We start from the raw sequence: 57,671 nt of genomic DNA on the forward strand, positions 1-57,671 counted from the left end.
TCGTCTCCTCGGTCAATATCGAGGAGCATGGCGACCGCCGACCGATCAACTACGTCTCGCCTCCCACCAGCGCCCGTCAGCTGGGGCAGCGACTAGGGCAGAGCCAGCTGCAGAACGAGCAGGCGCTCTCGCTCCAGCTCCGTGAGCTCGAGCCGCAGCAGGCGCGTGCCGTCTACCGCAGCGTGCAGTACGACCTCAGACGCTACGGCCGCCTGCAGCTCTTCGTCCATGCCGAGCAGCTCCTCGAGCAGCCGACGGACACCCAGGACGATGAGCTGCAGCTCTTCCTCCGCCTAGGCTCGGACTACACGCGCAACTACTACGAGTACAGCCTCCCGCTCAAGCTCACTGCCCCAGGCCACTATGCCAACGAGCTGGCCTCTGACCGCGCTCGGGTGTGGCCCCTAGCCAATATGATTGACCTTGCTCTAGAACAGTTGCCACGGCTCAAGCAGCGACGCAATGCCCTCGCGGCTACCCGCCCCGAGCAGCTCTATCGGCGCTACAGCGAGCCCGACCCCGAGCACCAAGCGGCCCAGTGGAGCGTACTGGGCAACCCCAGCCTAGCGCATATCCGCTCGCTGATGATCGGTGTGCGCAACCGCTCGGGTCAGGTGCGTAGCGCCGAGATATGGGTCAATGAGCTCCGTGCCAAGGACTACAGCGCTCCTAGCGGCTGGGCTGGCAGCGGACAGCTAGGCCTGCAGCTCTCGGATCTAGGTACGGCTAACGTCAGCGCGCACTATCAGTCGGCGGGCTTCGGCTCTATTGACCAGGCGCGCGCCCAGCAGTCCTTGGAGTCACGCAAGAGCCTAAGCCTCTCGCTACGAGCCGACCTAGGGAAGCTCCTTCCGCAGGGCGTGAAGCTCCGTGCCCCCATCTACTATGCGCTCAATAGCGAGGAGGCTCGCCCCGAATACGCCTCGGGTGAGGATGACCTTCGCCTTAGGGAGGTGCTGGACGCCGCACCGACGGAGGCGGAGCGGCGAGCCCTGCTCCAGCGCAATCAGCGTGGGCGTAGCAGCCAAAGCCTCTCACTGACGGGACTTCGCCTTGAGCAGCGCTCTCGCAAGGCCATGCCTTACGACCCAGCCAACCTTTCCCTTAGTTTTACGCAGAATAGCAGCCAGGAGCACAGCCCCGAGACGGAGTACCGCCGCACGCTCGACTGGCAGGGTAGCCTCAACTACGACTATAGCCCGAGCTGGGAGGCCTGGCGCCCCTTCCGTAGCCTCTCAGGCGCAGGAGCCTGGCGGCAGTTCCTCAGACAGTACGGCCTCAAGCTGTGGCCGGAGAAGCTCAGTCTACAGACCAGCATGCAGCGCCACTACGATGAGGAGCAGCTGCGCAGCATCACGCCGCAGGGCGTAGAGCCTAGCGCCGTGGCAGCTAGCTGGTCGCAGCTCTTCCTCTGGAACCGACGTCTAGACCTCAGCTGGACGCCCCTCACCGACCTCCACCTTAGTCTACAGGCGGGCACCGATACGCGTATCGAGGAGCCGCACCGCCAGGTCAATCGTCAGCTCGACCCCGATGGCTGGCGGGTCTGGCGCGACTCTGTCCTGCAGAGTATCGCCGCGGGAGGCACGCCGCTGCACTACGGGCAGCAGACGAGCCTCAGCTGGCAGCTCCCGACGACACGCATCGCGCCGCTCTCCTTCCTCACGGGGCAGCTCAGCTATCACGCTAGCTATACCTGGGATCGGGGTACGCTGCTCCCACTGGAGACCGAGCAGCTGAGCAATAGCCTAAGTAATGAGGGAAGTACCGAGATGCAGCTGCGCCTGCAGCTGCGCAAGCTCTATCAGCAGATCCCCTACCTGCGCCGCCTCGAGCAGCGCTATGGCTCGAGTGCCAGCGGCAAGCCGCAAGGAGCGACCTCCTGGCTAGACCGACTCGTCTACACCCTCCTGATGCCGCGGGAGCTGAGCCTCCACTGGCGGCAGAGCAGGCACAGCCTCGTCACGGGCTATCTACCCCTCATTGGGAGCCTAGGGGGGCAGGCACAGCAGGCTGGTGGAGGCCTTAGCCCAGGGCTGCCCTTTGCCCTCGGGCTAAGCACGCTCGAGACGCTGGAGCAGTTGGCGCGTCGTGGAGAGCTCGTGGAGGACGCTAGCTATGCCCGCCCGCCCGTCTATAGCCTGACGCGTAGCCTAGACCTCAAGGCCACCCTGCAGCCGCTGCGCGACCTCACGATCACCCTCACGGCGAGTCATACGCGTACCGAGCGCGCCGAGCTCCAGTACTACTACCCCGAGTCCCCACGGCTCTATGGCGGGGACTTCACGATGACGACGATTGGGCTACGAGGCTTCTTCGCTCAGCCACGCCTAGAGGCTGGCTATCGCTCGGAGCGCTTCGAGCGCTTCCTCGACTATAGGGCGCGGATCGCAGAGCGGCAGCGTGCCCGCAGTCCCGAGCCCTTGGCGCAGCTGGAGACGAATGACCCTGCGGTCTTGATCCCCGCCTTCCGTGCCGCCTATGGCCTTGCGGGAGGAGCCGAAGGGGTGAGCCTCGAGGCACTGCCAGGCCTTGGAAGTCTGCTCCCTAACTGGAACATCTATTATTCGGGACTCAGTCGTCTGCCGCTCCTCAGCCGCTATCTGCGGAGCGTCGTCCTACGCCATGCCTATCGCGGCGTCTATACGGTCGGGGCTTACAATAGCTTCGGTGACTGGCAGGGCACGCATCCCGACGGGCTGGGACTACGGCCTCAGACGGAGGGCCGAGCACCGCGCCTCAGCTACGCCTATGACCTTGGGAGTGTGGCGCTGCAGGAGAGCTTCTTCCCGCTGATAGGTGTGGACCTGAATTGGCTCAATGGTCTTGGGCTCAGCACGCAGTGGCGCCGCAGTCGCGGCCTCGTGCTCGGGTTGAGCGCCCAGAGTATCGTGGAGACCTTCTCGGACGAACTGGCACTAGATCTTGGCTATAAGGTGGCTGATCTGGCCGAACTCTTGCGACCCGGGCGCAGCCGTCGATGGAGCCCGAGAGGGGCTGTAGGTCGCGGCCTTACCCTTAAATCCTACTATAGCTACCAGCGCAGCCTAAGCCTTATCCGTCGCATCCAAGAGCTCTATACGCAGAGCCTTGCGGCGACGGACGAGCATCGCGTGCGCTTCAGCGCCGAGTACGAGCTGAGCAACCTTGTTAGTCTGCGCGCCTACTATGAGTGGACCCGCAGCCGTAGCCAGGTCAGCAGCTATGCCTTCCCCATCACGCTGCGCAGCTACGGCCTCAGCCTGCGTCTCTCGCTCCCCACTTCGCTAGGGCGCTAGGACGAGCTCGGTGCTGCTGCCTGCCGCTACCTTTGCCGCCTTCCTCCTCTGTGTGGGGGAGGAGGTCAAGGCCTCGTAGCTAGCAGTACCTAGGGTTAAGGGGGCGGGCTGCTGAGAGATATCAGTCACGGTGCTGAGGAACGTCTGTCAGCGCTGTGATGGATATCAGTGAGGAGGCTGATGGATATCCTTCACGGGAGCTTCGACGAAGCGCTTGCTTTTTCCTTAGCTTCATGCTAAGGCAAGTATCCCATATCCTTTTGTGACCTAAGGCAGGCTCTGAGCCTTAGTCCTCTAGCGCGTGGTGCGAAGGGGAGGCCCTAGCCTGGCTACTTTGTGGGCTCGCTGGGGAGCGGGTAACTGAAGCCTGCGAGCACGGGGTAGTGGTCGCTGTAGCCTCCATGGTAGTAAGTGCCGAGGTAGCTCCGTCGTGGGCGGGGAAAGTCGCTTCGTGCCTTGCTCTCCTCCCCGAGCCAAGGGAAGAAGACTACCCTGCTGGAGTGGGGCAGGTACCGTAGCCCCTTGGGCTCCTGCCCTAGGAGTGAGGCGGAGGCAAGGATCTGATCAAGGTAGCTCCATATCCCTTGATAGCAATAGCTCCCCGGGGGCTCTCCCTCGCCTTGCCGCGGCTGTAGGTAGTAGAGCTTCGCAGGCGAGGCTTGTATCGCAGCATCGGATGGATAGGGTTGCGCTCCGAGGATACGCCGCGTCGGGGCTTCGTCTGGAGAGCCATTGAAGTCCCCGAGGATAAGGATATGGCAGCGAGCACCCTCCGCCGCTTGCTCGAGCAGGGGCTGGCAGCGTGCCGCCAGGAGCGAGGCGGCATGATCTCTATAGGGCTGGCTATGTCGCGCCCCGCCTCGTCGTGAGGGCAGGTGGCAGACGAAGATGTGGAGGCTGTCGCCAGAGGGGAGCCTCCCGAGGGCATGGAGCAGGGGGCGTGTGGCTAGTGGCTCGGCCCCAGGAGGCTGTAGGTCGATTTGTTCCCAGCCAAGCAGCTGGAAGGCCGAGCGGCGGTAGAGCAGGGCGACGTCTATCCCGCGCCGATCCGCCCCCTCCGTGATCAGGTAGCTGTACTCCTCAGAGAGGCGCGTCTGTAGCCGAAGGAGGTCCTCCAGACAGCGGGCGCTCTCGACCTCGACGAGGCTGATGAGGTCAGGCGAATAGAGGCCATCGTGCGCCGAACTGATGACGGTGGCTACCTGCATGAGCTTGGTGTGATAGCGCGTCTTCGTCCAGCGGTAGCTCCCCTCGGGGAGGAAGTCTTCGTCTGCCTTAGAAGGGTCGTCCTCGGTGTCGAAGAGGTTCTCCACGTTGTAGCTCATGACCCAGAGCTCCGCGCGCTGCTGGGCCGCCCCTCCCATACTCCCTAGAAGGAAGGCGAGGAGGAGTAGGCTAAGGCGGAGGGCAGAAAGGAGGCGAAGAAGGGGGGAGGCTTGGGGCGCAGGGGTTGTGGTGTCGTTCATGGCTAAGGTGGGGGTAGCCTAGCGCTGAAGCCTGCTGTAGAGCTCGGCGATGCTGAGGCCTAGGACGGGGTGGTGCAGCGTAGGGGCGAGCTGCTGGAGCGGCTCGAGGACGAAGTCCCTCAAATGCATCAGCGGGTGGGGGAGGGTGAGGCGGGGCGTCTCGAGGACGAGGTCGTCGTAGATCAGGAGGTCTAGGTCGATGGGGCGGTCTTGGTAGCCAGCCTCCGAGCTCTTCGTCCTGCGTCCGAGCTGTCGCTCGATCTCCTGTGTGCGCTCTAGGACTGCTAGCGGGCTGAGCTCGGTCTCCAGCTCCAGCACGGCGTTAAGGAAGGGATGGGGGCTTGAGAAGCCCCAAGGAGCGGTCTCTATATAGCCCGAGCAGCCCGTGACCCTCCCGAGGGAGGCATCACAGGCTGCTCGTGCTGCGTCTAGAAGGGCCTTGCGGTCGCCTTGGTTACTCCCGAGGGCAAGGTAGAGCTTCGCCATGGGATGCTTAGCGGTAGGCCTTAGTCGAGGATGAACATCGCGTCGCCGTAGGCGCCGAAGCGGTACTTCTCCTTGATGGCTACCGAGTAGGCGTGCATGACGTGCTCGTAGCCACCGAAGGCCGCGGCCATCATCAGGAGGATGGACTTCGACATGTGGAGGTTGGTCACCAGGCGATTGGGGACGTTGAACTCGTAGGGGGGGAAGATGAAGCGGCTGGTCCAGCCGTCGAAGGGCTTCATGTGGCGCTGCGTGCCCGAGGCCGTCTCCATAGCGCGGAGGGTCGAGGTACCGACGGCACAGATATTGCGTCCCGCATCGCTGGCCTTATTGACGATGGCGCAGGCCTCCTCGGGGATGATGATCTGCTCGCTCTCCATCTTGTACTTCGTGAGGTCCTCGACGTCGATGTCCCGGTAGTTGCCGAGGCCATTGTGCACGGTGATGAAGGCCTTGTGGATGTCGCGGATCTCCATGCGCAGCAGCAGCTCGCGGCTGAAGTGGAAGCCTGCTGCTGGGCCGATGACAGCACCCTCGTTGCGAGCGAAGAGCGTCTGGTAGCGCTGCGAGTCGTCGCTCGTAGGCGTGCGGTTCATGTACTTAGGCAGCGGAGTCTCGCCCATGCTGTAGAGCATCTGGCGGAAGGTCTCCTGGTCGCCATCGTAGAGGAAGCGCAGCGTACGGCCACGTGAGGTCGTGTTGTCGATGACCTCGGCCACGAGTTCGTCGTTCTTGCCGAAGTAGAGCTTGTTGCCGATGCGGATCTTACGAGCGGGGTCGACGACGACGTCCCAGAGCTTGAGGGCGGGGTTGAGCTCGCGTAGGAGGAAGACCTCAATTTGGGCGCCCGTCTTCTCCTTATTGCCGTACATGCGGGCAGGGAAGACCTTGGTGTCGTTGAAGACGAAGACGTCATCCTTCTCGAAGTAGTCGAGGATGTCCCTGAAGTGTCGGTGCTCGATCTCGCCCGTCTGGCGGTGCAGGACGAGCATACGGGCATCGTCGCGGAAGGCAGCAGGCTTCTTGGCGATGAGCTGCTCGGGGATGTCTAGTTCGAAGTGACTTAGCTTGGTATCCTTCATATTGTATCTTCTCTGTTTCTTGCTTAGTTCGTGGCGCAGGCAGCGGCTTCTTCGAGCGTCATCACCTGCTCGTGGAGGAAGCGCTCGAGCTCCTCGAGGGTGATGCACTGGTCTATGCTGTAGTCACCCACACGGGTGCGTCTGAGGTCGGTGAGGTAGCCTCCCGAGCCTAGCGCCTGTCCGATATCACGCGCCAGAGCACGGATGTAGGTACCCTTGCTGCATAGTACGCGGACCTTGAGATCAGGGAGCTTGCACTCCAGCAGCTCCAGCTCGTCGATGACGATCGGCTTGGCCTTGAGCTCGAAGTCGCGTCCCTTGCGGGCTAGGTCATAGGCGCGGCGGCCATCGACCTTGACGGCGGAGAAGGTCGGCGGCACTTGGTCTATAGGGCCGACGAAGCGCTTCAGGGCCTCGGCTACGAGCTCGGGGGTGATGTGCTCAGCGGGGAAGTGGGCATCGGGCTCACTCTCGCGGTCGAAGGTCGGGGTCGTCGCCCCGAGGCGGATGTCCGCTATGTACTCCTTGCGTCCCGCCTGTAGCTCCTCGATGCGCTTGGTGTGGCGTCCCGTGCAGAGGATCATTACGCCGCTGGCCAGCGGGTCAAGAGTGCCAGCGTGGCCTACCTTGAGCTTCTTGATGCCCAGATAGCGGCAGCACTCCTTGCGTACCTTATTGACGAGCTGGAAGGAGCTCCAGGTGAGAGGCTTGTCTAGCGCGAGGGTAGCTCCAGCTACGAGGTCTAGCTTCTGCATGGAGGCTTAGCTGAGCGAGAGGTCTGCGCCTAGGAGGAGCGCCAGGGCAACGATGAGTGCCAGGGCGATACGGTAGTAGCCGAAGAAGCGGAAGCCGTACTTGCTGACGAAGCCGATAAAGAACTTGATGGCCAGCAGCGCTACGAGGAAGGCAACGACATTGCCTACGAGGAGCGTGTCCCAGTTGTCGCGAAAGACCTCTACGCCGAGCTCTTTGTACAGCTTGTAGCCCTTGAGCAGCGTAGCCCCTGCCATCGTGGGGATGGCGAGGAAGAAGGAGAACTCGGCTGCCTGGCGGCGCGTGAGTCCCTGCTGCATACCCCCGACGATCGTGGCCATAGAGCGCGAGACCCCAGGGATCATCGCCAGGCACTGGAAGAGCCCGATGATGAGGGCGTTCTTAGGCTTGAGCTGGCGCTCGCCGTGCTCAGGGAAGAGGCGGTCGATGTAGAGCATGAGGATACCCCCGAGGAAGAGCATCACGAGGACGACCCAGGTGCTACCCAGCAGCGTGTCGATATAGTCATTGAGCAGCAGCCCCAGCACTGCGGCGGGGATACAGCCTAGGATCATCAGCCCGTAGAGCGACCAGCCACCAAGGCTCGTACTGCTGTCGGGCTTCAGTCCAAACATAGGGAAGGGAAGGAAGCGACGGAAGTAATAGACCAGCACCGAGAGGATGGCGCCGAACTGGATCATCACCGTGAAGGCCTTGAGGTAGGGCGTGCTCTGCATGCCCAGGATACCCTCGGTGAGGATCATGTGCCCCGTAGAGGAGACGGGGAGGAACTCGGTCAGGCCCTCGACGATGGCGAGGATGAGGCTCTGTAGGATTGTCATGCTGCGTCCTCTCCTCCTTCCTGATGATGCCCACGGGTGCCGCCGGCAAGAATCGCATAGATCATCAGCACGAAGCCGAGGACACAGATGATGGGCGCCACGACAATGCGCTGCGCGCTGAAGATCTCGGGGCTGAAGGCCGTCGGATCAGTACTCTTACCTCCCGCCATCAGGAGGAAGCCCACGAGGATGAGGAGCACGGAGGCTCCCATCAGGGCGTAGTTCTTCTTGCTGTAGAGCATAGCTTAGGGATATTACTTGCTCAGCAGGGGAGGACGCATGGGCGCTCCCCGCTGCATTCATTGAGTCTAGAGGAGATGGATCTTGGCCTCCTCCATGTGGATGTACTTACGCGTGGCGATCCAGGAGGAGAGGCAGCTGACGAGGACCCCCACAAGGAAGACGCATAGGGCGATGATGCCCAGCTGGAGCGGGCTGCAGAGCTGGAGCAGAGCGTAGCCGAAGATGTCCTGGCTGAACCAAGCGAGCCCCGCGATCAGTCCGAGGGCAATGACGCCTCCGCCCAGCCCGTCGAGCATGGCGCTACCGATGAAGGGGCGACGGACAAAGCCCGGGCGTGCGCCGAGGAGCGACAGGGTACGGATGCGCATGCGCTGTGAGTAGATGACGAGCCCCGTGGCCGTATTGATCTGGAGGAAGCTCACCAGGAGATGGAGGCCGAGGAAGGCCCAGAGGATGTAGCGGATGGTCTGTAGATTGCGCGCAGCGCTACTCCACTGCGTCTGCTGGTCGCTGTAGCCCTCGGAGCGGCGTAGGATGGGCTCGCGCTTCATCAGCTGCTCGAGGCTGTCGGGATGGGTATAGGCGGGCTGCAGATAGATCTTCATCAGGGGCTGCAGCGGGTTGTAGCCCAGTAGCTTGGTAGGGTCCTCCCCGAGGAGCGAGGACAGGGAGCGCGCGGCGCTATCGGCAGAGATGAGCTCTACGTGATGCACCCAGGGGGCCTGCTGGAGCTGGGTGATGCTGGCCTGAGGACTGGCTGCCTCCTGCTCGCTGAGCTCTATGGTCAGGCTCATGCGGGACTGGATGGAGGAGCTGAGCCCCTGCTCGAGGGCATAGACGAGGCCGAGGATGCCGAGCATGAAGAGGGTAAAGGTGATGCTGATGAAGCTCAGCAGACGTGCGTAGCGCAGCGTCGAGGATTGTTTGGCTTTGGGGGCACCCATCTGTATGGTTTATTCCGTGTTCGCTTACCTTCTAGTTCGTGCCCCTAAGACTCTATAATAGGGGCAATTTGCGCACAAAGATAGTCATAATTGCTGGGATAGTGCGCGGGGTGCTTGCCCTAGCGGTGTGCGGAGCCGTGTCACGGCGCTGCGCGTGGTGAGGTGCGGGGAAGGAGACAGCCCCCAGCTGAGGAGCTAGACCTCGGCTGGGGGCTGTGCTGTCTGTGGGGGCTACCTGCTAGAGCGCCTCGCGTAGGGCGATCAAGGCTGTCGCGTAGGCGGCCATCCCTTCGCTGCGCCCGACGAAGCCCATGCGCTCCGAGGTCGTAGCCTTGAGCGAGATAGCCCCGACCTCAAGGCCCATGATGTCCGCCATCACCTGACGCATCTGGGGGATGTGTGGGTTGATCTTGGGGGCTTCGGCGGCGATCGTCGCGTCGATGTTGCCCAGCTCGTAGCCCGCCTCACGTACCAGCTGGCATACGCGCTGGAGTAGGATCTTGCTGTCGATGCCCTTGTACTGCATGTCCGTGGGGGGGAAGTGGACGCCGATGTCGCCCAGAGCTGCGGCGCCGAGGAGGGCATCGCAGACGGCGTGCAGCAGGACGTCCGCGTCGGAGTGGCCCTCGAGCCCGAGTTCGTGGGGGATCTTGATCCCGCCGAGCCACAGGTCATAGCCTGGCTCGAGGCGGTGCACATCGTAGCCGAAGCCAGTACGGAATGGTATCTTCATCACTTTACTTGATAGGGTGGTGTTGCGTGTGGACTTTACTTGAGGAGCTCGCGCAGACCTTCGTAGTCGAGGCCTAGGGATAGGCGGAAGGTCTGGTCGAGCGGATTGTGCTTGATCGTGCTGATGAGGTAGGAGGCGTCTAGGCGGAAGGCCTTGAGGCGCAGCCCTACCCCCGAGGTCAGTGCCTGTAGGTTGCCCTTGGTGGGGTGGAGGTAGCTATAGCCCAGGCGGACATAGAAGCGCTGGTCGAAGCTGTATTCTGCCCCGAGTGCCCAGCGCACCTCGTGGAGCTCCTCCTTGAGGCCGTCGGGGGCATCGCCTAGGCTGCGGAAGATACCCGCGATGGAGGAGGTATCGTAGTAGCGCTGGCGTGCGGCGGCATCGTCGCCCATGATGGGACTCGGGACGAGCAGCTTGCTGGCCTCTACATGCAGGGCTAGGCTGTGCACCTGGTCGATCGGGTAGCTGAGCCCCGTGCCTAGACTGAGTTTGGTGGGGATGAAGGAGCTGGTCAGTCCGTCGTCGAAGCTCATCTTCGTCCCTATGTTGCTTAGGTTGAAGCCCAGCGTCCAGAGGCTCTCGGTCGCTCCTATGCGTAGATCCCGCTGCAGGTAGCCTGCGACATCGGCTGCGAAGGCCGAGGCTGCACGCTGATCCCCGCTCCCGTCGAGGGCGGAGTGCATGTAGCGTAGGGCGACAGCTAGGGCGAAACTACGGCTGAGGGCTCGGGAGTAGCTTAGGTCGAGGGCGTACTCGTTGGGCCGTACATCCCCGAGGCTATTCCCCTGAGCGTCGTAGCGTACCTGCGTGCCGCTGGCGAAGTAGCGTAGGCTCGCCCCCACGGCCTGCGCTGTCTCGCCGCCGAGGCTATAGTAGCCGCCCAGCTGCATCAGCGCGATGCCGCTGGTCAGGCGTGAGAGCCAAGGGGTGTAGCCGAGGCTAAGACCTGCACGCTCGGGGAGGAAGGCGTACTTGGCGGGATTCCAATGCTGGGCATAGACGTCGGGTGTCGTCGCCACGCCCTGATCCCCCAGGGCGGCACTGCGCGCATCGGGGGCTATCTGTAGCGAGGGCATCGCCGTGAGGATGGGGCGGTAGACCTCTGTCGTCTGCGCTGCGGCTCGCTCAGCACCGAGGACGAGCCCGAGGGCGAGGAGGCTGTGCTGGAGCACGACCTTATGCTTTGGGATAAGTCGCTTCATATATTAATGTAGGGATGACTCGTGTCGCGGCGAGCCCCAGAGCAGGGAGCCCGCTTGACGAGACAAAGATAAGCCATTTCCCTAGCCCCATGCTAGCAGGAGGTACTCGGGCCACCTTGACTCCTTATTATATATTGCTGCGCTGCGTCGTCTGTAGAGCGAAGCGATGGCCTTGGCTTCGGTTCCTGCCGCGAGAGAATGCTCCCACCGCTCAGCTAAGCCGAAGCGCCCGCTATCCACGCTCTGGAGAGGGCGACTCCTAAGGGTGTCTGAGGGCAGGGATAGCCGTGGCCGAGTTGCCACCCTAGTGGGGCTGAGAAAAGTAATATAATATCTAGGGAAAAGTAATATAAACTTTTGGATGAAAGTAATATAACTTCTCCCGAAAAGTAATATAATATTGCTCAAGAAGTAATATAAGATTGCTCGCCCAACCTTATCCTAGAGCTCGGGGAGCCTCCCGCACGGCGGTACTGAGGGCCTGCCCGTAGCTCGAGAGGGGGCAAGGTGCAGCGTGCCACCCGTGCCAAGGAGACTGGCTGGCCGCGTGGCTAGGCTTCGTCCACTACTTTGCTTGACCACCCTATAGGGAAAGTGTCCCTACTTACCCCAGCCTCTTGAGGGCTCTGTCCTGTTAGTGAGGGTGTGCCATCTTGCAGCCTTAGTGTATGCCTATAGCAGCTTGGGCTGCGTGTTTCAGTTCAGATATATACCCATACTTGTAGTGTGAACGAATAAGGCTTACCTTTGCTCCATAACTTAATACTAATGATTATGGGTATTATCGCATCACTTATCGTCGGCGCCATCGCAGGATGGCTGGGAGGCAAGATTTACAAGGGTAGTGGACTAGGCCTTATCGGGAATATCGTCGTTGGTATCCTTGGCGGTGGCGTGGGGTCTTGGCTCCTGGATCGCCTATTCCATACCTCGCTCGGGGAGGGCTGGCTTGGCTCCATCCTGACGGGCGCTATTGGTGCTATCGTCATTCTCTTCGTGCTGAATCTAGTGTTTGGAAAGAAGTAGTAGGGAAGGGAGACTCGGTAGTTAGCTGTCTGCGGACTTATCCTTTATTTCCCCGCTTATAAACAGGAAGCCCCGAGGCCGATAAGGCCTCGGGGCTTTCCATTGTATACTTGCCGAGGACTAGGCTCAGCAGGCAGTGCAGTGGTTGGGCTCTCTAGCCGTGCTCCCCAGGGGGATCGAGATCGTCCGATTACTGTGCTTCGTAGAGCCTAGAACGTAGGGAGCTGGCGCTGTGACACTCGCTGATTGAGCTGTGCCCTTTGATGAGGCAAGGCGCTCGCATCCCTTGAGGAACGAAGGGAGACGAAGTGAGGCTAAGCCCGCCCGCTTAGCTGGGTGCCCTCCTACCCGCCAGCCCCCTTCGCTCCAGTCCTTTTCCCGCAGGCCTCAGGATAAATGCGTATCTTTGCCTTTGTTAATAGGACAAAGGAATTAAAACCATATAATGAACATCAATATCTTAGAGCTGAGCGAGCAGGAGATCTTCCGCCGTCGTAGTCTGGAGGAGCTTCGCGCCCTTGGCATCAACCCTTATCCCGCAGAGGAGTACGAAGTGACAGGACATGCCCGAGAGATCCTCGATAGCTTCGAGGACGAGGCGCCCCGCCGCCAGGTGCGTGTGGCAGGGCGCGTCATGGGGCGTCGTATCATGGGGAAGGCCTCCTTCCTCGAGCTGCAGGATGCTACGGGACGCATACAGATCTATATCACGCGCGACGAGCTCTGCCCTGGAGAGGACAAGGCGCTCTACAATAGCGTGGTGAAGAAGCTGATGGATATTGGTGACTTCATCGGGGTGGAGGGCGAAGTCTTCCGCACCCAGATGGGGGAGATCTCCGTCCACGCCCACAGCCTGACCTTCCTGGCGAAGGCACTGCGCCCACTGCCCGTGGTCAAGGAGAAGGACGGCCAGACCTTCGATAGCTTCACGGACCCTGAGCTGCGCTTCCGCCAGCGCTACGTTGACCTCGTCGTCAATAGCGGGGTGAAGGACATCTTCCTCAAGCGTACGAAGACCTTCACGGCGATGCGTCAGTTCTTCAATGATCGCGGCTACATCGAGGTAGACACGCCCGTGCTGCAGCCTATCCCTGGCGGAGCAGCGGCACGCCCCTTCATCACGCATCACAATGCGCTGGACATCCCCCTCTACCTGCGTATCGCCAACGAGCTCTACCTCAAGCGCCTCATCGTCGGTGGCTTCGAGGGCGTCTACGAGTTCAGCCGCAACTTCCGCAACGAGGGGATGGACCGCACGCACAACCCCGAGTTCACCGCCATGGAGATCTATGTCTCCTATAAGGACTACAACTGGATGATGGACTTCACCGAGCAGATGCTGGAGTACATCTGCATGCAGGTGCTCGGCACGACGAAGGTGAAGGTAGGGGAGCGCGAGATCGACTTCAAGGCTCCCTACAAGCGTATCTCCATGCTCGACGCGATCAAGGAGCATACGGGCATAGATATCAGTGCCATGGATGAGACTGAGCTGCGCACGACCTGCCAGAAGCTCGGCATCGAGGTGGACGAGACGATGGGCGTAGGCAAGATGATTGACGAGATCTTCGGCGAGAAGTGCGAGGGCAGCTACATCCAGCCTACCTTCATCACTGACTACCCCAAGGAGATGTCCCCGCTGACCAAGGAGCATCGCTCCAATCCCCGCCTCACCGAGCGCTTCGAGCTTATGGTCAATGGCAAGGAGCTAGCCAATGCCTACTCCGAGCTCAATGACCCGATCGACCAGCGCGAGCGCTTCGAGGAACAGCTCCGTCTCTCGGAGAAGGGCGATGACGAGGCTATGTTCATCGACAATGACTTCCTGCGCGCCCTGGAGTACGGTATGCCTCCCACCAGCGGTATGGGTATAGGTATGGACCGCCTGGTGATGCTGCTGACGGGTCAGGAGAGCATCCAGGAGGTGCTTCTCTTCCCCCAGATGCGCCCCGAGAAGGTGGCTCCTCGAGACAAGAAGGAGGTCTTCGCTGCCGCAGGTATCCCCGAGGAGTGGGTGCCCGTACTGCATAAGGCAGGCTACCTCACCCTCGAGGCCGTGCAGAGCGAGGAGAAGCCCGGGCGTCTCCTGCAGCAGCTCATGGATATCAAGAAGAAGTATCAGCTCGACTTAGCGCCGCTGACGCTCGAGACCGTCACCGCATGGACCGAGGGTGGAGCTAAGGCTTAGATCATAGGCTTATGGCTATAGCAGATCCAGTGCCCAGCTTACCTGGGCGTGTAGGCATACTCGGCGGAGGGAGCTGGGCTACGGCTCTAGCGAAGATCGTCCTGACGAAGCAGCCCCAGATCAACTGGCTGCTGCGTAGCACGACGCATGTCAAGGAGTTCACGCGCCTCGGGCATAACCCGGGCTACTTGACCTCCGTAGCCTTCGACACCTCACGGATTACCTTCTTCACCGACTCGGACGTCAATGACTTCTTCCGTGCCTGTGATACGGTGATCCTCGCGACTCCCTCTCCCTACATCCGCTACTACCTCAAGCGGGTACGCAACTCGGTCATCCGCCCCAAGCTGGTCATCAACGCCATCAAGGGCATGGTCCCCGAGGAGAACATCCTCATCTCGGACTACCTGCAGGAGTACAAGGAGCTGAAGCCTGGGCAGATCGCTGTCATCGCTGGCCCCTGCCACGCTGAGGAGATCGCCAAGGATAGGATGTCCTACCTCACGGTGGGCTGCTTCGACCTCGGCAAGGCTAAGATGCTGAGCGAGGAGCTCTTCAGTAACGACTACGTCCACTGCGCCGTCAGCCGCGACGTCGTCGGCATCGAGTACGCCGCAGTGCTCAAGAACATCTACGCCATCGCCTCGGGGATCTGCCATGGGATGAACCTCGGGGACAACTTCCAGTCCGTCCTCATCTCCAACGCGATCGCTGAGATGAGCCACTTCGTCAATACGGTGCACCTCCTCTCGCGTGACGTCACCGAGTCCGTCTACCTTGGTGATCTCCTCGTGACGGCCTACTCGAGCTACAGCCGTAATCGTACCTTCGGCAACATGATCGGTAAGGGCTACAGCGTGCGCGCCGCTCAGATGGAGATGAACATGGTGGCCGAGGGCTACTACGGCGCCAAGTGTGTCCACGAGATCAACCAGCGCTACCAGGTCACGATGCCCATCTGTAAGGCCGTCTACGACATCCTCTACGGCGGTGCTCCGGTCGAGCTGACGATCCGCCAGCTCAGCACCCTCTTCAAGTAGTCGGGGTGCTGTAGCACTCCCCTTACCCCTTTCTCTTCTGATCCTTCCCCTTAGTGATGACTAAGCCGCAGCGTATCCTCCTCAGCTTCGACGTCGAGGAGTTCGACGTGCCTCGTGAGCATGGTGTAGACCTCCCGATGGAGGAGCAGGTGCGTATCTCCACGGTCGGGACGCACGCTCTGCTGGACGTGCTGAAGCGTCACGGCGTACGTGCGACGATCTTCTGTACGGCCAACTTCGCCCTCCGTGCCCCCGAAGTCCTACAGCGCATCCTAGACGAGGAGCACGAGCTGGCCTCCCACGGCTACTACCACTGGACCTTCGAGCCCAGCGACCTGAAGAAGTCCAAGGACGCCCTTGAGCAGCTCTCGGGACGCCCTGTCCGCGGCTATCGCCAGGCCCGCATGATGCCTGTGCCCGAGGCGGAGATAGCACGTGCGGGCTACAGCTACAATAGCTCGCTGCACCCGACCTTCATCCCAGGGCGCTACATGCACCTCACCGCTCCGCGCACCTACTTCATGCAGGAGGGCGTGATGCAGATCCCCGCCTCGGTGACGCCGCTCCTGCGCTTCCCGCTCTTCTGGCTCTCCTGCCACAACCTCCCCTTCGGCCTCTACCGCTGGCTCTGTCGCCGCACGCTGCGGCACGACGGCTACCTCGTCGTGTACTTCCATCCATGGGAATTCTACCAGCTGGACGAGCACCCCGAGCTAAGGCTCCCCCGCATCATACGCAACCAGTCGGGGCGCGGGATGATCGATCGCCTCGACCGCTGGATAGGGAGCTTCCTGGCTGAGGGCGCGAGATTCGTGACCTTCTCTGAGTTCGTCGACACACTATAATCCTTACACTATCATCCTATGCAGATCAATCGTAACCTCATTGCCGCTAGCGCCATCGCCGCTGTGGCACTCGTCCTCTCGGTCTTCCTTCTGGCGGGGGGCATGAAGGGCTTCCGTAGCCGCAGCGCTAAGACCATCGCTGTGACGGGTAAGGCTGAGCGTACCTTCACCTCGGACCTGATTGTCTGGACGGCAACCATCAACAGCGAGTCGCTTACCCTCTCGACGGCTTACTCCGAGCTCAAGGAGAGGCAGAAGGCCGTCGCCGACTACCTCAAGTCCAAGCAGATCCCTGCTGATGCCATCACCTACAGCAGTGTGGACATCACCAAGCAGCATGATAGCTTCTATGACTCTGAGGGTAGCCGCGTGGTCTCGACCTTCCGTGGCTACCTGCTGAAGCAGACTGTCACCATCTCCTCCAAAGACATCCACTCTATCGAGGCCGTGTCGCGACAGATCTCTGAGCTCATCAACCAAGGGATAGAGATCGAGTCTGGTGCTCCTCGCTACTACTACACAAAGCTCAACGAGCTGAAGATCCAGATGCTCAAGGAGGCGGCTGAGGACGCACGTAACCGCGCTAAGGTCGTGGCCGAGGGTAGCGACAGTCAGCTTGGGAGCCTAGAGCGCTCCTCTATGGGCGTCTTCCAGATCGTCGGTGAGAATAGCGACGAGGACTTCAGCTGGGGCGGCTCCTTCAATACCAGCTCGAAGGTCAAGACCGCTAGCATCACCGTCAGCTCTACCTTCGCGATCAAGTAGTGAATAGACCCATCGTACCCAAGCTCGTGATCGTCTCCCCGTGCTACAACGAGGAGGCGATCCTTGCTTATTCAGCCGAGCGCCTCACGAGCCTCCTGCGGCAGCTCGTCCAGCAGGCTAAGATAGCCTCCGAGAGCTATATCCTCTACGTCAATGATGGCAGCCGAGACCGCACCTGGGAGCTCATCGAGGAGCTGCACCAGCGCTATGAGGAGGTGAACGGACTTTGCCTGGCGGGCAACGTAGGCCACCAGTCCGCGATCATGGCGGGGATGCTCGAGGCCGTGGAGGAGGCGGATGCCGTCATCACGATCGATGCCGATCTGCAGGATGACCTCGCGGCTATCGAGACGATGATCGACCGCTATCGGGAGGGCTACGACGTCGTCTACGGGGTGAAGAAGACCCGTGAGGCTGATCCCTGGCTGAAGCGTACGACCGCGCTGGCCTTCTATCGCCTGCAGAGTGCGATGGGGATACGAGCGGTGTACAACCATGCCGACTTCCGCCTGCTGAGCCAGGCCGCCCTCCGTGCCCTAGCGGCCTATCCCGAGCGCAACCTCTATCTGCGCGGACTCATCGCGCAGCTGGGCTTCCCCGCCACGGAGGTCGATGACCACATCAGCGCCCGCGTGGCAGGTAGCTCCAAGTACACGGTGCGCAAGATGCTGATCCTTGCCATGGATGGCATCACCTCCTTCACGACGCGCCCCATCAGCTGGATCATCGCTATGGGCTTCCTGAGCCTCCTCATCAGCGTAGCTATGGCAGTGTACGTGCTAGTCTCCTATGTCGAGCACCGCTCCGTGCCGGGCTGGGCCTCACTCATGCTCTCGCTGTGGTTCATCGGGAGTATGCTCCTCTTCTCCCTCGGGGTCGTGGGGCAGTACATCGGCAAGATCTATATGGAGGTGAAGGCACGCCCTCGCTATCACATCGCCAAGCAGCTCAAGCATCATGACCGACCTACAGAGCACTAAGCCTAGCGCACTGCAGCGCCTTCAGCGACTGCTGGCCCAGCCCTTCCTCCGCAGCCCACGCACCCTCCTCGGGCTGTGGACGCTGCTCGCACTCGTGGCTGGGCTGACGAAGATGTCCCCTGCGCGGCACAACAACTTCCTCATCTTCCGAGGCGTCTTCGACCACCTCACGCAGCAGCTTTCGCTCTATGCCGAGTACCCCGAGGAGTACTTCGACCACAATCACTACGGTCCCTTCTTCTCGCTCGTCATCGCTCCCTTTGCCGTCGTGCCCGATGTGCTGGGGCTGCTGCTCTGGCTCGTCGTGCTCTCGCTAGGCCTCTACTGCGCGGTGCGCTACCTGCCGCTGGCGGAGGGCAAGCAGGCCTTCGTCTACTGGTTCTGCGCCCATGAGCTGCTCACGGCGCTGCAGATGCAGCAGTTCAACATCGCCATCGCCGCCATCCTCGTGGGCTCCTTCGCAGCCATCGAGCGCAGGCAGGAGTGGCTCGCAGCACTGCTCATCGTGGTGGGCACCTTTGTCAAGCTCTACGGGATCGTAGGGCTGGCGCTCTTCTTCTTTGTGCAGCGCAAGCCGCGCTTCATCCTTTGGCTCGCCCTGTGGTCGGTGGTCTGCCTCGTCAGCCCCATGCTCCTCAGTTCGCCCGACTACGTGCTGGGGCAGTATCAGGAGTGGGCGGAGCGCCTAGCGGTCAAGAATGGGGAGAACCTCTTCTCCCTGATGCAGAACGTCTCCCTGCTGGGCATGGTGCGCAAGGTGACGGGCATCGCCAGCTATTCTGACCTCTGGCTGATCCTGCCTGGGCTTGTCGTCTTCGGCCTGCCCTACCTACGTATCGGGCAGTATCGACACCTCGCCTTCCGCTACGGCATCCTCTCCTCGGCGCTCCTCTTCCTCGTGCTCTTCAGTACGGGGAGCGAGTCGAGTACCTACATCATCCCCTTCGTGGGGATTGTGCTGTGGTATACCACCGCCCCCTGGCGGCGCGGGCGCTGGGAGCAGCTGCTGATGCTGCTGGTCTTTGTCTTCAGCAGTCTCTCGCCCTCGGATCTCTTCCCGCGCGCGCTGCGCACCGAGCTGATCCAGCCCTACGCCCTCAAGGCGCTCTTCCCGACTATTGTCTGGCTCCAGCTCAGCTGGGAGCTCTGTACGCGCGACTATAGTGCAGCCCCCGAGGGGAGGGAGGTCTAAGGCCCCGCTCCCTTAGCTCCTCGCGGCTAGCACTTCGTCACTCCTCGGAGCCTCTTCGACTCTAGTCTCACTATACGATCAAAGGCAGCGCCCAGCTCAGTCCCTCATGGGGCTAAGCTGGGCGCTGCCTTTGCTGTTTGCTCCTGCTTGCTTACTCGATGCTGAGGCTGAAGAGGAGCATTCGTGCCCGTGCGTGCGCTATAGCCTCGGTGTAGTAGCGGCGGCGGTCTCCCTCCTGCTCGGGGCGGTCGCGCAGGAGCGCATCTCCTAGGCCATAGTGTAGGCTAAGCTGGGGCGAGAGCTTGAAGCGGCTGAAGTAGAGGTCACAGCCTAGCCCCGAGCTCCAGCCGTAGCTCAGCGGGCGAAGGCGCAGAAGGTCACTCTGCCGTCCCCCGAGCTCGATGTCCGTGTAGAGCCCCGTGAGGAGGAAGGGGCGGATATTCCCGCGCCGTAGCCCCCACTTCAGCTCGAGCGGGAGCTGGAGCGAGGAGCTCCGAGGATCGGTACGTAGCAGCTCGCTGAGGCCATCGGTGTAGCTGACGGAGACACTCCCTAGGTGTAGTGTCGGCACGAGGCGAAGCTCCAGCCCAGGTGTGAGCGTCAATCCGCCGATGACCCCGATGCTGAAGCCTGGCTGATAGTCGGGACTCTGCGGAATGAGTACCCGGCCCTCGTGATCACTCAGCCCCGAGGGGCGCAGCTGTAGATCCCTGCTGTGTAGCCCTATCCTCAGCCCGAGATAATACCTGCGTAGGTCGAGGTAGGGCTGATGCTGGACGTGGCGCGTGAGCTCCTGCGCCGAGAGGGCGCCAGCCCCGAGGAGGGGCAGTGCTGCGAGGCAGCCGAGGAGTAGGGAGCGGAGCACGGGGTAGGGGAGCGGGCTTAGGCCTGGATATGACGGCGCAGATGTGCTAGTGCATAGCGCATGCGCCCCAGGGCGGTGTTGATACTGACGTTGGTCTTCTCGGCGATTTCCTTGAAGCTCAGTTCCTCCCAGTAGCGCAGGCGGATGACCTCGCGCTGCTCGGGGGAGAGCTTCGCCAGTCCTCTGGAGAGCTCGCTGATATGCTCATGGCGGATCAGCTGCTCCTCCGCCGACAGCTCGTCTGCGGGTAGCTGTAGCGTGAAGAGCGCTTCGTCGGCACTCTGCGTGTCCTCGATCATCTGCTCCTGTCCGCGCGTCTTGAGGCGACGGTAGTGGTCGATGATGAGGTTATGGGCTATGCGGGAGATCCAGCTCTTGAACTTCCCCTCAGCCGAATAGCGCCCCTGACGGATGGTCGTCATGACCTTGATGAAGGTATCCTGGAAGATATCTTCGGCTAGGTCCTCGTCCTGCACCGAGTAGCGGATGTAGGTGTGGACGTAGGAGTCGTATCGGTGGAGTAGTTCGTTGAACGCCTCGTTGCATCCTGTAGCGTAGAGCTGTACCAGCTGGTCGTCGCTCTGACTTGCATATCTTCTCATTGTCGTCTGGGTATTTGTCCCAGCCCTCTTGCACCGCGGGGCGCATTAGAACCGGGTGAGTCCGACTTACTTATTTGCTTTAGATATGTACAGTTGCTTCTATAGGCAGTTCCTTCTTGTTACTGGGGTAAGACTTATATTGTGTAGTTGTGACCCTACACTGAGCACAAATTAAAGCATATATTTCGACTTTTCAAAATCTAAGGCCGCCTTTGCTCCTTCTTGCTTGGGTTTGCTGCTCTCCCTTTACGACTATACTCTTGCATTCAGCCCCTTGTATCGCTCGCCTTGGACGTGTGCGCGTGGCGTGTATAGTGGGGGAGCTTTGTCTCCCTTATGTCCGCCCCTCCTGACTGATATCCCTCAGCGTGCTGACTGATAGGAATCAGAGGCGTGACTGATACCCTTCAAGGAGCTGAGGGATATCCCTCAGAAGGCGTCACTGATAGCTCGGGGCTGGCCTCCTGCGGGAGGCGGCGCTTCTTGGCGCTTGCTCCTAAGGGTTTCGGCGCGTTATTCGCTTGGCACTTGGCCTTGGACCTCCGTGCTGTAGCGAGGCGCAGGAAGGTGGATTCTTCCTTATAAAAACCTATGCTCAGGGCTAAGGGCAGACGGCCTCGGCAGCCTTGTCCTAGCGGGCTTGCACATTTTTTGTATCTTTGTGCTATAGTCATTACGATCATTCAATAACAAAATACAAGCTACTTATGAGCTACAATCTGCTAGCAGGTAAGAAGGGGATCATCTTCGGTGCCCTCAACGAACAGTCCATTGCATGGCGCGTCGCAGAGCGTGCCGTAGAGGAGGGTGCTGAGATCATCCTGACCAATACCGCTGTAGCCGTCCGTATGGGACAGCTCAACGAACTGGGTGAGAAGCTCGGCGCTAAGGTCGTCCCCGCAGACGCTACCAAGGAGGAAGAACTCGAGGTCGTCTTCCAGGAGGCGATCAAGTCCTTCGGTAAGGTAGACTTCGTCCTGCACTCCATCGGCATGAGCCCCAACGTACGTAAGGGCCGCTCCTACGATGACCTCGACTACAAGATGCTCCAGACGACCCTCGACATCTCGGCCGTCTCCTTCCACAAGATGCTCCAGGTGGCGAAGAAGCTGGACGCTATCGCCGAGGGTGGCTCGGTGGTCGCACTGACCTACGTAGCGGCACAGCGTACCTTCGTAGGCTATGGCGATATGGCCGATGCCAAGAGCCTGCTCGAGTCCATCGCTCGTAGCTTCGGCTACATCTATGGTCGTGAGAAGGGCGTGCGTATCAACACCGTCTCTCAGTCGCCTACGGTCACGACCGCAGGTAGTGGGGTCAAGGGCATGAGCGACCTGCTGGACTTCGCTCAGGACCTCTCGCCCCTGGGCAATGCCGACGCCAACGACTGCGCTGACTACTGCATCACGCTCTTCAGCGACCTGACGCGCAAGGTCACGATGCAGAACCTCTTCAACGACGGGGGCTTCAGCTCCATGGGGATGAGCCTCGATGCCATTGAGGTCTTCGCTGAGGGTCGTGCCGCTCGTCAGGCTAAGTAAATAGGCTACACGCTTAGCGCCTCCGCCGGTCTCACGCGTAGACTGACGGAGGCGCTTTGCCTTATCCATGCTCGCTATATGATACTACGTACAGAGAACCTCGTCAAGCGCTACCGCACACGTACCGTGGTCAATCACGTGTCCATCCAAGTAGGGCAAGGGGAGATCGTCGGGCTCCTTGGTCCCAATGGGGCGGGCAAGACGACGACCTTCTACATGACCGTGGGACTCGTCGTGCCCAACGAGGGGCGCATCTTCCTCGACGATGAGGACATCACGAAGTATCCCGTCTATCAGCGTGCCCGCGCAGGCATCGGCTACCTAGCGCAGGAGGCCTCCGTCTACCGCCGTATGTCGGTGGAGGACAATATCCTCTCGGTACTGGAGTTCACCGACCGCACGAAGGCCGAGCAGCAGGCGCGTCTGGAGGAGCTCATCGCGGAGTTTCGCCTAGAGAAGGTACGCACCAACCAAGGTAATCGCCTCTCTGGGGGCGAGCGCCGCCGTGCCGAGATCGCGCGCTGCCTGGCCATTGACCCTAAGTTCATCATGCTGGACGAGCCTTTCGCTGGGGTAGACCCCATCGCGGTGCAGGACATCCAGAGCATCGTGGCGCAGCTCAAGCATAAGAACATCGGCATCCTCATCACCGACCACAACGTCTACGAGACGCTGAGTATCACCGATAGGGCTTACCTCCTCTTCGAGGGTAAGGTGCTCTACGAGGGCACGGCCGAGCAGCTCGCGGAGAACGAAGTCGTCCGCGAGAAGTACCTCGGTAAGGACTTCCAGCTCCGCCGTCGTACCTTCGACGTCAAGCCCTAGCGCGTGCGCCCCATCTAAGGAGACTTCCTCCCCGAGCTTGTCCTAACGGCATCGAGCCCTAGGTGCTGGCGCCTCCCGAGCTCTCCTAAGGGCATAAGAAAAGTGGCTAATCTTTCTGCGGAAAGATTAGCCACTTTTTGTCAAAAGATTAGCCACTTTTTGCCGAAGGCTAAGCGAGCGCGTGCTGCAAGCCTTCGACGGGGGTGCTTAGTCCTTGGTGCAGCCGCCGCGCTCGCAGGCAGAGCTGGCCTGGGTCAGGCGCGTGAGCGTCTCCCTCAGCTGGCGTCCGAGGCCGATCGTATAGCCCTGCGAGACGAAGACCACGCGGTCGAAGGTGTCGGCCACGACGATGATGGGGTAGAGCCCTGCGCGTAGCTTGAAGCGCTCGGTCAGCTGCTTGGCCAGTCCCTCAGTGTCGAGGCCGAAGAAGGTCTGCTGCGGCAGCCCAGCGCGATCCTCGGGGCGGTAGCCTGCCGCTGCGGTGCTGTCGGGGAAGAGGAGTGCGATGGGACGGCCGAGCTGCTCCAGTGCGGGAGCCTCGGCGATGAGATCGCGGAGGGCGTGCTTGGTCGGCTCGCTGCCCGCATCCATGAGGCAGAGCACGTAGTAGCCGCGCCCCGTGCTGCTCAGCAGGCTACGCTCTTCGGCGGCGGGGCTTAGCTTCTTATCCTCGCCAAGGCTAAGGGGACGGTAGCGGCTCTCGGAGCTGAAGTTGCCCAGCACAGCGATGGCGGTGCTGTCGCGGCGCATCACGAGGCTGTCGCTATGCTCCTGCCCGGCCTTGATGTCGAGGCTACGCAGCTGTGCCAGTACGCTGCCGTCCGCTAGGCGTGAACCCGAGACGAGGAGGTACTGCCCCGCGTCGAGCTTGGTGCCGCGCTCAAAGGTAGGACGCCACGCGCTGCCTTGCTCCAGACCGTTGGCATCCTCGTCGTAGCTCAGTAGGTGCAGACGCCCCGATCGGTCGAAGCGGCTCAAGGTGAAGTGGTAGTAGTACTTCGGGTTGTCTAGGATGCCGTTGTCCTGGTAGGCCAGGCGAAGCGTCCCCTGCGGGCTGACGGAGCTAGGGGCGGCTACCTCCTCGAGGGCGAAGTCCTGCCACTGCCCCCCGTGGTAATACTGCGCCTTACCTGTGACGGGCTCGAGGCGCGCCGCCCAGCCGCAGCTACGCAGGAGCGAGAGGCAGAGCAGCGTCCGCGAGTGGCTGTCGGCGCGGCGACTACGCCATACCTGCAGCGGCTCGGTAGGGTAGCCGAGCGGGTTGAAGTCCTTGTCCAGGCTGATCTCCTTGCGGCACCAAGCGACGATCGCCTCGGGGCTGCGGTCGAACTGCTGCCTCAGCTCGCTCGGGAGTGCCTGCCGTAGCGCCGCCTTGTAGGGCGTCAGTGCCTCGTGGGCAAAGCGTGGGTTGTAGACGTAGCGCATGCAGAGGGCGCTGTCGGCCGCGATGCTGGGCTGGGACTGGCTATGCTGGAGGTGGTCACGCAGCACGGCGAGAGGCACGTCGCGGAGGTCCTTGGCCGAGAGCACAGCAAGCAGGGCGTGGGCCTTAGCCTTGTCTGATGACTCCTCGACGAACTGGCGCAGAACGCCTGCATTGGCTCGGGCGTCGAGACCGAAGACCTGCTCGGCATGTAGGCTGTCCAGGTAGTGGGTACGTAGACTGTCCTCCCAGGCGAAGCGCTGGGTATTGCGCTGGCGTGCCTCGGCGCTGACCTCGGGATAGCGTGCTGCCTCGCTCGGAGGCGTCAGCTTGAGGTCGAGCTGCAGCCGCTCGCCTGCCTGACGATCCAGCACCAGGCGCACGGACTTATCCTGACCGAAGCGCACCTGCTTCAGCCCATAGACGTAGCTGCTGCCCTTAGGCTGGCTGGCGTAGGCGATGAGGTCGCCCTGCCCCGAGGTGAAGCGCGTGCGTCCCTGGGCGTCACAGCGCTGGCGCGCCACGGTGTAGAGCTCACCGTAGTTGTACAGCTTGAACTCCACCTCGGCGTGCGGCACGGGTCGGCCCTTCGTATCCCGTACCTCTACGAGGCAGGTCGCCGCATGGGCATAGCCCTCGATGACATTGATCTCGGTGTAGGTCGGCGTGCGGCTGATGACGGGCTCGGGCCCATCGTAGCGCCCGAAGGCCTTGGTATGGACGAGCATCGCGCGGGACACGGGGGCATTGAACCACGCCAGATCCAGCACCGGCTCAGGCTCACAAGCACCGAGGAAGTGCCAGCGGCCATCGACCCAGGCCTCTACCCAGGCATGGTTGTCATCCGTATGCGCCCAGCGTGGCGTATAGACCTGGCGGGCAGGGATGCCTATGGTGCGCAGGGCAGCCACCAAGAGTGTCGACTCCTCCCCACAGCGTCCCGTCGCCGAGGCAAGGGTACAGAGCGGCGAAGAGGTACGCGCGTCGCTGGGGTTGTAGGTCACGTGCTCGTGGCACCAGTGGTTGACCTCAAGGATGGCCTCACGTAGGCTAAGCCCGCGCACACGATCCCGCAGCTCGGCGTAGCGAGCAGTGCGGAAGTCGTCGAGCGCCTCATTATTGACGCGCAGGGGCAGGACGAAGTGCCGCCACTCGCGCTCGGGGATCGCCTTGCCCCAGGGCAGCTCTTGGCGTGCCCGCAAGGTCGTGCGGACGTTGGCCAGATAGTAGTCCCCGCTGCGGTTCAGCAGGTCACTGGAGGGCATATAGGCGTAGAGGAACTCTAGAGCCGAGCGCTCGGCGGGCTGGAGCTGCTGCTGGAAGATATCGAAGAAGCCGCCTCGAGGGAAGCTGCGCTGCTTGAAGGTGAAGTCCTGCTGCAGCTGCGTCGTGCGCGCCTTCGGCGTCTGGGCACCGGCAGCTAGCGGCAGGCTGAGGAGCCCGAGGCTAAGGAGAAGAGCTTTCATAGTGTAGGGGTGAGGGATGATCTTAGGGAAGCTGCTCGAGTGCGAGGCGGGCAGCGCGTATTTTGCTCGGGTCGGTGAGGAGCTGGGCATATTCGTCTACGCTGTCCCCGCCGCCCATGCTGACCCGAGGGTTGCGGTAGCGCATGGCGCTGGCTACGGGGCTGCGCGCCGAGAGGTGTAGCTCGTGGGCGCCTGTCTCGAGGGCCACCTGCTGGATGTTCTCGGGCGTGATGCCGCCGCCGGGCATGACATGGATGCGCCCTGCGGAGCGCTCCACGAGCTGACGCAGCAGCGGCGCACCCTCGAGGGCTGTGAGGGCTGCCCCCGAGCTGAGGACGCGCTGGCAGCCGAGGGCGATGATGTCCTCGAGCGCCTCGAGCGGGTCACGGCACATATCGATGGCACGGTGGAAGGTCACGGGACGTCCCTCGGTAGCTCGGATGAGGCGCTCCATCAGCGGGCAGTCAACATCCCCCTCGGGCGTCAAGGCGCCGAGGACGAAGCCATCCACGCCGAGGGCTAGATACTGGCGGATGTCCTCCAGCATCAGTTCCTCCTCCAGTGGGCTGTAGAGGAAGTCGCCCGAGCGTGGGCGTACCAGCACGTGGAGCTTGATGTCGATGAGGCGACGTGCCAGCTTGACCTCACCATAGGAGGGGCTGAGTCCGCCTTCGCTCAGGGCAGCGCAGAGCTCGACACGCTGGGCGCCGCCCTCCTGGGCGCGTAGGGCGCTGAGGGCGCTGCCAGCGCAGTTCTCGATCAGGTACTTCATCAGCGTAGCTCTACCTGGACGATGTAGTCGACGGCGTTGGCTGCGGAGGGGGCCTGGTCGAAGCTCAGGGTCAACCCATCCTTGGACTGCTGGTAGCGTATGGGGCGCTGCGTGTCGTAGCTGATGACGCGCTTGACAGGCGTGGTGAGGGGGAGCGAGAGCAGGCGGCTACTCCAGTCGAGGATGTGCAGGTAGAGGGTCTTGCCTCGCTGCGTCGTCACGCCCCATTCCTGTGGGGGGAGTAGTCCAGCGCGCACGCCGCGGACGGTCGCTCCGTAGCGCTGCATCCAGGCGCCGATCTTACTCAGGCGGTCGAGGGCAAGCGCAGGTAGGGCGCCCGAGGGCTCGGGGCCGATGTTCAGCAGGAGGTTGGCGTCACGGCCCGCAGTGGATACGAGCAGGCGGATGAGCGTCGTGTCGCTCTTGTAGTTCTGGTCGGCGATCTTGTAGCCCCACATCCCGTTCATCGTCTGGCAGGTCTCCAGTGGGAGCTTGCTGATGGCTTGGCCTGAGAGTCCTGCGGTATTAGCGCCGGGGACATCGCGCTCGAACATCTGGAAGTCCTCCCCTGCGTGCGGCGTGCCGTGGTGGTTGTTTCCGATGAGGCAGCTTGGCTTGAGCTGATGGATGAGGCTGTATAGAGCGGGGAAGCCCCAGTCGAAGCTGGGGTTCTGGTCATGGTCCCATTCTCCGTCCAGCCAGATCGCGTCGGCATCGTAGTCACGGACGAGCTCGGTGAGCTGTGCCTTCATGAAGGCATCGTAGCTCGACCACTGGCCGTGCTTGGTGCGGCCAGTGCCTCGTCCCGTGCGGCCGAGGGGGTAGTAGTCCTCACGGCTCCAGTCGAGTAGGGAGTAGTAGATATGGAAGCCAAGTCCATGGCGGCGGCAGGCATCGTGCAGCTCGCGTAGTACATCACGGCGGAAGGGTGTGGCGCGCACCATATTATAGTCGCTCTGCTTCGTGTCCCAGAGGGAGAAGCTGTCGTGATGGCGTGAGGTGATGGTCAGGTAGCCTGCGCCCGAGGCCTTGATCGCCTTTACCCAAGCGTCGGCGTCGAAGCGGCTGGGATAGAAGCCCGCAGCGGCCTTGGCGTACTCGGCATGGTTGATATTCGCAACGGTCATGTACCACTCGCCCTGAGCGAAGGTGCTGTAGAGCCCCCAGTGGAGGAAGATGCCGAAGCCGTGGTCACGGAAGGCTTTGCGTGCCTCTAGATTACTTTGGCTAGGCTGATAGTTGCTTTGGGCATGGCCGAGGAAAGAGACGCCGAGTGCTGCTGCCAGGAGTAGGCTGCGTGCCTTGCGGCCTCGAGGTGTAGACTTACTCATGATGTACTAAGATGTTTGATGGTATTCAAAGGTACTTAATCTTGGTGAGAGCTCGGCTAAGTTCCAGTACCGACGTGTCAGCAGAGTAAGTGCTAGATGCCTAGCTTGTCATTGGGCTCTCACTTATGATTGTATAGAGTGGGGCTCACTAAATTCTCAGAGAACTGCTGTCAGATGGAGCTAAGCCCCTATAGGGGCAATCCCTCCAGAGCCCAGGGTGCGTAGCCCTGTAAGGGTGACCAAACCCTGGGTAGCCTTCATCAAAAAGTATAGAGCCCTACAAGGGCGATCCCCAAAACAGTTGTAGCGTCGTAGCGGTACGGCTCCGATCTCACTTTGCTTCGTTTGGAGGGCCGCCCCTGTAGGGCTCTCCATGTATGGGGCTCTTTGACCCAGGGTTCCGTCAGGCTTACAGCCTTCCCGCACCCTGGGCTTTAGATGGGTTGCCCCGCAGGGGCTTGCGCAGCCGCTAGTAGCCTATTGGTATGCGGGACTGCAGCAAGCTGACCTCCTTGCCCGAGCGCTCTGAGGGGTATACCTCAGCGTGCTGACTGATGTCCCTCAGCCTCCTGACTGGCGGCACTCAGTGCGCTGACTGATATCCCTAAGGAGCAAGCTCCCTTATGCCCCGCATTGCCTAGGCTCGGAGTGGGGAAAGCGCTCGGGGGGACTTAGCCTCCTTAGCTCTAAGAAGGGAGAGGGCGGGACAAAAGCGAGCAGGGCGGCATACGCTCGCTGCGTATGCCGCCCTGCTGGGTAGGGGGAAGAGGTGTCGAAGGCCTAGCTGTTTGCTTCGGCGAAGAACTCCTCGTTGTTCTTGGTACGGAGCATAAGCCCCTTGACACGCTCGAGGGCCTCGATGGGGTTCATCTCGGAGAGTACCTTGCGTACGCCCCACATGAGGGTGCCCGTCTTGTCGCCCAGCAGGAGGTCGTCGCGACGCGTGCTGCTGGCCACAAGGTCGATGGCGGGGAAGATGCGCTTGTTCGCCAGGCGACGGTCGAGCTGCAGCTCCATGTTGCCCGTCCCCTTGAATTCCTCGAAGATGACGTCATCCATCTTGGAGCCCGTCTCCTGCAGCGCTGTGGCGAGGATGGTGAGGCTACCGCCGCCGCGGATGTTGCGCGCAGCACCGAAGAAGCGCTTAGGCTTCTGCAGCGCATTGGCATCGACCCCACCCGAGAGCACCTTACCCGAGGCAGGCTGTACCGTATTGTAGGCGCGTGCCAGGCGGGTGATGGAGTCGAGGAGGATGACGACATCCTGACCACTCTCGACCATGCGCTTGGCCTTGTTGAGGACGATCTCGGCGATCTTGACGTGGCGCTCTGCGGGCTCGTCAAAGGTCGAGGCGATGACCTCGGCATTGACGCTCGTGGCCATGTCGGTGACTTCCTCGGGACGCTCGTCGATGAGCAGGATGATCATGTAGACCTCGGGGTGATTGGCGGCGATGGCGTTGGCGATATTCTTCAGCAGCATCGTCTTACCCGTCTTGGGCTGCGCTACGATGAGGCCGCGCTGTCCCTTACCGATGGGGGCGAAGAGGTCGACGATACGCATAGCCGTCTTGTCCTGGACTGCGGGGCTATTGCCTGCAGCGAGGTTGAACTTCTCCTCTGGGAAGATGGGCGTCAGGTGGTCAAAGGGTACGCGGTCACGCATCTCGGCGGGTGTACGGCCGTTGACACGGGTGATCTTGTCGAAGGGGAAGTACTTGTCCCCCTCCTGAGGAGGACGGATGAAGCCCTCGACGAGGTCACCTGGACGGAGGCTCCACTGCTTGACCTGGGCGGCCGAGAGGTAGATATCGTCGGGTGAAGGGAGGTAGTTGTAGTCCGCCGAGCGTAGGAAGCCGTAGCCGTCGGGCAGGATCTCGAGGACGCCGCTGCACTCGAGGATACCCTCGAAGTTGAACTCGGGCTGCTGTACGGGCTGCGTGCGAGGAGCATTGGGCCGCTGTGCAGGGCCTGCGTTGTTGCTTGCCTTGGGCTCGGGACGCTGGGGCTTGGTGGGGGTGTTAAAGGCAGGGAGCACCTGGTCGAGTACGGACTTGCTGTCCTTGTGGCGGAAGACCATCTGCGCGGGGCTGGGGCTGGCCGCTGCCTCGGGCTCGCTTGTGCTGGGCTCCTTAGGGCTCTCTGCCTGCTCGCTGGGCTCGGCGCTCGCGGCTGCAGCACGCTGGCTACGCTGGCCGCGGCTTCGGCTCTGGCTAGCCTTAGGGGCTGGCTGTGCGCTGCTGGCTTCCTCGGGCTGAGGGGCTGCGACGCTCTCGGGGGTAGCTTCCTCCTCGGAGGCCTTAGCTACGGCCTCGAGGGCCTGGTTGCGCTCCTGCTCGGCACGTGCAGCGAGCTCGGCCTTGGTGGGGCGTCCACGCTTGCGCTGCTTGGGTGCGCTCTCTTCTTCGGGGGATTGAGCTTCAGTAGTAGGGGCTACGGCTGCGCTCTCGGCTTGTTCTTTGGGCATTGGATTCTTAGATTTAGTTCGGCTCTTGGGGCGCTCGGAGCTGCGCTTGACCGTCTGGGTCTCCGCGATGGAGGTAGCCTGCTGGTCGAGGATGCCGTAGATGAGCGCTTGCTTATCGGTGTAGTCCCCGAGCTTCATGCTCAGCTCTTCGGCGATGCTATTGAGCTCCTCTTGGCTTTTGGAGAGCAGCTCAGTGATGTTGTATCGTTGCATATATGTGAATATAACGTCTGTGCTTGACGATGGGATGAGACTAGAGGGGCCAGTCGCCTGTGGGATAGGCACGGTCACGCGGCTCTAGGATCCCTAGCCCAAGGCCTCCCATTGCTCTTTGGAGACGATAGTTGAGGATGTATAAGCGGGAGGGGAAAGGGGGGAGGGATGCGTATCCATCGGGTGATTGGGCTGGGATTCGAACCCAGGACCGATAGCTTAGAAGGCTATTGCTCTATCCAGCTGAGCTACCCAACCATCATATCTCTCGCTGTGCTGTATTGTAGAACTGAGGACACAAGGAGAGGTGGGAGCGGGAGGAGCGATGCCTCCCAATTGCACGGCAAAGGTATCAATAATTGAGGACTTTGGCAAATGCCCGTCCAGGAGCAGCTCTGAGGACTAGCTGATACAAAGAGCCCCGAGTGCCACAGGGCGCTCGGGGCTTATCCTTGATAGGGCTTGTGTCGCTGTACCCAGAGCCGGGCTCGAACCGGCACAGCCTAATTGGCTAAGGGAGTTTAAGTCCCTCGTGTCTACCATTTCACCATCTGGGCATGCTGGCGCAAAGGTAGCCCAATTCTGCCGTATACACAATAGCGGGGGCTGGCTGCTTCCTGACGAGGGCTCATGCTTCCTTTGACTTCCACCCCTCCTCTGCAGCTAAGCTCGGGGCAGCTAGGCCTCGGCAGATCGTGCCTATAGGGGGAGGACCCCTGAGGGATATCGGTCAGCGTGCTGAGGGACGTCAGTCAGCCTCGTGAGGGATGCCAGTCAGCGAGCTGAAAGGTATCAGTCCTGGAGCTTAGACTAAGCAGGGGCTTCGCTTCGCTTTTCTACGTATTGCAGTGAGGAGGGCCTTGAGCTAAGAATAGATGGTATAGGAACGTACGCGGGGGTGTGGGGAGAAGCCGCGGTGATTGGGGAGCGCCTTAAATGCGGGAGCGGCTGCAAGGATCTAGCATCTAGATCTTGCAGCCGCTCCGCTTATAGAGGGCTAGGGCTGAGGCAGCCTACTAGTAGTTGTGCCCGTGGGGATCCTCCATCTCCTTACGCGTGATCTTGTGAAGATCGAGGGCGCGCCAAGCGTAGATGATGTATGCCAGGACGAAGGGGATGAGCAGCGAGACGAAGCTCATCGTCTTGAGCGTGAAGGGACTCGAGGAGCTGTTGCGGATGTTCAGCGAGTTGTTGATGATCTCGGGCATCTCAGGGCTGTAGGCAGGGTAGTAGGAGGTGTTGTTCCAGCCTGCGATGAGGAAGAGTGCCAGAGCGGTCAGTACCACGCCGATGCCTTCGTACCAGATCCCCTTGCGGAAGCCCTCCTTGAGCAGGGTCAGCAGGATACCAGCCAGCACGAGGACCACCCCGAGGACGAAGATCGCGAAGACGGCAGGCATCTCGACGAGATTGAGCCAGTACTTGTAGTCCACGAGGAAGGTGACGTTGGGGTTCGCTGGGTCATAGGCGAAGCCCTGCTTGGTCAGCAGGAAGAAGAGGTAGCCGAGGAAGAGCAGTAGGAAGGCAGCGGCATTCCAGGCCAGCGCAGCGCGTGAGCGGCGATAGATGGTCTCGTCATCGATGTTATTGATGAAGAAGAGCAGCGCCGTGGTGCGCGAGAGGAAGAAGACCGCCAGGCCGAAGATGACGTTCCACACGTTGAGCACCGCCTCTAGACCGTGCAGCTGCAGCCCCTTATAGGGGAGCCACCCCGAGATCACCTGACTGGCGCCCGAGAGGTCAGCGATAGCCTCCTTGTTCACCTGGAAGGTAGATCCAGTGAAGAAGGTCGACACCGCAGCCCCGAGGAGGATAGGTGCCAGCAGCCCGTTGATGAAGAGGAAGGTCTGGTAGGTGCGGCTCCCGAGGACGTTCCCATTCTTATTCTGATACTCATAGGACACGGCCTGGATGATGAAGCAGAAGAGAATGAGCATCCACACCCAGTAGGCACCGCCGAAGCTGGTGGAGTAGAAGAGGGGGAAGGAGGCGAAGAAGCCACCGCCGAAGACCACCAGTGTGGTGAAGGTGAATTCCCACTTGCGCCCTACGGAGTTCACTAGGAGCTTACGCTCGAGCTGCTCCTTGCCGAGGCTGAAGAAGAGGGACTGGCCTCCCTGGACGAAGAGGAGGAAGACGAGGAGTGCCCCGAGGACCGAGATCAGGAGCCACCAATAGGATTGGAAGAATGCGTAATCCATTGTATGCTGTCTTGCTAGAGGATTCGACTTTAGTGCTGCTCGGGGCCCGACTTGATGGCCTTGCGCATGATGTTCACCTCAGCTACGAGCATGATGGTGAAGAGCAGGGTGAAGAGCGTGAAGGTGATGATCACGGAGCTCGCCTCGATCTTGGAGATAGCTGCCTGCACGGGTAGGAGGTTCTGAATGGTCCAGGGCTGACGTCCTACCTCGGCTACGACCCAGCCTGCCTCAGTAGCGATCCAAGCCATGGGGGTCAAGATAAGGCTTATCCATAGCAGCCAGCGGGTGGACTGGAGCTTGTCGTTGCGCTTGTAGGCATACCAGGTCAGCAGTAGGTAGAGCAGCAGGAAGGCGCCGCCCAGACCGACCATAGCACGGAAAGAGTAGTAGGTCAGAGGTACATTGGGTACCGTCTCGTACTTGCTGTCGAAGTAGCCGTAGCCGTAGTAAGGGAAGTGCTTCTCGAGGATCTGACGCTGGGCCTGGGCCGCTACGCTGTCGCCCGCCTTGCGCGCCGCACGGAAGGCGTTGAGCGCGTCGATAGCCTGGCGGCCGCGCTGCATCTTCTCCTCTGCCGAGAGGGCTACCGTCCCATCGGGGAGGTGATAGCCGCCCTCGAGGATGTTGTTGATACCAGGTACGTAGTGCGTCCCATTGCCCGCGACCATGAAGGAGAGGAGGCGGGGCGCCTCGATGCTAAAGAGGTGCGAGGGTGTGGCGTCGTCGGGCTGCTGCTTGGAGGGGTTGAGGACGCCGATGATACCGAGGCCTACGCCTTCGCCATCAGCGGTGTGGCCGTCTGGCGTGCTCTTGCCTGTGTCGTAGATGGCCTCCATGGCGGCGAGCTTCATAGGCTGATTCTTCGCTACGTCCACGGCAGAGAGGTGTCCCGTCTCCGCAGAGAGAATGGCTGCCAGCAGGCCGAAGGGAGCGATGATCTTGAGGTTGCGGCGGGCGAAGTCCGTGTGGTGGCCACGTAGCAGATAGAGGACGCATATCCCAAGGGCAAAGAAGGTCCCCAGCGTCCACGAGGTCGTGACGGTGTGGAGGAACTTGATGATCGCCGTCGGAGATAGGGCTACGGCCCAGAAGTCATGCATCTCGTTGCGCATCGTCTCTGGGTTGAAGACCATCCCCTGGGGGTTCTGCATCCAGGCATTGGCTATGAGGATCCATACGGCCGAGATGGTCGCACCGACGACGGTGAGCCAGGAGGAGGCTAGGTGGAAGCCCTTGCTGACCTTGCCCCAGCCGAAGAACATCACGGCGATGAAGGTCGACTCCATGAAGAAGGCCAGGATGCCCTCGATGGCGAGAGGCGCGCCGAAGATGTCTCCGACGAACCAGCTATAGTTGGACCAGTTCGTCCCGAACTGGAACTCAAGGATAATCCCCGTGGCGACGCCGATAGCGAAGTTGATCCCGAAGAGCTTCTGCCAGAACTGTGCTGACTTCTTCCAGAAGGGGTCACCGGTACGGTAGTACTGGGTCTCAGCCAGGGACATGATGACCCCGAGCCCGAGCGTCAGCGGCACGAACAGCCAGTGGTACATAGCCGTCAGAGCAAACTGTGCACGTGACCATGCGATTAATGATGTTACATCCATTGTAAATAGTGATTAGCGTATTGGGTTGGTTCTATTCTCTCGATGCGGGTACTAGAGGCGGCCTGCTTCGTGTCTAGAGACGCTGTCCACAGCACGGCGCTGGATCAATTCGTCCCCGACGACTTCGGACTTCTCTACGTGGCGCTCGGAGGCCTGTTGCTTGACGAAGTTGGGGAAGAAGAAGGCTCGCAGCACGGCGAACATGATGAAGAGCTTGATGGCGATGATGAGCCAGAGCTTCTTGCTCGTCGGTGTGAGGCCGCGGAAGCCATCTCGGTAGAGCTGGAAGGCGCGGACGAAAAAGTTTGCTTGGTCGCTACTCATTGAGTTATAGGTTTGCTAATAGGAGGGCTCTACAGGCGGTCTCCCGTCTAAGACAAAGATATGTAAAGGTGTCTGTCTGCACAAATTGCCGCCGTGCAAGGATGTCCGTCGGCTTAGTCCTCAAAGTTGGTGCGCAGTCCGCGCATCGTACGCTGTAGGCCACTGAGACCAGCGCGCTTGACGGCTGTGCCTGCGAAGAGGGCGAGGTACTCCTCCTCGCTCAGCTGATCGAGCTGCTCTGCGGTGAGCGCTAGGAGCGCCTCGCGCGGAGCGTAGTCGGCGATCGTCGTGGGGCGGGCAAAGCGATTCCAGGGACAGCACTGCTGGCAGGCATCGCAGCCATAGACGCGGCGGCCGATACGCTCCCTGAGCTCGGGCGGGATCTCTGCCTTGGACTCGATCGTGAGGTAGCTGATGCAGCGGCGGGCGTCGATCTTGCCGGGGTGGGTGATGGCCTCGGTGGGGCAGCTCTGGAGGCAGCGGGTGCAGCGTCCGCAGAGGGACTTCATCGGGCTGTCGGGAGGCAGGTCGATTGAGACCAGCAGCTCGCCGAGGAAGAAGTAGCTGCCTGCGCGGGGGATGATCAAGAGGCTGTTCTTGCCCCGCCACCCCAGTCCTGCGCGCTCGGCCCAGTAGCGCTCCATGATGGGCGCTGAGTCGGAGAAGGCACGCCCCTCGACCTCGAGCCCCAGCCCCTCACGCATGTAGTGGAGCAGCTGGTCGAGGCGCTTCTTGACGACCTTGTGGTAGTCGCGCCCGTAGGCGTAGTAGGCGAATTGGGGTGCCTCGGGATCCTGCTTGCGCTCGGGGTAATAGTTCATGGCGACCATGATCAGCGAGCGTGTCCCAGGTAGGAGGAGGCGGGGATCGGCCCGCAGCTCTCGGTTGCGCTGCAGGTACTCCATGGTGCCGTGGTGCCCCTCGTCAATCCACTGGTCGTAGCCCGCGAGGATCTCCTCGGGGACGGCCTCGGCTCGGGCGATGCCACAGGCTGCGAAGCCTAGGCGCCGAGCCTCCTGCTTGATCGCATCGGCCAGCGCTTGGGCTGAGGAGAGTTCCCTATCCTCGCCGTATGCTGATGGAGGCGAGTCGGGCACTACTTGTTGTGGAAGACCCAGGAGGAGCTGTAGGCACGGTGTGCCTTCACCAGCCGATTGAGGTAGTTGTAGGCCGCAGCTGCGTCGTCGAAGGAGGCCGCGGCTAGGCGGAGTGTGGCGCTGTGGCGTGAGCGCAGGGCGACGATGGCCTCGGGTTCCTCGATCTGGTGGCGCGCCTCCTCGTAGTAGCTCAGTAGACGCTCCTCGCTGCGCTCGGTAGCGATGATCACATAGTAGCGTCCGTCGCCCGAGCTGCCCCAGCGGAGACCACTGTCAGCAGGCGCGGCAGGTGCCTCCTCCTTGGACTGCGGCGTGAGGCTGCTATGCCCCCAAAGGCTCTGTGCCGCCTCGGGTGTCGGGGTGAAGCCTGCCTGGAAGTACTGCTCCGTCACGGGGCTCTGCTGCCAGGGGATGAGGCTCAGGATGAGGATGATGATGGAGGCGGCGTAGGCAGCAACGCGCTTGGGGATGCGCAGCTGTATATAGTCGCGGTTGCGGCGCTCGGCCTCGGGTGCTTCGCTCTGGGCGCTTAGAGGCTCGCTGCTCCCCGCTGCCATCTCCTGCTGGAGTAGGGGGAGGGAGAGCGGACTGAGCCCATAGGCGATCCCCTGAAGAAGCTTGGAGCTGCTGTAGGGGACAAAGTTGATCTTGCCCGCTCCCGTCAGCTCGAGGGTGCCGAGTAGGGGCAGCTGGTACTGCCCGCGCTGTATGAGGATGTGCCGCAGCTGCTTGACCTCCTCCTCGAGGATAAGGCGCGCGCGGCGCAGCGAGATCCCCAGGAGGAGCGCATAGCGTGCCTCCAGCAGCCCATCGCTGTGCTGCAGCTCCTGGCTGAAGTGGAGCTCTGCACTCGGCGGATAGGCTAGGTGCTGCTCGTGCTGGTAGCTGGCGGGGAGTGCTTCGCGGATGAAGCCCCCGAGCTGTGGCACTACGACATAGCTATGCCGAAGGAGGAGGTAGGATATTTGCTCTGCTAAGCGATTGTTCATAGATCGGAGACCCTAGCGCTCATAGTAGGGCTAGGATAGTGCAAAGATACGGCTTTTCTCGCTCCAGTCTCGTGCTGCTGGATGCGTCGGCGTCTCGCTGGGATCTTCCTCCCCTTTGTATGCCGCGCTATGCTCCCTCCCGAGGGGACGAACTTTAGGGATATCCCTCGGCGCGCTGAGGGATATCAGTCACGGTGCTGAGGGGTGTCAGTCAGCCTCGTGAGGGATATCAGTCAGCGAGCTTCCCCCTAAGGGGCTGCTGCGTGGAGGGCTTGGGCGAGGCTTGCTGAGGGAGGGGGAGGGCTTGCTTGAGACTAAGGGATGATGCTCCTTAGCTCTAGGCGCGATGCCTTGTGGAGGCTATCCCTGCGCTCTGGGCGGGGAGTTATGTGCTCGGGAAAGGACTTTGGGGGCAGCGAGCTACGACGCTTTTTACTTATATTTGTATGTATGGCAGTCCTTGAGCTAAGGGACAGCCTTGTTTTATTTGATATATCAGCTGTAGATGCAGGACTTAGAGATACGGGGAGCGCGCGTGCACAACCTCAAGAACATAGATGCCCACATACCCCGCTATTCGCTCACGGTATTCACCGGGCTGAGCGGTAGTGGTAAGTCGTCCCTCGCCTTCGATACGATCTATGCCGAGGGCCAGCGCCGCTACATAGAGACCTTTAGCTCCTATGCCCGCGGCTTCCTCGGCGGCGGTATGGAGCGCCCCGACGTGGAGCAGATCGATGGCCTCGGGCCCGTGATCTCCATCGAGCAGAAGACGACGAACCGCAACCCTCGCTCCACGGTCGGTACCGTGACGGAGATCTACGACTTCTTCCGTCTGCTCTACGCCCGTGCTGGTGAGGCACGCTCCTACCTCACGGGGCGTCCTATGGTACGCTATACCGAGGAGCAGATCCTAGAGCTGCTCTTGGAGCGCTACGAGGGCAAGCGGGTACTCCTCTTGGCGCCCGTGGTCAAGCAGCGTAAAGGCCACTACAAGGAGCTCTTCGAGCAGCTGCGCAAGAAGAGCTACCTCACGGTACGCGTCGATGGCGAGCTGCGTGAGCTGACCTACGGGATGAAGCTCGACCGCTACAAGATCCATAGTGTAGAGGTGCAGACCGACAAGCTGACCATCACGGCCAAGAATAAGGACCGCCTGCTGGCTAGCCTGAGGCTGACGCTGCGCGAGGGGGATGGCGTGATGATGGTGCAGGAGCTCGAGCACAATACCATCGCCTACTACAGCCGTCATCTGATGGACCCCGAGACGGGGCTCTCCTACAGCGAACCCGCGCCGCACAACTTCTCCTTCAATTCGCCCAACGGAGCTTGCCCCCGATGCAAGGGGATGGGGGAGATCCGCGTTATAGACCCTGCCAGCATCATCCCCGACCCAAGCAAGAGTATCTATCAGGGTGGGATCATCCCGCTGGGGAAGTATAAGCGCAATCTTGTCTTTGCCCAGATCGAGGCGCTGTGCGAGCGCTATGAGCTTAGCCTCAAGACGCCGATCAAGAGCCTACCCGAGGATCTCCTCACCGAGATCCTAGAGGGGAGCTCGGAGCCTATCACGCTGGCCGACGAGCGTATGCCCGAGCTGAAGGGCATCCCCCTGAGCTACGATGGTCTCGGTGCCTACCTGATGAGTCAGGTCGAGGAGGTCGAGAGCAGTCGGGAGAGCGAGCGCTGGATGAGCCAGTTCACCAAGGGCGAGGTCTGCCCCGAGTGCCACGGCGGGCGACTGAATCAGGAGGCCTTACATTATTATATAGGGGACAAGAACCTCGGCGAGGTAGGGATGATGGAGCTGACGCAGCTCACGGCCTGGATCGACGAGGTAGTGACGCAGCTCTCGGAGTCCCAGCGACAGATCGCCACCGAGGTGCTCAAGGAGATACGCACGCGTCTCTCCTTCCTCCTCGATGTCGGGCTCGGCTACCTCTCCATGAACCGCGTGTCCTCCACCCTCTCGGGCGGTGAGAGCCAGCGCATACGTCTGGCTACGCAGATAGGGACGCAGCTCGTCGAGGTACTCTACATCCTCGACGAGCCCAGCATCGGCCTGCACCAGCGGGACAACCTACGCCTCATCCATTCGCTGCAGAAGCTGCGCGACCTCGGCAACACGGTCATCGTCGTCGAGCACGATAAGGACATGATGCTCGAGGCCGACCATATCATCGACATGGGGCCCCGTGCGGGACGCCTCGGCGGCGAGGTCGTATTCATGGGCAGCCCTGCTGACATGATGAAGACCGAGACGCTCACGGCACGCTATTTGCGTGGAGAGGAAGAGGTGGACGTCGAGCAGCACAAGCCGATCAGCCCCGAGAGACTGCTCCTCAAGGGCGCACGCGGGAACAATCTCAAGGGTATCGACGTCAGCTTCCCCCTCGGTAACCTCATCTGTGTGGCTGGGGTCTCGGGTAGCGGCAAGAGTACGCTCATCAACGACACTCTATACCCCATCCTCAGCCAGCGGCTCTACGGATCGCTGCAGGAGCCCCTCGCCTATGACTCCATAGAGGGGCTGGAGCTCGTCGACAAAGTCGTGGCGGTGGATCAGGCGCCGATCGGACGCACGCCGCGCAGTAATCCCGCCACCTATACGGGCGTCTTCACCGACATCCGCAACCTCTTCGTAGGGCTCCCCGAGAGTAAGATGCGCGGCTACAAGCCTGGGCGCTTCTCCTTCAACGTCTCGGGTGGGCGCTGCGAGACCTGCTCGGGGAACGGCTATAAGACCATAGCGATGAACTTCCTCCCCGACGTCTATGCCCCCTGCGAGGTCTGCCACGGACGCCGCTACAATAGAGAGACGCTCGAGGTGCGCTTCAAGGGGAAGTCCATCGCCGACGTCCTCGATATGACGATCAATGCCGCGGTGGAGTTCTTTGCCCACGTGCCTCCCATACTCAAGAAGCTGCAGGTGCTACAGGAGGTAGGCCTAGGCTATATCAAGCTGGGGCAGTCCTCCACGACCCTCTCGGGTGGGGAGAGCCAGCGTATCAAGCTCGCCTCTGAGCTCTCCAAGCGCGATACGGGGCGTACCGTCTACATCCTAGATGAGCCGACCACAGGCCTGCACTTCGAGGATATCCGCGTCCTGCTAGGTATCCTGCGCCGCCTTGTGGATCGCGGGAATACGGTCATCGTCATCGAGCACAACCTCGATGTGCTGAGGAGCGCGGACTACATCATCGAGATCGGCCCCGACGGGGGGCGGAGTGGGGGAGAGCTCGTCTTCGCAGGGAGCCCCGAGGAGCTCATCAAGCGCAAGGACAGCCCCACCGCGCCCTACCTCAAGGAGGAGATGAAGAGCTCCAAGAAGGCTAAGTAGGACTACATCACACAAGAAGAACACACCTTATGAAACTAGGGAATCGCCTCTCCAACAAGATCTGCCCCGATGATATGACCATCGAGGAGTGGCAGGTAGCCCTACGCCGCGAGACGGCGCAGCTGAGCAACTTCAAGGTCGAGCACCTGGATCGCAACCGCATCTGGGGCGACTATCTGGTCTCTGGAGTGACGGGTCGCTACAAGGTCGCCTTCCGTGGTGTACAGAGCGACCGCAACTTCTGCTCCTGCCTAGACTTCCGTACCAACGGGCTGGGGACCTGCAAGCACCTCGAGGCCGTAGCGCTCTACTTGCAGGACCACGTGCCTGGCTACCCCTGGGCAGGGTTAAGCTACGCCGCCGAATACACCTCTATTTTCGTCAGCTACAAGGGGGGGCGTAGCATCCGTGTGCGTATCGGCTCGTCTCATCGAGCAGAGTTCGAGCAGCTCTTCGCGGAGTACTTCGACCGTACGGGGGTACTGCCGAGGACGGCCTACTACCAGCTGGATGAGATCTGCCGCAGAGCTCGGGAGATCTCGCCCTCCTTCCGCTGCTACGACGACGTCCAGGACTTCGCCCGCGAGGTAGTGCACTATGATCAGTGGCAGGTGGAGCTAGACTCAGCCTATCCCGACAAGGCCATCCCCTGGGACAAGCAGGAGCTGAGCAGCCGCTACGCCACCGTCGAGCAGCTCCTCTACGCCCTCTGCTTCCAGAGTCATGGCTTCCTCGTGGGGGATCACCACGCCTTCTACATGCACCTGGTAGCGCGCCTCGTCGAGGAGATCTACCAGGGCGAGGAGCACAGGGAACGGGGCTACATCGTCGTCGCCACTGATGCTGATATGATGGCCTGGCAGTCGGTCATGCTGCAGTACAGAGAGTACATCACGCTACCCGTGCAGGTGACGACCCAGGAGCACTTCATTCAGCAGCAGGAGGCGCAGCTGGGTCAGCGCGCGACCTTCGTCTACATCCACGAGGCCGACTGCCTCAAGGAGTGGAAGAACCCCCTATCCCTGGCGGTAAAGAAGCTCGAGATACGCCACCTCTACCTCCACGTGGAGAACCTACAGCACTATACGCCCGTACAGCTGTCCTCCATCCTGCAGCATATCAATCCCTTCCTCATCGGGCCCTTCTACAAGTTTATCCATACCTACCGCCCCTACTTCCCCTTGGTGGAGCAGGAGGAGCGCCTGCCCGAGGAGATACGCCCCTTCACCTTCTTCACCACACGCCTCTTCGTCTCGGCCCCCCAGCTCCCGACCGCGGGCGATATGCCTGCGCCAGCTAGCCCGAGCCCCGCACCCCAGCTGCAGACCCCTGAGGCCAAGGTGAGCCACTTCCTCAGAGGGCTGAGTCAGGTGCTCGAGGATCCGCGTGCGACCGAACTGCTGCGTGCCCGCCTAGGGCAGCTCTTGGCTGACGAGGACCCCGTGCATCACTAGGACGAAGTACTCGGGACGCTGCCCTGCTGCCACGCCTCCGCGTAAGAGGCCTAAGGATACGGAGCGAGGCAATCGCCTGCAGCCCGTGCATTGAGGGATATCCCTCAGCCTCCTGATGGGCGCCTCTCACGCGGCTGACTGGCGTCTCTCAGCTCGCTGACTGATATCCTTCAGGAGGCCTCCCCCTTGTCCTTTAGCTCCGCCAAGCTTCCTTCGACCCTTTCGGCTTCCCTGAAGGGGACTAAAAGTTGCTAAAGGAGGGCTTGGTCAGACAGCTTGGTCGGGATAGATGAGCGAGATACGCCAAAATCTTAGTATCTTTGTGCCAATGAAGGCATCGCTCCGCACTCGGACCAGCCTCCACTCTTAGGAGGGAGTAGCGATGCCACGACCAACGCATATATATGACATACCGTCCCCAGAGGACCTCGTCCCTACATTGACCGAAGGGGAGCCGAGAGGCTGTCCTCCAGATCATCTTAAAAACAAGCTTAACAACACCTAAACATGGCTGAAGACAAAGAGAAGCTATCTCGTCCTGATCAGCAGCGTACCCCATCGGCTAAGCCCCGAGTACGCACCCGTCGTATCCCTACAGCCTCGACCGATGGCCTACAGGCCAGCTCGCATGGGACGACACCCTCACGCCGTCGCCGTGTGTACATCGCTTCGGACGACCTAGGCCACGACACGCCACGACCAGCACACACGCCCCGTCCTTCCTATCCCTCGAATCGCGGCTTCGACGATGCGCAGCAGCGTGCTGGCGAGCAGCGCTCGCGCTACGATGAGCGCTACCAGGCCGAGCGTACCAGTGGCAACTACAGCTACAACTATAATCGCAGTGAGCGCCCCCAGCGCCCTGGCCCTCATGCCGCAGGCCCACGTCCAGGCGGCAAGAAGAAGGCCAAGAATGCCCCCAAGGGTAAGAAGCAGCGCCCCTTCACCCCGCCCGTACCCGTCAAGTATGCCGAGGCCGTAGACCCCGCACAGGATCTGCGCCTCAATAAGTTCCTCGCCAACGCCGGGGTCTGCTCTCGCCGTGAGGCCGACCAGCTCATCCTCGCAGGGGAGATCACGGTCAACGGGCAGGTCGTCACCGAGCTGGGCTCGCGTGTCACGCGCCTGGACGATGTCCGCTACAAGGGCGAGCCCGTATCCACGCAGAGCAAGGTCTACATCCTCCTCAATAAGCCTAAGAACTGCGTCACCACCTCGGATGACCCCGAGTGCCGCCAGACGGTCATGGACCTCGTCAAGGGTGCTTGTGAGGAGCGTATCTATCCTGTAGGCCGTCTCGACCGTAATACGACGGGGGTCATCCTGATCACCAATGACGGTGATCTCTCGTCCAAGCTGACGCACCCCTCCTTCATGAAGAAGAAGATCTACCACGTTTGGCTCGACAAGCCCGTATCCATCGAGGACATGCAGCGTATCGCTGAGGGCATCGAGCTCGAGGATGGCGAGATCCACGCAGACGCGCTGAGCTACGTCAAGGAGGATGATCTCAGCCAGGTCGGGATAGAGATCCACTCCGGTCGCAACCGTATCGTGCGTCGTATCTTCGAGCATCTGGGCTACCACGTGCATAAGCTGGACCGCGTCTACTTCGCTGGTCTGACGAAGAAGAACCTCCCACGAGGACGCTGGCGCTACCTGACCGAGCAGGAGGTCAACAACCTGCGTATGGGCGCCTTCGAATAGCAATCTACATACCTCATATACATAATGAAACGTACTAAAATCATCGATCTCCTGCGCGGCGAGCTCGTCGGGCAGCAAGTCCTCGTCAAGGGCTGGGTGCGTACGCGCCGTGGTAACAAGGCCGTTAGCTTCGTTGCCCTCAATGACGGATCGATCATCCATAACCTGCAGATCGTCCTTGATCTGACCAAGTTCGCCCCCGAGGAGCTCACGCAGATCACCACGGGTGCCAGCCTCAGTGTCGTCGGTACTTTGGTCGCCTCACAGGGGCAGGGGCAGACGGTAGAGCTCCAGGCAGAGCGCGTCGAGGTGCTCGGTGCAGCCGACCCCACGACCTACCCGCTGCAGAAGAAGGGGCATAGTCTCGAGTTCCTCCGCGAGATCGCGCACCTGCGTCCGCGTACCAATACCTTCGGCGCTATCTACCGCATGCGCCACCACATGGCTATGGCCATCCATAGCTTCTTCCACGAGCGTGGCTTCTTCTACGTCCACACGCCGCTCATCACCGCCAGTGATGCCGAGGGGGCTGGGCAGATGTTCCAGGTCACGACACTGGACCTAGAGAATCTCCCCCGCACCGAGGAGGGTGCTGTAGACTATAAAGAAGACTTCTTCGCTCGTCCTACCTCGCTCACCGTCTCGGGCCAGCTCGAGGGGGAGATGGCGGCTATGGCGCTCGGGGCGATCTATACCTTCGGCCCTACCTTCCGCGCTGAGAACTCCAATACGCCTCGTCACCTGGCAGAGTTCTGGATGATCGAGCCCGAGGTCGCCTTCCTTGAGATCGAGGAGAATATGGACCTGGCGGAGGACTTCATCAAGTACTGTGTGCAGTGGGCTCTGGATCACTGCATGGAGGATCTCACCTTCCTCTCCGAGCACTACGACAAGGAGCTCATCGAGCGTCTGCGCTTCGTCCTGGCACAGCCCTTCAAGCGCATGACCTATACCGAGGGTATAGAGATCCTCGAGGCAGCAGTAGCCGCTGGGCACAAGTTCGAGTTCCCCATCTACTGGGGCGCAGATATGGCCAGCGAGCATGAGCGCTACCTCGTCGAGGAGCACTTCCAGCGTCCCGTCATCGTCACCGACTACCCCAAGGAGATCAAGAGCTTCTACATGAAGCTCAACGAGGATGGCAAGACGGTGCGCGGTATGGACGTACTCTTCCCCAAAATCGGGGAGATCATCGGCGGATCGGAGCGTGAGGCCGACTACGACAAGCTGCTCCAGCGCGCTCAGGAGGTCGGTGTGCCCGAGAAGGACATCTGGTGGTATCTCGACTCTCGCCGCTATGGCACGGCGCCCCACTCGGGCTTCGGCCTAGGCTTCGAGCGTCTGCTGCTCTTTGTCACGGGTATGGCCAATATCCGCGACGTCATCCCCTTCCCACGTACGCCACGTAGCGCAGAGTTCTAGTGACTCAGGGCCTTCGTCGAGAAGCCCCTATATATAAGGAGCGTGCGGTAAAGCCTCGGAGCTTTGCCGCACGCTCTTTTTATGGCTCTTGATGGCAGAGTCTGTGGGGTGGGGAAGGGATTCGGGGCGATTTAGCGTAGCCTCCTTCCTACCTTTCGCCTTTGGGTGAGTCGAAGGGATGCACGGGCGCTCGTTTAGCTCTCGGCTAGGGGAAGGCCTTCCGAGGGATATCAGTCACGGGGCTGACTGCCGTCAGTGACGAGCGTGAGGGACGTCCGTCAGGAGGCTGAGGGATACCCCTCGCGGAGCTAGCGGCAGGCACTTAGCCCGCTTGGCTTCCTTGCTCGCTGTCAAGGGACGGGAGGCTAAAGAGGCTAGCTCTAGGGCTTTGTCGGGGGGATCGCTTAGTCCGCTTGAATGGGGAGGCTGTGGGGAGGGGAGCTGATGCTGTTGGGGCAAGGATGGGGCGTGGCTAGGGGCATCGGGGCGCTCCCTTTTCCTTAGTTGCGAGATGTTGCTTATATTTGCTCTATAAAGAGTATGTAAGCAGATCACATTTACCTAACTTATAACCCCATTACGAACATGAACATTCCTCAAGAACTACGCTACACCAAGGAGCACGAATGGGCTCGCCTCGAGGGCGATGTCGTCTATGTCGGGATCACGGACTACGCTCAGGGCGAGCTCGGTGAGATCGTCTTCGTCGATGTAGACACGGAGGGCGATAGCCTAGAGGCCGAGGAAGTCTTTGGCTCGATCGAAGCCGTGAAGACCGTCTCCGACCTCATGCTGCCCATCGAGGGAGAGATCCTTGAGCTCAATCCCGAGCTAGAGGAGTCCCCCGAGCTCGTCAATAGCGACCCCTATGGTAAGGGTTGGATCGTCAAGGTCAAGCCTGCCAATGCAGAGGACCTCGATGGCCTGCTCTCGGCCGATGACTACAAGGCTCTGATCGCAGGATGAGCCTAAAGCCACAGGTCAGCATCATCATGGGGAGTACCTCGGACCTCCCCGTCATGGAGAAGGCTGCAGCACGCCTGGATGCCCTCGGCGTACCCTTCGAGATCCTTGCCCTCTCGGCACACCGCACGCCTCGCGAGGTAGAGGCCTTCGCCTCCAGTGCCCATGAGCGCGGGATCAAGGTGATCATCGGTGCCGCTGGCATGGCGGCGCACCTCTGTGGAGTCATCGCCTCGATGACCTCGGTACCCGTCATCGGCGTGCCCATCAAGGCTAGCCTCGAGGGTGTCGATGCACTCTACTCCATCGTGCAGATGCCTCCAGGCATCCCCGTCGCGACTGTCGGGATCAACGCCGCAGAGAATGCGGCGCTCCTGGCCGTGCAGATGATGGCTACGGGTGACCCCGAGCTCTACCAGCGCCTTGAGGAATACAAGGCTTCACTTAAGGATAAGGTCGTCAAGGCCAACGCTGAGCTCGCTGAGCTCAAGTACCGCTATAAGACGAACTAATCCTCCCAGCACGCTGTTGTAAACCCAGGTGCAGCTCATCGTGTGCTGCGCTTGGGTTTACTACGTTCACAAGCAATATGACAGACCAACATAGCTCCTCGCTCCTCTCCGAGCCCTGCCACTACGCCCGCCGTCGATCGGTAGCCGTATCTATAGGTACGACACCGCTGGGGGCAGACTATCCCGTACGTGTCCAGTCTATGGCCACGACCTCTACCCTAGATACGGAGGCCTCCGTAGCTCAGGCCAAGCGCATCATCGGTGCAGGCGCAGAGTACCTGCGCTATACGGCGCAGGACAAGCGCGTCGCCCTGAGCCTTGGCCCTATACACGCTGCGCTACGTGCTGAGGGGATCACGACGCCGCTGGTGGCGGACATCCACTTCAACCCCACGGCGGCAGACACCGCACTGGAGTACGTAGAGAAGGTACGTGTCAACCCAGGGAACTATGTTGATACGAAGGGAGTCAAGGAGTGGACGGAGGAGGTCTTCGCCTCTATGCACGCCCGTGTCGAGGAGCGCTTCGGTGCCTTTGTCAAGCGAGCTAAGGAACTGCGACGTGCGATACGTATCGGGGTCAATCATGGTTCGCTCTCCGAGCGTATGGTCATGCTCTACGGGGACACGCCCGAGGGGATGGTGCAGAGCTGCCTCGAGTACCTCGACGTCTGCCGCGCACACGACTTCCACGATATCGTCATCTCGATGAAGAGCTCCAATACGCTCGTCATGACGGCTGCCGTGCGTCTGCTGGTACAGCGCCTCGATGAGCTGGGTTACCCTGCCTATCCGCTGCACCTCGGGGTGACTGAGGCAGGTGAGGGCGAGGACGGTCGCATCAAGAGCGCCGTGGGCATAGGCTCGCTCCTGGCCGATGGTATAGGCGATACGATACGCGTCTCCCTCAGCGAGGAGCCCGAGTGCGAGATCCCCGTGGCGCGTGCCTTGGTCGACTACATCAGTGCCCGTGCCGAGCTCCCTGCGCCCTCCTATAGCTTGTCTTGGGCTAAGTACCGCACCTTGGCCCGTGATGCACGCCGTGAGTCGCGTGCCATAGGCCGCCTAGTCGGTGGAGCTAATCTCCCCATCGTCCTCTCGGAGCTGGGGACTGAGTCCTTCGCCGAGCTCCGCCCCGATGTGCTGCGCTCAGGCGAGCGGCTCCTGCTCCCAGGGGGTACGCCCATAGTGGGGGTACGTGTCTACGAGCTCGAGGCAGGGACTGAGCTTGATGCGACGCTCCTCGAGCAGATCCGGCAGGATGTAGAGGCGCTGGTCCTACTACGCAGCACGGGGGCTAATCCCGTCGCTGAGTGGCGTTGGGGCTTCGCCCAGCTACGGCGAGCAGGCGTCGAGGCGCCCATCATCCTATGCCGTCACTATGATGTGGCAGAGCTGGACGCCTTCAGACTCTACGCCGCCGCCGACTGCGGGAGCATCCTTCTCGATGGCTGGGCCAATGGTCTCTGCCTCTCGGCCGAAGGGATTGCCCCCGATGAGCTCGTCAAGACGCAGCTCAGCATCCTGCAGGCGACGCGCCTCAGGATGAGCAAGACGGAGTTCATCAGTTGCCCTGGCTGCGGCCGCACGCTCTACAACCTACAGCATACCATCGCAGAGATCAAGGCTGCCACCTCGCACCTCAAGGGGCTCAAGATCGGCATCATGGGCTGTATCGTCAACGGCCCAGGAGAGATGGCGGACGCGGACTACGGCTATGTCGGTGCCGCCCCTGGCAAGATCGACCTCTACAAGGGGCAGGAGTGCATCCAGAAGGGGGTCCCACAGGCGCAGGCCGTGGAGCACCTCATCAAGCTCATCAAGGACGGCGGGGACTGGAAGGACCCCGAGTAAAGCGCTACAGATATGCTAGAGGTCAAGATAGTCAACCGCTCGCGCCATGCTCTACCCGCTTACGCCACGGCAGGGGCAGCTGGGATGGATCTCAGGGCTCAGCTAGAGGCTCCCATCACCTTGCCTCCGCTCGGGCGCGCGCTCGTACCGACGGGACTATTCATCGAATTGCCTCAGGGCTACGAGGCGCAGGTCCGTCCCCGTAGTGGGCTGGCGATCAAGCACGGGCTTACTATCCTGAATAGCCCGGGGACGATAGACGCGGACTACCGCGGCGAGATCAAGGTCGCGCTGGTCAACCTCTCAGCCGAGCCCTTCGAAATACAGGACGGGGAGCGCATCGCACAGCTCGTCGTCGCCCGTCATGAGGAGGTCACATGGCTGCCCGTCGAGGAGCTTGGGGAGACTGAGCGAGGCGCAGGCGGCTTCGGGCATACGGGTCGAGGGTAGTGCTTCGTTACTCATCTAGAGGCTAGGGGAAGGCCTAGCTCTAGTCTTGGCTTATCCTTAGCCTAGCTGAGGAGCGGCTAGGCTAAGGGAGGACGTTCGTGTCATACATATATATAGAGTAGGATAGGGCAGGCATGCGCTACTGGCAAGTAAATAAGCACGTGCTGCGAGTGCTGAGGGTGGTCGTGAGGATCGCGCTCGGGCTTTTCCTATGCCTCTACGTCCTGCCCTTATTGCTCTTCCGCATCCCTGCGGTACAGCGTAGTGTAGCTAGTCGGGTGAGCAAGGAGCTGACGAAGCTCTTCGACGCACCAGTGAGTCTGGCGCGCGTCGACCTCCTGCGCTGGACGGACCTCGAGCTGCACCAGGTGCTGGTGCGGGATAGCCTCGACCGACCTATGCTCACGGCCAGCCGACTCGTGGGTGGCATCAGTCTCCTAGATCTCATCACGGACCAAGAGGTACGGATCACGTCGGCGCGCCTCTTCTCGGCGCACCTAGCGCTGGTGCGGGATCCTCGTACGGGGCGGCTGAACATCCAACACGTGATCGACCACCTCGCCCGTCCCAAGAAGGACAGCTCCTCGATCCCCGTCGACATCAATAGCATCATCATCCGCGATATGCGCTTGACGCTCGAGGAGGAGGGACGGCAGCGACTTCGCCTCGATCGTATCTCGACGCGCATCCGACGCCTACGCTTCGCGCCGCAGTATGTGGGTGGGGCGCTCGATGAGCTCTCCTTCACGTCGAGCCTCGGCCTTGAGGTCACCGACCTTACCGGGCAGGTCGAGCTACGCCAGCAGCAGCTCACGCTGCTGAACCTCCAGCTGGCCTTACCCAAGAGCCAGCTCTCTATCCCCCTCCTTCAGCTCGACCTTACTAAGCGTGGGCTACCTATAGTACAGGCCCTGCGCTTGGGTAACTCCAGCCTGTCCCTCACGGATCTCGCCTTCCTCGCTCCTGCTTGGCGTGGACGCAGCGAGGAGCTGCAGCTCTCGGCTAGCTATCAGCAGGAGCCAAAGGGGCGGGGTGTCGGGCAGCTCAGCGCAGAGCTCGCAGGGCAGCTGGCTCTAGAGCAGAGCTTCCAGCTCTCATGGGATGCGGAGGCGCGCCTCCAGCAGTTGACGCTCAAGATCCCGACGCTGCAGCTCCGTAGCTCACTCCTCGCACTCATACGCCCGCTCCTCGGGCAGCAGACTCTCCCCGAGGAACTCATCACGCGCCTCGGCAACCTCCGCTATCAGGGCGAGCTGAGTTATGCCCCCTCCCAGGCGATCAAGGGGACGGGGCAGCTGGCCTCAGACCAAGGACGTCTAGAGTACGAGCTCGCGGCGGTACTAAGGGGGCAGCAGGCGGAGCGCGTCACGGGCTTCGTCCGTACCGAGCAGTTTGACCTCGGAGCGCTTCTTGGCCCTAAGACGGGGCTCGGGTCGCTGGCAGGCCAGGTGACGCTTGATGCCAAGCACGAGGGGCAAGGGCTAGAGGAATGGAGCATGAATGCCCTCGCGACGCTGCGTGACCTGGACTTCCGTGGCTATCGGTATCAGGGCGTGCAGCTCAGCCTACAGCCACAGCAGGGGCAGCGCCATCTCGTAGACCTAAGGCTGGATGATCCCAATGCCGACCTGCACCTCGAGGGCTCGGCTCGCCTCAGTACTGAGGGGCTGCGTGACCTAGAGGCACGCCTCGACCTCCAGCACGTGCGGGCCGACCAGCTGCACCTACTCCCGAATCTTCATGAGGACCTAAGCCTGCAGGCCTCCGTCTCGCTAGACTGCATCGACCTAGATCGGATGCAGGGGCATATAGCCCTAGAGGGGCTCCAGCTCCAGGGAAGCACAGGCCTCAAGCAGCTGGATGAGCTACGCCTGCGCCTGCATGGGAGCCCCGAGCGTGGCCGCTTGTTGCGCTTGACTTCCCCTTATCTCTCGGTGGAACTGACGGGGAACTATACCCTTGCCTCCCTGCTCCCCGACGCGCAGCAGACGCTGAGCCACCACCTCCCCTCCCTCTTCCCGCCCAATCCTCTGTGGGCTCGCCGAGCTGCCCAGGCGAGCTATGAGCTGCGCCTAGAGCTGAAGCAGATCCCTGAGGTATGGGCCGAATACCTGCACCTCCCCCTTGGCCTAGATCAGGGAGCACGCCTCTGGGCTACACTCGAGGGCGACGCGCGGCGCATCCAGTGCCATGCTAGCTTCCCGCAGCTACGCTTGGGGGCGAATCAGCTGCGCTCGGCTAAGCTCGACTTTGACGGCGAGACGCTGGAGCTAAGCTCCGATCTAAGGCTTGCCAAGGGTGCCCTCCTCAAGGGGCTCCTCCTTCGAAGCCAGCTCAGTCAGGATAGTGTCTATACTCAGCTCAACCTCGGGGAGGATGAGAAGGGCGTCTCGAATGGCACGCTGGGACTGGCGGCACGCTTCCTCCGTACCCCCGAGCGTCATCTTGGGATCCAGCTGCGGCTGGACTCCTCCCGCCTCCGTATTCATAGCGAGGCCTGGCGTATCGCACCGGCTACGCTACGCTGGCAGCCAGGCTTGCTCTCCGTCGATGGGCTTGACCTTTCGAGTGCGGACCGCCGTGTCAGTGTCTCGGGACGCCTCAGCGAGCATGCTGGGGACCGCCTCTCCGTAGCCCTGCAGCGGATCAACCTACTCTATATCCTCGAGTCGATCGGGGTAGGCTTCAATATGCTGGATGCCGACCTGACGGGCACGGGTACTGCTAGCCTGCGTGCTGGCGTTGTCTCGGCCTCGGCTGATGTCTCGAGCTCCTCCTTCCACGTCAAGGGCGTGGATGTCGGTGCGCTCCGAGCAGCGCTGCACTTCAACAGCTCCGAGGGCCTCATCCATATTGACGGTGAGGTGCAGCAGTCTGAGGGCGGGCACTCGGCTGTTGCGGGCTATATCCGTCCTGCGGGAGGAGCAGGCATTGACCTCAGCTTCGATGCAGAGCGCCTACGCACGGACTTCATCGCTAAGTTCATGGATACACTCTTCGACGAAGTCCGAGGACGAGCTACGGGGAAGATGCGCCTCTTCGGTCGCTTCGAGGAAGGGGTGACCGTCGAGGGCCTTGCCGACGTGACGGAGGGAAGTGTCGGGGTGCGTCTGCTGGGGACACGCTACCTCTTCGAGGGGCCGCTGCGCTTTACTCCCGAGAGTATCCTCTTTGACAAGATCCCCGTCCGAGACGACGAGGGGCATACGGGGCGCCTAGATGGCAGCATCCGCCACCGCTTCTTTGATCACTTCGACCTCGACCTGCACGCCGATGGGCTGGACCGTATGAAGGTGCTGCAGACGCAGAGCAAGCAGAGCCTGCCCTTCTTCGGGACGGCCTATGGCTCGGGGCGGGCTATGCTGAGGGGCAAGCTCCCCCGCCTGCAGCTGGGCGTCGAGATGACGGCACAGCAGGGTACGGATGTGACGCTGGACTTCAATCAGACGGATGTGCGCAAGGAGGACCGCCTCTTTACCTTCAAGCCCTTGCGTCCGCGCTCCGAGCGGGATAGCCTCCTGTATCTGCCCCTACCCCCGCCCGAGGAGGCTCAGGGGACGGAGCTCAATATGCAGATGAGCCTACGTGTGACGCCTGCTGCGCAGCTGACGCTTCGCCTAGGCTCGGGCGAGATCCCCAATGAGGTGAAGGCGCGCTGTGAGGGGGCCTTGACGATCGACGTCCCGCACATCGGTTCGCCTAAGACCTACGGCTCGCTGCGCCTTGTCGAGGGCTCCTATGTCTTCAACTTCGAGCAGCTCACCCGCCGCCGCTTTACCCTGCGTGAGGGCGGGTCACTGGATTTCCGCGGTGATCCTATGGCTGCGGAGATTGACCTCAAGGCCAGCTACAGCCTCACGGCGAGCATCTCTGACCTAGACGCCACGCTGGCTGCAGAGGCTAGGCGCAATACCGTCCCAGTGAACTGCATCCTGCAGCTGGGTGGTGTGATCACGCAGCCCAGCATCAACCTTGGACTTGAGCTCCCAGGCGCTGAGCCCGAGATCGAGCGCCGCCTGCAGTCGCTGATCAATACCCGCGATGAGCGCAATCGACAGGTGCTCTACCTGATGACGCTCGGGAAGTTCTACACGCCCGAGACCCGCCAGACTAGCACGACCTCGGTGTCTGATGGCTGGGCCTCGCTGGCCTCCTCGACGATCTCGGAGCAGCTGACCAACCTCCTGGGCAACCTGTCGAAGGACATCCAGTTCGGTACCAACATCCGCACGAGCAATACTGCCTTCGAGGATACGGACGTCGAGCTGCAGTTCTCGGGGAGCTGGTTCAATAACCGTCTCTCCATCAATGGCAACGTGGGCTACCACAATAATCCCTTCCTCCAAGGGAAGTACATCGGAGAGTTCGACCTTGAGTATAAGCTCAACCCCGAGGGGACCCTCCGCTTGAAGGGATACAACCACTACAACAATATGTACCAGTACCTCCGTCAGTCACTGACGACGCAGGGGATAGGCGTCATGTTCCAGCGGCGCTTTGACTCCTTCTCCGAGCTACTGTCGCGTAAGCAAGCGAAAAAGCGTACATTTGTGCCAAAGGAACAACCATCACATTAAGTGCAAATATTATGAGCTACCTAACACAAGACAAGCTTACCATCGTAGGCGCTGCTGGTATGATCGGGTCGAACATGGCACAGACTGCTGCCATGATGGCTCTGACGCCTAACATCTGTCTCTATGATCCCTTCCCCACGGGACTCGAGGGTGTCGCCGAGGAAATCCGCCACTGCGGCTTCGAGGGGCTGAACCTTACCTTTACCTCTGATATCAAGGAGGCACTCACCGGGGCCAAGTACGTAGTATCCTCGGGTGGCGCTCCTCGTAAGGACGGCATGACCCGTGAGGATCTGCTCAAGGGGAACGCTGAGATCGCTGCCCAGCTGGGTAAGGATATCAAGGCCTACTGCCCCGATGTCCGCCACGTAGTCATTATCTTCAACCCCGCTGACATCACGGGGCTCGTCACCCTCATCCACTCCGGGCTGCGTCCCGAGCAGGTCACGACCCTCGCTGCCCTCGACTCTACGCGTCTGCAGAGCGAGCTCGCCAAGCACTTCGGCGTAGCACAGAGCGAAGTCGTAGGGGCTCGTACCTACGGTGGCCACGGTGAGGCTATGGCTGTCTTCTCGAGCGGCGCTACCGTCGCTGGCAAGCCGCTTTCCTCGCTCATCGGTACCGAGGCGCTCCCCGAGGCTACCTGGGCTGAGATCAAGGAACGTGTCACCAAGGGCGGTGCCAACATCATCAAGCTCCGTGGTCGCTCCTCCTTCCAGAGCCCTGCCTATGTCTCCATCGAGATGATCCGTGCTGCTATGGGTGGCGCTCCCTTCCGTTGGCCCGCTGGCTGCTATGTCAATATCGACGGTATGGACCATGTCGTCATGGGCATGGAGACGGTGATTGACAAGGATGGCGTACACTACAGCCACGAGCTCAAGGGGAGCGAAGCCGAGAAGGCTGCCCTCAAGAAGAGCTACGAGCATCTGGTGAAGATGCGCGACGAGGTCATCGGCATGGGCGTCATCCCTGCTGTGGCTGATTGGAGCAAGGTTAACCCCAATCTCTAGGCCGCGCTAGGACGATCCCCGTCCACGACGCTTTGAGCCCCCTATCCTCCAGTTGCCTTAGGGCGCTGCAGGGTAGGGGGCTTTGCTATGTCTACTCTTGGACAAGGTTAGCCGCTTGGGGCGGTCTATAGCGGCTAGCCCCCTTGTGCACTCGCTACGAAGCTGTAGGGCAAGTAGGTGCAGCAGCCTTGGAAGTCGCCCAAGGCGAAGCGGCCAAGACCGCTGCGCTTTGGCTTGGAGTGATGCTGACGTCCTTGCTGCAGCGCTACGCGAGCAGCGGGGGAGGGCTCGTGAGGGATATCAGTCACGAGGCTGAGTGCCGTGTGTGGGGAGTGTGAGGGATATCCCTCAGCACGCTGATGGGTATCCCTTGCGGAGCCTAGAGGTAGGCGGTCCGCTCGCTGCAGCCTTTTCTGCCGCCTGCTGAGGAGTCTTGACCTAAGAGCTGTATCTTTGCAGCACGATAGATCACACAGATAAGTGCAGACGATATGGATATACAGGAATACCAGTCCGAGTATCGGGCTAAGGTGCTTCAGCAGCTGACGGACTACGCTCGGGAGAAGGGCTATGGCAGTGTTCGCCTCCTAGAGACCGATGACCTAGACGAGATCGCCCCAGTCTTGCTCCAGGCTTATTTCGCTGACTCCGTACCCGACTTTGCCCAGTACCCTGCAGTCTCGCTAGGCTGGAGCTGCTTCCTCGGCGTCGCGCTCGCGGTCCTATGGGACAGCGACTGGGAGAAGTATGGGGCGGCTCCCGAGCAGCTCTACCCGATGATACGCGATGCGCGCGGCTGGGATGAGCTGGACGAGTACGTCCTGGAGGAGGTGCTGGGGTGGAGGCTAGAGAGCGAGGAGGCAAAGGCGCTGACGAACTTCTTCAAAAGCGCTGTCGAGCTCTGCTATACGACGCTGCGCCACGAGCGTATCGAGCCCGGGACACCTGCGGCCTTCCAGCTCTATGGGGCCACGGTCTTCGCCCTCTATAAGCTCGGGGTCTCCGCCGGGCTGCGGATCCTAGGCTATAAGCTGGAACCGGTGCAGCCTCAGCCTATGGGGCTGCCGAACTAAGCTCTAGCTGGGCGCGGCCCCTGTGTGGGCTCGCCGAGTAGGCGGCATAGGGTCGAAGCCGATGCTGCAGAGCCACTTTGCTAGGCTACTTGCAGCGAATGGATATTCTTATTACCTTTGCAGCAGCAAGCCCTAAGGGGTATCAAGATCGCGGTAGTAGCTCAGTTGGTAGAGCATCAGCTTCCCAAGCTGAGGGTCACGAGTTCGAGCCTCGCCTACCGCTCTGATGGAGGGGTACCTTTCTCATGAGAGGTATCCCTTTTTGCTGTCACTACCCAAGTACAGATTACACGCCTATGCCCGGTTTACCTCTACTGGTTGCAGCTAGCGAAGGCATCTTCGCCAAGCTAGCACACGAACTCAGCCTCTTCGATCTCGATCAGCTCTACAAGAGCTTCCTTACGCTCTTCGTCACGATAGATATCATCGGGGCTATCCCCATCATTCTCTCACTGAAGTCCAAGGGCAAGGTGTATAATGCCACGCAGGTCGGTGTCTACTCGGGACTCATCCTGCTGGTCTTCCTCTTCGTCGGGGAGCGCCTCCTGCAGTCCTTCGGTGCCGATATCTCGACCTTCGGCGTGGCGGGGGGGATCGTCCTCTTCGTGATGGCCGTGGAGATGATCTTCGGGCTCGAGATCTTCAAGAGCGAGGAGGATGACAATGGCAACTCCACCTTCGTACCGCTGGTCTTCCCCCTCTTTGCCGGGGCTGCCTCCTTCACCACGCTCCTCACGCTGCGCTCGGATGGGATGGCGATGATCAACCTCGCGTTGAGCATCGTCGTCAATATGATCCTCGTCTACCTAGTCCTCCGCTACGTCTCCATCCTAGACCGTCTGCTCGGGGCTAATGGGGTGTACATCCTGCGCAAGTTCTTCGGGGTCGTGCTCCTGGCCATATCGGTGAAGTTCATCACCAAGAACCTCATAGACGTCATCGCCATGGTGCAGCACGGAGTGGCTGCGCTGGGCGCTCAGTAGCTGATACTACGTATACATCATATATATGAAGCATGGATTCATCAAGGTAGCAGCGGCGGTACCCTTCGTCCGCGTCGCTGACTGCCAGTACAACATAGAGCATATCGAGGCGCAGGTGCGCCAGGCCGACGCTCAGGGAGTAGAGATCATGACCTTCCCCGAGCTCTGTATCACGGGCTACACCTGTGGGGACCTCTTCCTCAAGCCCTTCTTGATCCGCCAGGCTCAGGAGTCGCTCCTCGAGCTGGCGCATCGTACGGCGGATACGGAGGTGCTCTTCATCGTCGGGATGCCTATACTCATCGAGTCGCAGCTCTTCAATGCGGCCGTCGCCCTACAGAGTGGGCGCATCCTCGGCGCTATCCCTAAGACCTACCTGCCGAACTATCGCGAGTTCCAGGAGGCACGCTGGTTCTCGCCTGCCAAGGACCTGCAGCTAGCGACCATACAGATAGGGGAGCAGCAGGTGCCCATAGGCCATAATGTCCTCTTCCGCTCGGGTGGGGTAGCCATTGGCATTGAGATCTGCGAGGATATGTGGACGCCTTATACCCCTGGGACGCGCCTCACGCTTTACGGCGCACAGATCATCTTCAACCTCTCGGCGAGCAATGAGCTAGTGGGGAAGAACACCTATCTGCGTAGCCTCATCAGCGGGCTCTCCTCGCAGAACCTCTGTGGCTATGTCTACGCCTCCTGCGGCTACGGCGAGAGCAGCACCGACACCGTGCTCACGGGCAAGGCCTTCATCGCCGAGGTCGGTAAGCTGCTGGTGGAGATGCCCCGCTTCGTCTACGAGGAGCGCATGATCATCAGTGATATCGACATCAGCCGTATTGACTACGATCGCATGAGTAGCAATAGCTTCAACGCCTCAGTGGCGGACCATACGGAGCGCGGGCTACTGACGGAGATCCCCTTCCGTCTGCGCAGCGAGGAGGCCTCACATGACATCGACCGCACGATTGATCAGAACCCCTTCTACCCAGATAATGGGACGCGTGATGAGCGTGCTGAGGAGACCTTCGACATCCAGGTCAGCGCCCTCGTGCAGCGCCTGCGTTACATGGGTGCCGAGCATGCTGTCCTGGGTATCTCGGGCGGACTAGACTCTACGCTGGCGCTGCTCGTGACGGTGGGCGCCTTTGACTTCCTGGGCCTGGATCGCAAGGGCATCATCGGCGTGACTATGCCTGGCCTCGGCACGAGTAGCCACACCAAGGGCAATGCCCTGCGTCTGATGGAGCTGCTGGGGGTCACGCAGCGCACCATCGACATCAAGGATGCCTGCCTACGCCACTTCGAGGCCATCGGTCACGACCCTGCTGTGCAGGACGTCGTCTATGAGAATGCCCAGGCGCGCGAGCGTACACAGATCTTGATGGACCTGGCCAATGCCTACAACGCACCCGTGATCGGGACGGGCGACCTCTCGGAGCTCGCCCTCGGCTGGTGCACCTACAACGGCGACCACATGTCTATGTATTCGGTCAATGCTGGCTTGCCGAAGACGGGGGTACAGCTCGTCGTGGAC

43 protein-coding genes and 3 tRNA genes (2 of these 46 cut by a window edge) are annotated in these 57,671 nt (G+C 61.1%); 24 read left to right on the forward strand and 22 right to left on the reverse strand.

The features are described from left to right. A protein-coding gene (sprA, locus tag Q0248_RS04265) for a cell surface protein SprA (RefSeq protein ID WP_299320101.1) crosses the window boundary here: on the forward strand, positions 1 to 3,278 show its 3' portion. It extends 3,733 nt beyond the left edge of the window; 3,278 of the gene's 7,011 nt are visible here — the last part of the coding sequence; the start codon falls outside the window, past its left edge; its stop codon occupies positions 3,276 to 3,278. Positions 3,279 to 3,607: 329 nt separating this feature from the next. On the opposite strand, the gene Q0248_RS04270 is transcribed toward sprA, so the two are convergent. The 9 genes from Q0248_RS04270 to porV all read right to left on the reverse strand — a co-directional run bounded on the left by Q0248_RS04270 (position 3,608) and on the right by porV (position 11,029). Further along, a complete protein-coding gene (locus Q0248_RS04270) occupies positions 3,608 to 4,744 on the reverse strand; it encodes an endonuclease/exonuclease/phosphatase family protein (RefSeq protein WP_299320103.1) in 1,137 nt (378 codons plus the stop codon). Between the two features lie 18 nt (positions 4,745 to 4,762). Beyond that, on the reverse strand, positions 4,763 to 5,230 hold the full coding sequence (gene folK, locus Q0248_RS04275; protein ID WP_299320106.1) for a 2-amino-4-hydroxy-6-hydroxymethyldihydropteridine diphosphokinase: 468 nt from the start codon (positions 5,228 to 5,230) through the stop codon (positions 4,763 to 4,765). Between the two features lie 20 nt (positions 5,231 to 5,250). Further along, positions 5,251 to 6,312 (reverse strand): tRNA preQ1(34) S-adenosylmethionine ribosyltransferase-isomerase QueA, encoded by a 1,062-nt coding sequence (queA, locus tag Q0248_RS04280; RefSeq protein WP_299320109.1) that lies wholly within the window; start codon positions 6,310 to 6,312, stop codon positions 5,251 to 5,253. A gap of 23 nt (positions 6,313 to 6,335) precedes the next feature. Further along, positions 6,336 to 7,067, reverse strand: a complete 732-nt coding sequence (gene truB, locus Q0248_RS04285; protein ID WP_299320112.1) for a tRNA pseudouridine(55) synthase TruB — start codon at positions 7,065 to 7,067, stop codon at positions 6,336 to 6,338. Between the two features lie 6 nt (positions 7,068 to 7,073). Then, a complete protein-coding gene (uppP, locus tag Q0248_RS04290) occupies positions 7,074 to 7,907 on the reverse strand; it encodes an undecaprenyl-diphosphatase UppP (protein WP_299320114.1) in 834 nt (277 codons plus the stop codon). After that, the gene (locus Q0248_RS04295) at positions 7,904 to 8,149 is read right to left on the reverse strand and encodes a DUF3098 domain-containing protein (protein WP_299320116.1); all 246 of its coding nucleotides are present in this window, start codon (positions 8,147 to 8,149) and stop codon (positions 7,904 to 7,906) included. Before Q0248_RS04295 ends, uppP begins: the two co-directional genes overlap by 4 nt. Positions 8,150 to 8,215: 66 nt before the next feature. Further along, positions 8,216 to 9,094, reverse strand: coding sequence for a permease-like cell division protein FtsX (locus Q0248_RS04300; RefSeq protein ID WP_299320118.1), 879 nt, complete (start codon positions 9,092 to 9,094; stop codon positions 8,216 to 8,218). A gap of 238 nt (positions 9,095 to 9,332) precedes the next feature. Further along, on the reverse strand, positions 9,333 to 9,827 hold the full coding sequence (gene ispF / locus Q0248_RS04305; RefSeq protein ID WP_299320120.1) for a 2-C-methyl-D-erythritol 2,4-cyclodiphosphate synthase: 495 nt from the start codon (positions 9,825 to 9,827) through the stop codon (positions 9,333 to 9,335). A 35-nt stretch (positions 9,828 to 9,862) separates the two neighbouring features. Further along, entirely contained in the window at positions 9,863 to 11,029 is a 1,167-nt protein-coding gene (gene porV / locus Q0248_RS04310; RefSeq protein ID WP_299320122.1) for a type IX secretion system outer membrane channel protein PorV, read from the reverse strand. Between the two features lie 774 nt (positions 11,030 to 11,803). On the opposite strand from porV, the gene Q0248_RS04315 reads away from it, so the two are divergent. From Q0248_RS04315 to Q0248_RS04345, 7 genes are all read left to right on the forward strand, one after another. Then, complete coding sequence (locus Q0248_RS04315; RefSeq protein WP_299320123.1) at positions 11,804 to 12,055, forward strand: GlsB/YeaQ/YmgE family stress response membrane protein; 252 nt, start codon at positions 11,804 to 11,806, stop codon at positions 12,053 to 12,055. A gap of 451 nt (positions 12,056 to 12,506) precedes the next feature. Further along, on the forward strand, positions 12,507 to 14,243 hold the full coding sequence (gene lysS / locus Q0248_RS04320; protein WP_299320315.1) for a lysine--tRNA ligase: 1,737 nt from the start codon (positions 12,507 to 12,509) through the stop codon (positions 14,241 to 14,243). An 11-nt stretch (positions 14,244 to 14,254) separates the two neighbouring features. Then, positions 14,255 to 15,283 carry an NAD(P)H-dependent glycerol-3-phosphate dehydrogenase gene (locus tag Q0248_RS04325; RefSeq protein WP_299320125.1) on the forward strand — a complete coding sequence of 343 codons (1,029 nt, stop codon included), beginning with the start codon at positions 14,255 to 14,257 and terminating at the stop codon, positions 15,281 to 15,283. Between the two features lie 56 nt (positions 15,284 to 15,339). Continuing rightward, the gene (locus tag Q0248_RS04330) at positions 15,340 to 16,128 is read left to right on the forward strand and encodes a polysaccharide deacetylase family protein (RefSeq protein WP_299320127.1); all 789 of its coding nucleotides are present in this window, start codon (positions 15,340 to 15,342) and stop codon (positions 16,126 to 16,128) included. Positions 16,129 to 16,146: 18 nt separating this feature from the next. After that, complete coding sequence (locus tag Q0248_RS04335) at positions 16,147 to 16,893, forward strand: SIMPL domain-containing protein (protein WP_299320129.1); 747 nt, start codon at positions 16,147 to 16,149, stop codon at positions 16,891 to 16,893. After that, on the forward strand, positions 16,893 to 17,873 hold the full coding sequence (locus Q0248_RS04340; protein WP_299320130.1) for a glycosyltransferase family 2 protein: 981 nt from the start codon (positions 16,893 to 16,895) through the stop codon (positions 17,871 to 17,873). The genes Q0248_RS04335 and Q0248_RS04340 overlap by 1 nt, the downstream gene beginning before the upstream one ends. Beyond that, positions 17,851 to 19,065: a glycosyltransferase family 87 protein gene (locus Q0248_RS04345; RefSeq protein ID WP_299320132.1), complete on the forward strand. Its 1,215-nt coding sequence runs from the start codon at positions 17,851 to 17,853 to the stop codon at positions 19,063 to 19,065. Before Q0248_RS04340 ends, Q0248_RS04345 begins: the two co-directional genes overlap by 23 nt. 151 nt (positions 19,066 to 19,216) lie before the next feature. Here Q0248_RS04345 and Q0248_RS04350 read toward each other — a convergent pair whose 3' ends face one another. After that, a complete protein-coding gene (locus Q0248_RS04350) occupies positions 19,217 to 19,930 on the reverse strand; it encodes a porin family protein (protein WP_299320134.1) in 714 nt (237 codons plus the stop codon). A 17-nt stretch (positions 19,931 to 19,947) separates the two neighbouring features. Next, entirely contained in the window at positions 19,948 to 20,532 is a 585-nt protein-coding gene (locus Q0248_RS04355) for a sigma-70 family RNA polymerase sigma factor (RefSeq protein ID WP_299320136.1), read from the reverse strand. 707 nt (positions 20,533 to 21,239) lie between these two features. On the opposite strand from Q0248_RS04355, the gene Q0248_RS04360 reads away from it, so the two are divergent. Both Q0248_RS04360 and lptB read left to right on the forward strand, forming a co-directional pair. Further along, on the forward strand, positions 21,240 to 22,073 hold the full coding sequence (locus Q0248_RS04360) for an SDR family oxidoreductase (RefSeq protein WP_299320139.1): 834 nt from the start codon (positions 21,240 to 21,242) through the stop codon (positions 22,071 to 22,073). A 78-nt stretch (positions 22,074 to 22,151) separates the two neighbouring features. Further along, the gene (gene lptB, locus Q0248_RS04365; RefSeq protein ID WP_211789272.1) at positions 22,152 to 22,898 is read left to right on the forward strand and encodes an LPS export ABC transporter ATP-binding protein; all 747 of its coding nucleotides are present in this window, start codon (positions 22,152 to 22,154) and stop codon (positions 22,896 to 22,898) included. Positions 22,899 to 23,105: 207 nt separating this feature from the next. On the opposite strand, the gene Q0248_RS04370 is transcribed toward lptB, so the two are convergent. The 11 genes from Q0248_RS04370 to Q0248_RS04420 form a co-directional block, all read right to left on the reverse strand. Next, positions 23,106 to 25,787: a transglutaminase domain-containing protein gene (locus Q0248_RS04370; RefSeq protein WP_299320141.1), complete on the reverse strand. Its 2,682-nt coding sequence runs from the start codon at positions 25,785 to 25,787 to the stop codon at positions 23,106 to 23,108. 22 nt (positions 25,788 to 25,809) lie between these two features. Beyond that, positions 25,810 to 26,559 (reverse strand): copper homeostasis protein CutC, encoded by a 750-nt coding sequence (locus Q0248_RS04375; protein ID WP_299320144.1) that lies wholly within the window; start codon positions 26,557 to 26,559, stop codon positions 25,810 to 25,812. After that, positions 26,559 to 27,890: an alpha-L-fucosidase gene (locus Q0248_RS04380; protein WP_299320146.1), complete on the reverse strand. Its 1,332-nt coding sequence runs from the start codon at positions 27,888 to 27,890 to the stop codon at positions 26,559 to 26,561. Before Q0248_RS04380 ends, Q0248_RS04375 begins: the two co-directional genes overlap by 1 nt. 780 nt (positions 27,891 to 28,670) lie before the next feature. After that, the gene (gene rho, locus Q0248_RS04385) at positions 28,671 to 30,569 is read right to left on the reverse strand and encodes a transcription termination factor Rho (protein WP_299320149.1); all 1,899 of its coding nucleotides are present in this window, start codon (positions 30,567 to 30,569) and stop codon (positions 28,671 to 28,673) included. A gap of 184 nt (positions 30,570 to 30,753) precedes the next feature. After that, positions 30,754 to 30,827, reverse strand: a tRNA-Arg gene (locus Q0248_RS04390). 215 nt (positions 30,828 to 31,042) lie between these two features. Continuing rightward, a tRNA-Leu gene (locus tag Q0248_RS04395) sits at positions 31,043 to 31,126 on the reverse strand. 459 nt (positions 31,127 to 31,585) lie between these two features. After that, positions 31,586 to 32,770, reverse strand: coding sequence for a cytochrome d ubiquinol oxidase subunit II (locus tag Q0248_RS04400; protein ID WP_299320152.1), 1,185 nt, complete (start codon positions 32,768 to 32,770; stop codon positions 31,586 to 31,588). A 29-nt stretch (positions 32,771 to 32,799) separates the two neighbouring features. Beyond that, positions 32,800 to 34,380, reverse strand: a complete 1,581-nt coding sequence (locus tag Q0248_RS04405) for a cytochrome ubiquinol oxidase subunit I (protein WP_299320155.1) — start codon at positions 34,378 to 34,380, stop codon at positions 32,800 to 32,802. Between the two features lie 51 nt (positions 34,381 to 34,431). Next, the gene (locus Q0248_RS04410; protein WP_299320157.1) at positions 34,432 to 34,704 is read right to left on the reverse strand and encodes a DUF4492 domain-containing protein; all 273 of its coding nucleotides are present in this window, start codon (positions 34,702 to 34,704) and stop codon (positions 34,432 to 34,434) included. Positions 34,705 to 34,817: 113 nt separating this feature from the next. Continuing rightward, entirely contained in the window at positions 34,818 to 35,741 is a 924-nt protein-coding gene (gene queG / locus Q0248_RS04415; RefSeq protein ID WP_299320318.1) for a tRNA epoxyqueuosine(34) reductase QueG, read from the reverse strand. A 59-nt stretch (positions 35,742 to 35,800) separates the two neighbouring features. After that, complete coding sequence (locus Q0248_RS04420; RefSeq protein ID WP_299320160.1) at positions 35,801 to 36,790, reverse strand: hypothetical protein; 990 nt, start codon at positions 36,788 to 36,790, stop codon at positions 35,801 to 35,803. Between the two features lie 505 nt (positions 36,791 to 37,295). On the opposite strand from Q0248_RS04420, the gene uvrA reads away from it, so the two are divergent. The 14 genes from uvrA to Q0248_RS04490 all read left to right on the forward strand — a co-directional run. After that, positions 37,296 to 40,130 carry an excinuclease ABC subunit UvrA gene (uvrA, locus tag Q0248_RS04425; protein WP_299320162.1) on the forward strand — a complete coding sequence of 945 codons (2,835 nt, stop codon included), beginning with the start codon at positions 37,296 to 37,298 and terminating at the stop codon, positions 40,128 to 40,130. A gap of 29 nt (positions 40,131 to 40,159) precedes the next feature. Then, positions 40,160 to 41,584 (forward strand): SWIM zinc finger family protein, encoded by a 1,425-nt coding sequence (locus Q0248_RS04430; RefSeq protein WP_299320165.1) that lies wholly within the window; start codon positions 40,160 to 40,162, stop codon positions 41,582 to 41,584. A 507-nt stretch (positions 41,585 to 42,091) separates the two neighbouring features. Continuing rightward, positions 42,092 to 43,291, forward strand: coding sequence for a pseudouridine synthase (locus Q0248_RS04435; protein WP_299320167.1), 1,200 nt, complete (start codon positions 42,092 to 42,094; stop codon positions 43,289 to 43,291). A 15-nt stretch (positions 43,292 to 43,306) separates the two neighbouring features. After that, complete coding sequence (gene asnS / locus Q0248_RS04440; RefSeq protein WP_299320320.1) at positions 43,307 to 44,713, forward strand: asparagine--tRNA ligase; 1,407 nt, start codon at positions 43,307 to 43,309, stop codon at positions 44,711 to 44,713. Between the two features lie 585 nt (positions 44,714 to 45,298). Next, positions 45,299 to 45,679 carry a glycine cleavage system protein GcvH gene (gene gcvH / locus Q0248_RS04445; protein WP_211789284.1) on the forward strand — a complete coding sequence of 127 codons (381 nt, stop codon included), beginning with the start codon at positions 45,299 to 45,301 and terminating at the stop codon, positions 45,677 to 45,679. After that, positions 45,676 to 46,188: a 5-(carboxyamino)imidazole ribonucleotide mutase gene (gene purE, locus Q0248_RS04450; protein ID WP_249107445.1), complete on the forward strand. Its 513-nt coding sequence runs from the start codon at positions 45,676 to 45,678 to the stop codon at positions 46,186 to 46,188. Before gcvH ends, purE begins: the two co-directional genes overlap by 4 nt. 77 nt (positions 46,189 to 46,265) lie before the next feature. Continuing rightward, a complete protein-coding gene (gene ispG, locus Q0248_RS04455) occupies positions 46,266 to 48,041 on the forward strand; it encodes a (E)-4-hydroxy-3-methylbut-2-enyl-diphosphate synthase (RefSeq protein ID WP_299320176.1) in 1,776 nt (591 codons plus the stop codon). Positions 48,042 to 48,053: 12 nt separating this feature from the next. Beyond that, positions 48,054 to 48,491 (forward strand): dUTP diphosphatase, encoded by a 438-nt coding sequence (gene dut / locus Q0248_RS04460; protein ID WP_299320177.1) that lies wholly within the window; start codon positions 48,054 to 48,056, stop codon positions 48,489 to 48,491. Positions 48,492 to 48,625: 134 nt separating this feature from the next. Next, positions 48,626 to 53,068: a translocation/assembly module TamB domain-containing protein gene (locus Q0248_RS04465; RefSeq protein ID WP_299320179.1), complete on the forward strand. Its 4,443-nt coding sequence runs from the start codon at positions 48,626 to 48,628 to the stop codon at positions 53,066 to 53,068. A gap of 11 nt (positions 53,069 to 53,079) precedes the next feature. After that, the gene (locus tag Q0248_RS04470) at positions 53,080 to 54,081 is read left to right on the forward strand and encodes a malate dehydrogenase (protein ID WP_299320181.1); all 1,002 of its coding nucleotides are present in this window, start codon (positions 53,080 to 53,082) and stop codon (positions 54,079 to 54,081) included. 491 nt (positions 54,082 to 54,572) lie between these two features. Continuing rightward, a complete protein-coding gene (locus Q0248_RS04475) occupies positions 54,573 to 55,154 on the forward strand; it encodes a hypothetical protein (protein ID WP_299320183.1) in 582 nt (193 codons plus the stop codon). Between the two features lie 150 nt (positions 55,155 to 55,304). Next, positions 55,305 to 55,377, forward strand: a tRNA-Gly gene (locus Q0248_RS04480). A gap of 73 nt (positions 55,378 to 55,450) precedes the next feature. Next, positions 55,451 to 56,137, forward strand: coding sequence for a MarC family protein (locus tag Q0248_RS04485; RefSeq protein WP_299320185.1), 687 nt, complete (start codon positions 55,451 to 55,453; stop codon positions 56,135 to 56,137). 25 nt (positions 56,138 to 56,162) lie between these two features. Then, positions 56,163 to 57,671 carry the 5' portion of an NAD(+) synthase gene (locus Q0248_RS04490; protein ID WP_299320188.1) on the forward strand. The gene runs 435 nt beyond the window's last position, so the window shows 1,509 of its 1,944 coding nt (coding positions 1-1,509); it begins with the start codon at positions 56,163 to 56,165; the stop codon falls past the right edge of the window.

The sequence above is a fragment of the uncultured Porphyromonas sp. genome, from assembly GCF_938046015.1.
In the GTDB taxonomy this organism is placed as follows: Bacteria; Bacteroidota; Bacteroidia; order Bacteroidales; family Porphyromonadaceae; genus Porphyromonas.

What these genes read in the sequence shown, in the direction of transcription:
- Q0248_RS04270 (WP_299320103.1), bottom strand. Translation starts at nt 4,744, where the DNA reads ATGAACGACACCACAACCCCTGCGCCCCAAGCCTCCCCCCTTCTTCGC.
- folK (WP_299320106.1), bottom strand. Translation starts at nt 5,230, where the DNA reads ATGGCGAAGCTCTACCTTGCCCTCGGGAGTAACCAAGGCGACCGCAAG.
- queA (WP_299320109.1), bottom strand. Translation starts at nt 6,312, where the DNA reads ATGAAGGATACCAAGCTAAGTCACTTCGAACTAGACATCCCCGAGCAG.
- truB (WP_299320112.1), bottom strand. Translation starts at nt 7,067, where the DNA reads ATGCAGAAGCTAGACCTCGTAGCTGGAGCTACCCTCGCGCTAGACAAG.
- uppP (WP_299320114.1), bottom strand. Translation starts at nt 7,907, where the DNA reads ATGACAATCCTACAGAGCCTCATCCTCGCCATCGTCGAGGGCCTGACC.
- Q0248_RS04295 (WP_299320116.1), bottom strand. Translation starts at nt 8,149, where the DNA reads ATGCTCTACAGCAAGAAGAACTACGCCCTGATGGGAGCCTCCGTGCTC.
- Q0248_RS04300 (WP_299320118.1), bottom strand. Translation starts at nt 9,094, where the DNA reads ATGGGTGCCCCCAAAGCCAAACAATCCTCGACGCTGCGCTACGCACGT.
- ispF (WP_299320120.1), bottom strand. Translation starts at nt 9,827, where the DNA reads ATGAAGATACCATTCCGTACTGGCTTCGGCTACGATGTGCACCGCCTC.
- porV (WP_299320122.1), bottom strand. Translation starts at nt 11,029, where the DNA reads ATGAAGCGACTTATCCCAAAGCATAAGGTCGTGCTCCAGCACAGCCTC.
- Q0248_RS04315 (WP_299320123.1), top strand. Translation starts at nt 11,804, where the DNA reads ATGGGTATTATCGCATCACTTATCGTCGGCGCCATCGCAGGATGGCTG.
- Q0248_RS04325 (WP_299320125.1), top strand. Translation starts at nt 14,255, where the DNA reads ATGGCTATAGCAGATCCAGTGCCCAGCTTACCTGGGCGTGTAGGCATA.
- Q0248_RS04330 (WP_299320127.1), top strand. Translation starts at nt 15,340, where the DNA reads ATGACTAAGCCGCAGCGTATCCTCCTCAGCTTCGACGTCGAGGAGTTC.
- Q0248_RS04335 (WP_299320129.1), top strand. Translation starts at nt 16,147, where the DNA reads ATGCAGATCAATCGTAACCTCATTGCCGCTAGCGCCATCGCCGCTGTG.
- Q0248_RS04345 (WP_299320132.1), top strand. Translation starts at nt 17,851, where the DNA reads ATGACCGACCTACAGAGCACTAAGCCTAGCGCACTGCAGCGCCTTCAG.
- Q0248_RS04355 (WP_299320136.1), bottom strand. Translation starts at nt 20,532, where the DNA reads ATGAGAAGATATGCAAGTCAGAGCGACGACCAGCTGGTACAGCTCTAC.
- Q0248_RS04360 (WP_299320139.1), top strand. Translation starts at nt 21,240, where the DNA reads ATGAGCTACAATCTGCTAGCAGGTAAGAAGGGGATCATCTTCGGTGCC.
- lptB (WP_211789272.1), top strand. Translation starts at nt 22,152, where the DNA reads ATGATACTACGTACAGAGAACCTCGTCAAGCGCTACCGCACACGTACC.
- Q0248_RS04370 (WP_299320141.1), bottom strand. Translation starts at nt 25,787, where the DNA reads ATGAAAGCTCTTCTCCTTAGCCTCGGGCTCCTCAGCCTGCCGCTAGCT.
- Q0248_RS04375 (WP_299320144.1), bottom strand. Translation starts at nt 26,559, where the DNA reads ATGAAGTACCTGATCGAGAACTGCGCTGGCAGCGCCCTCAGCGCCCTA.
- Q0248_RS04380 (WP_299320146.1), bottom strand. Translation starts at nt 27,890, where the DNA reads ATGAGTAAGTCTACACCTCGAGGCCGCAAGGCACGCAGCCTACTCCTG.
- rho (WP_299320149.1), bottom strand. Translation starts at nt 30,569, where the DNA reads ATGCAACGATACAACATCACTGAGCTGCTCTCCAAAAGCCAAGAGGAG.
- Q0248_RS04400 (WP_299320152.1), bottom strand. Translation starts at nt 32,770, where the DNA reads ATGGATTACGCATTCTTCCAATCCTATTGGTGGCTCCTGATCTCGGTC.
- Q0248_RS04405 (WP_299320155.1), bottom strand. Translation starts at nt 34,380, where the DNA reads ATGGATGTAACATCATTAATCGCATGGTCACGTGCACAGTTTGCTCTG.
- Q0248_RS04410 (WP_299320157.1), bottom strand. Translation starts at nt 34,704, where the DNA reads ATGAGTAGCGACCAAGCAAACTTTTTCGTCCGCGCCTTCCAGCTCTAC.
- Q0248_RS04420 (WP_299320160.1), bottom strand. Translation starts at nt 36,790, where the DNA reads ATGAACAATCGCTTAGCAGAGCAAATATCCTACCTCCTCCTTCGGCAT.
- uvrA (WP_299320162.1), top strand. Translation starts at nt 37,296, where the DNA reads ATGCAGGACTTAGAGATACGGGGAGCGCGCGTGCACAACCTCAAGAAC.
- Q0248_RS04430 (WP_299320165.1), top strand. Translation starts at nt 40,160, where the DNA reads ATGAAACTAGGGAATCGCCTCTCCAACAAGATCTGCCCCGATGATATG.
- Q0248_RS04435 (WP_299320167.1), top strand. Translation starts at nt 42,092, where the DNA reads ATGGCTGAAGACAAAGAGAAGCTATCTCGTCCTGATCAGCAGCGTACC.
- gcvH (WP_211789284.1), top strand. Translation starts at nt 45,299, where the DNA reads ATGAACATTCCTCAAGAACTACGCTACACCAAGGAGCACGAATGGGCT.
- purE (WP_249107445.1), top strand. Translation starts at nt 45,676, where the DNA reads ATGAGCCTAAAGCCACAGGTCAGCATCATCATGGGGAGTACCTCGGAC.
- ispG (WP_299320176.1), top strand. Translation starts at nt 46,266, where the DNA reads ATGACAGACCAACATAGCTCCTCGCTCCTCTCCGAGCCCTGCCACTAC.
- dut (WP_299320177.1), top strand. Translation starts at nt 48,054, where the DNA reads ATGCTAGAGGTCAAGATAGTCAACCGCTCGCGCCATGCTCTACCCGCT.
- Q0248_RS04465 (WP_299320179.1), top strand. Translation starts at nt 48,626, where the DNA reads ATGCGCTACTGGCAAGTAAATAAGCACGTGCTGCGAGTGCTGAGGGTG.
- Q0248_RS04470 (WP_299320181.1), top strand. Translation starts at nt 53,080, where the DNA reads ATGAGCTACCTAACACAAGACAAGCTTACCATCGTAGGCGCTGCTGGT.
- Q0248_RS04475 (WP_299320183.1), top strand. Translation starts at nt 54,573, where the DNA reads ATGGATATACAGGAATACCAGTCCGAGTATCGGGCTAAGGTGCTTCAG.
- Q0248_RS04485 (WP_299320185.1), top strand. Translation starts at nt 55,451, where the DNA reads ATGCCCGGTTTACCTCTACTGGTTGCAGCTAGCGAAGGCATCTTCGCC.